Raw genomic sequence first — 54,907 nt, forward strand, 5'->3', positions numbered from 1 at the left:
CCCGGCCGCCCGCGGACGCCGGCGCCGGCACGGCCGGCAGGCGCGAGGCCACCCGCCGGGACGCCTCCAGCAGGGCGGGGCCGCTCCTGCGGCACACGCGAAGGGCGACGACGGGGGCCTCCCGCCCGTCGCGGGTGCGGAAGCGCTCGGGGAAGCGGAGGATGCCCTGCACGTCGGCGCCGCGGAAGCCGTAGATCGACTGGTCGGGGTCGCCGACGGCGACGAGGTCGCGCCCCTCGCCCGCCAGCTGCTGGAGCAGGTACTCCTGCGCGGGGTCGGTGTCCTGGTACTCGTCGACCAGCACCACGTCGTACGCGTCCCGCTCGCGCCGCCGCACCTCGCCGTCGGTCAGCAGCCCGGCCGCCTCCCGGATCAGCTCGGAGTAGTCGAGCGAGGGGACCGGGTCGAGGTCGAAGCGGTCCTGGTAGCGGAAGGAGAACAGCCCGGCGGCCTCCCAGTCGGGACGGCCGTGCTCGCGGCCCAGGTGCACGAGGGCCTCGCCGTCCAGGCCGCGCTCGGCCGCCCGGGACAGGAAGTCGCGCAGCTCCTCGGCGAAGCCCCGCGTCTTGAGCAGCTCGCGCATCCCCGGGGGCCAGTGCCGGGCGCCGTCCTCAAGCTCGCCGTGGAGCAGGCGGCGGATCTCCAGCAGCTGCTCGGGGCCGCTCAGCAGCCGCGGCGGCTCCTCGCCCGCCAGCACCGCCTCCCGGCGCAGCAGGGCGTACGCGTAGCTGTGGAAGGTGAGGGCCAGTGGGGTCCGGGTCGTCCTGCGCAGGCGGCCGGTGATCCGCTCGCGCAGCTCCCCGGCGGCCTTGCGGCTGAACGTGAGGACCAGCACCCGCTCCGGGTCCACCCCTCGCCGTTCGATCCGGTCGACCACGGTCTCGACGATCGTGGTGGTCTTCCCGGTGCCGGGCCCGGCCAGCACGAGCAGCGGGCCGCTCTCGTGATCGACGACGGCCCGCTGGTGCTCGTCCAGCACGGGCGCCGTCCGGCGTCCCACACCTCCGCGGCGCACCAGCCGGTAGTTCTGACCACTCACAACTCAGCATTCCATCAGAACACTGGGGTAGATCGTGCCTGATTGACCAGTACAGCGTGATGTGGTCTCCCCCACCTCCGCGACACGCCGTCCATGCCGTCACGGTCTGGTCACGGAAACGCGACGGCACCGGCGCGTGTGATCACGCCGGTGCCGTACGGGACTCAGGAGGAGAACACGTGCTCGACGAGGCGGGCGGTGGCCTTGCCGTTGTCGTGGGGGGCGTAGGTGCGGGCGAAGGCGGCGTAGCGGTCGGCGAGCTTCGCCGTCACCGGGCCGATGTTGCGCAGGGCCTCCACCACCTCGGCCGACGTCTCCAGACGCGGCCCCGGCCGCTGGGACTCCAGGTCCAGGTAGAGCCCGCGGCTCGACCTGTACTTCGCCAGGTCGGGGGTGAACAGCACGACCGGGCGGCCGGTGGCGACGAAGTCGAACATCACGGACGAGTAGTCGGTCACCAGCACGTCGGCGATCACCAGCAGGTCGGCCGTGTCCGGGTACGTCGTGACGTCGAAGGCGAACCCGTCGTGCGAGAGGACGTGCGGGAACGCCTGCATCATGTGGCCGCGGACCAGCACCACGTGGTCGTCGCCGAGGGCGCGCTTCGCCTCGGCCAGGTCGAGCCGCACCGAGGCGTTCCTGCGGTCGTAGTCCCGGAAGGTCGGGGCGTACAGGATCACCCGCTTGCCGTCCGGAATGCCGATGCGGCGGCGGATCGCGGCGGCCAGGGCGTCGCGGTCGCCGGAGACCAGCACGTCGTTGCGCGGGTAGCCGCACTCCAGGATCTCGCCCTCGTAGCCGAAGGCCTTCCGCAGGACGGAGGAGGCCCAGGGGCTCTGGGAGACGAGCAGGTCCCACCCGCGGACCTCCACGGCCTGGCGGTGCCAGACCGGGGGCCGGGGCTCCCGCTTCATGTGGGCCTGGTCGCGGCCGATGTGCTTGACGGGCGTGCCGTGCCAGGTCTGCACGCACACCTGGTCCTCGCGGGTGCGGAACCACTGCGGCAGGAACTGGTTGGCCACGATGTAGCGGGCCCGGGCCAGCGCCTCGTAGTGCTCCCGGCTGCCCTCGCGGACGACCGTGGGCACGACCCCGTCGCCGAGCCCCAGCTCGCGCGAGCCCGGCGGCACGAACGCGCCGTCCCTGACGACCCAGATGTGCTCGCCCTCGTCGCCGCGGCGCAGCCGCTCCTCGTAGACGGCACGCGGGTTGTCGGAGTAGGACCGGCCGTCGAAGGAGACGTACACGGTGGCGTCGCGCAGCGGGCGGGCGCGCTCGGCCGGGTAGAAGGTCCGGCTGAGCGCCCACAGGCCGGCGGCGCTGCGCTCGTCGCCCGGCCGGTCCTCGGCGGCCACCAGCACGGGCACGTCGAACCGGGTGGCGACGAACCGGTACACCCGGCCGCCGATCGTGCGCGGCTCCTCGTCGAGAACGTCGAGCCCGGGGTGGTCGAACCGGGCCGGCACCATCGCCGGGCCGTACTTGCCGGGAGGCGCCACCGAGATGTTCCAGGTGCCCTCGGCGAGCGGGACGGCCCAGCCGAAGCGCGGCATCGCCCCGGGCGACAGCGTGACGGTGAAGCGGTCGCCGTCGCGCTCGAGCGGGACGCGGATCGTGAGGCCGCCGCGGTGCCGCAGCACGAGGTCCCGGGGGCCCGGGTCGGGGTCGGGGTAGCGCCCGGCCAGCGTCAGCGACTCGTCGTGCCACTCCGCGGCTGTGATGACGGGGAGCACCCGGTGGCCCGAGATGACGACCCGGTCGCGCCGGTCGCCCTGGACGGTGATCTCCCGGTCGCCCAGCAGCAGGCGGGTCTCCTCGGCGCCCTCCAGCATGACCGCGGCGGCCGGGTCGCCCTTGGGCTCGACCCACAGCCGCCGGGCCTCGGCGTTCATGACCGTCTGCACGGCGAGCGCCAGCGAGAAGCGGGTGCCGTCGTCGACGGGCGTGAAGTCGGCCGACATGCGGTGGCCGCCGACGCGGGCCTTGCCGCGGTTGACCGGCCGGCCCGGGAGGAAGCCGGTGATCTCGATCGTGTCGCCGTCGAGGCGGACGCCGGTCAGCTCGGCCCGGGTGGGCTGGAGCACCACCTGCAGGGCCTTGTCGGACGTCCAGACGGGGCGCACCCACCACCGGGGGCGCACCCGCAGCCCGGCGGGGCGCTCGGTGCGGCCGATGGCCGGGCCGCGCAGGACGCCGCGGGCCCGGGCCGCGCGGCTCCAGATGACGATCTCGGCCCGCCAGGTCGTGGTGTCCTGGACGGTGTGGCGGCGGCGCAGCACGCGCTTGGCGCCGCGGGCCACGGCCCGCAGGCCGGCCCGCCAGCGCAGCGACAGCGGGTTGAGCTCGGCGGTGAACCCGGCCCAGTCGTAGTTGCAGCCGGGCTCGCGGGCGGCGTGGGTCGCCTCGGGCCGGTACACGCGCCGCGTCCTCAGCGTGACCCGCGGCAGCCAGCGGGGGCCGCGCAGGACGACGGTGGCCCGGTTGAAGCGGCCGCTGCGGACCGACAGCCCGGCGATGTACGCGTGACCGGTGATCCGCAGCCGGTTGCCGTTCCAGGAGATGTCGTCGATCTGGGTGACCGGGACGAGGTCGGCGGCGCGCAGCCGCAGCAGCGACTGGTCGCCGACCTCCACCGGCAGGTCGGCGTACCACCGCAGGCCCTTGCGCACCCGGCGGGACGGCTCGGCGGCCGCGGCGGCGAGCTTGGTGAGGGCGTCGCTGTCGGCCAGCTCCCCCGGGTCGCGGGTCTCGATCAGGTGACAGGCGACCCGGCGGCCCACCGGCAGGTCGCGCTTGACCTTCGGGTCGACCTCGGCGAGGTAGGGCCGGAGCACGTCGATCGCCTGACGCCGGCGAGCGGGACCGCGCTTGGCGGCCGCGTCGAGGCGGAGTCCGAGGGGCCCCACGAGCACCTCGCGGTCGATCTCCCTCCGCTGGGCGGGGGTCAGTCCCTCGGCGCGGACGAGCGCGACGAGGGCGTCGATGGGCTCGCCGCGATCATATTGCTCCTGGACAGCCCGCAGTCGTTCGGCGACGGCGTCGCTCGTGGGTGCGGGTGTCATAAGGGAGGCACCACCCTTCGGAGACCGGTGTTCTAGAAATGGTAATGCCGGTCACAGAGTCCGCCCGTCCCATCGGGCCGACCTCATGTCCGCCCGGAGGCCCCGCATGGGGGTGCCCTCCTCCCGCCACCTGGCGAAACATTCCTCTTCGAGGCCCGGAGCGGGAGTTCCATCAGTTCTGATCACCCGCCACCACGGCACGGCCCCGCCCCACAGGGCCATGACCCGGCCGACCTGGCGGGGGCCGCCCTCGCCCAGGTACTCGGCCACGTCGCCGTAGGACATGACCCTTCCCGGCGGGATGCGCTCCACGACGTCCAGGACCCGTTCCGCGTACGGCGAGGGCTCGCCGCGGCCGTCTCTCAGGCGCTCCACTCGGTGGGCCCGGCCTCGATGATCTCTTCGAGCTTGCCGAACTCGTAGCTGGACGAGCCGTTGATCTGCTCCACGACGCCGTTGCGGATGCCGTAGCTCTCGCCGTCCTCGCCGATCAGGCGGGCGCCGATGATGTCGGTCAGGCGGGCGAGCTGCGCCACCTGCCAGTCCGACCCCGGCGTGCCGACCAGCCGTCCCGACCAGGTCGCGACGTGGTGCACGGAGTCGCCGTGCCGCGCGACAACCTCGCCGGCCTCGTGCGACCCGCGCAGCTCCAATCCGGCCTGCGCCGAAACCACGCTCGCGAGTTCGGCGTAGGCGAGCGGTGCATCACGCTCTACGCGCAGCTCGTACCCCATGAGGCGGGACCATAGCGAAACTTGACCCGGCTCTGTCACCGAAAAGGCCAACATCCCGAAGACCGCATCCGAAACGCGGCCAAACGGCGGCCAACATGTGATCACCGGCGGCTGAGCGCGACGGCGGCGGCGGCGAACCCGCCGAGGCCGAGGGCGGCGGCGATGCCGTAGATCCAGAGCCTAACCGGATCCGGGCCCGGGCGCGCGGGTGCTCCGGATACCTTGCCCTTTCCGAAATGCACGCCGTCCTCGACGGGGACCGCGCGGCCGTATCCGGCCAGCTCTCCGGCCTTCCCCAGGGCGGCCGCCGCGTCCACGACGCCGAATCCGACTTTGTCGTCGTAACCGGCGGGAGGGTGCGGCCGCGACGTCGAGGAGAGCGCCCTCGCCACCAATTCAGGCGCCAAATCCGGATATTTCGCTTTTATTAGTGCGGCGGCGCCGGCGACGAGCGCGGTCGCCACCGGGGTCCCGGACATCGTGCCGTGCTTCCCCCCGGCCAGCGTCACCGGGACCTCGTACCCCGGCGCGGAGACGAGCACGGACATGTTGTCGCTGCTGGTCGCCGCCTTCTTCCCCTGCCGGTCGACGGCGGCGACGCCCACCACCCCGGGGTAGCCCGCGGGGAACTTCCAGTAGGAGGTGCCGGTCTGCCGGGTGTAGCCCGACTCCCCGTCGTCCCCGACCGCCGCGACCAGTACGACCCCCCGGGACAGCGCGTACGACACGGCGTCGCGGTCCACCCGCTGGACCCCGTAGCTGGACAGGGGGACGCAGATGACCGATGCGCCGCGGTTGGCGGCGTAGCGGATGCCGCGGGCGACCGGGCTGTCCTCCGGCGCCCCGGTCTCGGACTCGGGGTCGAGGTAGCCCCCCTCCATGGCGGGCGCGACCACCGGCACCGACAGCAGACGGGCGTCCGGCGCGACGCCGGAGGCGCCGCCGTCGCGCCCGCTTCCGGCGATCAGCGCCGCCAGCCCGGTGCCCCCGCCGTCGGAGCGCACCTCGTCGCCGAACATCGCGCCCGTCATGTCGGGCGCCTTCTCGACCTTGCCCCTCAGCTCGGGCACGCCGTCGTCGGGGTGGGCCGACCCGAGGATCGCCACCGTCACGTTCGCGCCCCTGCTGACCTTCCATGCCGTGGCCGCGTTGACCGCGTCGAGCGCCCAGTGGTCGTTCGCCGGGTCCGCGTACGCCGGCGCGGCCGTCACGAGCGCGCTGGTGAGGGCCGCGCACAGGGCGACCGGCCTCAGCACACGTTCCCCTGGGTGCACCGCGGGACGTCGGGGGGCTCGCCGAGGGCGCGGGCGATGCGGCCGGCGATCGACTCGGCCACGGGCCACATCTCGTTGTTCACCTGCTCCTCCAGGGGGATGGAGTCACGGCTCCTGCCGTCGGTGTACCCCACTGCGGAGAAGACGATGTACGGCCCGGCCCCGACCCAGCCGGTCCGCTGGCGCTGGGCCGCGCCGAACGTGTCGGTGACGGTGCCGGGGAAGGCCACGGGCCGCACGCCCACCCGGTCGTCGACGGGGAGCTCGGCCGCCGCGTCGGTGCGGGCCTGCTCGTCCCGCAGCACGGCCACGCCCACCGTGACGGCGAACGTGGAGGTCTGGTCGACGTAGGTGGCGCGCAGCATGGTCAGGCACCCGTGCCGCCGCAGCACCGAGGCCACCGGGGCGTCCACGACGGCCGCGCAGGCCGCCTCGGGGGCCACGCCGACCCTCCTGGCGTACTGCTGGGCCCGGTCGAATCCCACGTACTGGAGCTCCTCGGGGAAGACCATCCCGACGGGCCAGGAGTGCCAGCGGCGGGCCACGTCCTGCGCGACGTACGCCGCGCGCTCGGCGTCGGTGAGCGGCCGCGAGCGGGTCTCCTGGACCAGCCCGACGGACCCGAGCAGGACGTTCACGGCGGCGACCGCGAGGACCACGCCCATGATCGTCAGGTAGATCGAGCGGAACCGGATGCCCCGCTCCAGCTCGGCCCGCTCCTTGGCCGCCCTGGCGGCGGCCGCGCGCCCGCGCGAGGCGGGCCAGGGGCGCGCGCGTGCGCGGCCGGCGGACGCGCCGAGAGGCAGTCCCCGCCGGCCACCAGGCGGAGTCCTGGACTGCTCGGGCGGCATACTCCGATGCTACGTCGGCAAGCCCGTCGGCCGGGGAGCCGGAGGCATCAGCGTGCCGTCCGTTTCCCTCCGGGTCCTCCGGATGAGGAGGATCAGCACGGCCAGCCCGGCCGCCGCCACGGCGAGGGCGGCCAGCGCGACCCCGCCGTACAGCGTCACGGCCCCCTGGTCGCGCCGCACCAGGACGATGGGCTCCTGCCGTCCCGCCTCCGAGCGGAGCGGCCGGGACGGGTCCTGCACGCCCCGCCCGGAGGGGGCGCTGGTCCGGTGGCCGGCGAGGGTGTCCGCAAAGGTGAGCGCCCGGTACGCGTTGACCACCCCGAACCCCGTCCCGATGTTGTACGCGTCCCTGCGGGCGGGCGACTTCGTGAGGGCCTGGGCGATCAGCGCCGGGGACATGCGCGGGTGCAGCGACTTGATCAGGGCGGCCACGCCGGAGACGAGGGCGGTGGCCTGGGAGGTGCCGCGCCCGACCCAGTACTCGTCGTGCGGCCCGGCCCCGAGCACGTCGACGCCGGGGGCCGCCACCAGGACCGAGGAGTTCCGGTTGGAGAACGAGGCCCGCCGGAGCGTTGGGGTGACCGCGGCCACCGAGATCACACCGGGGATCGAGGCGGGGTACGAGTAGGGGGCGGTGCGCTTGCCCGCGCCGTCGTTGCCCGCGGCCGCCACCAGGACCACGCCCTTGGAGATGGCGTAGCGGATGGCATCCCGCTCGGCCTCGGTCGGCAGGTCCTTCGAGATCGACAGGTTGATGACCTCGGCGCCGTGGTCCACGGCGTACCGGATGCCCTTGGCGACGACCCCCTCGAAGCGGGAGTCGGAGTTGAACGTGCGGAAGCCCGGCTCCTCGTCCTCCAGGATCACCCGCACCGACAGCACCCTGGCCTGCGGGGCGACGCCGATGATCCCGTCGCCGCGGCCCGCGCCGTGCCCGTGCCCGGCGATGAGCGAGGCCATGTACGTCCCGTGCAGGCGGACCGGCTCGACCCCGCCGGGGTTGGCGCCGGCCGTGAAGTCCTTGCCGGTGACGACCGAGCCCGCCAGGTCGCGGTGGTCGGGGTCCACGCCGGAGTCCAGGACCGCCACGGTCACGCCTCTGCCCTGGGTGAGTTTCCACGCGTCGTCGACGTCCAGGGTGCGCAGCACGTCGCGCTGGCTCAGCCGGACGTCGTCGGCGCGGCTGGTCCCGGGCGCGAGGAGCGTTCCCGCGGCCAGCAGCGCGGCGAGCGCCGCGGCGGCCCTCCGCCCCGCCCCCGCGTGGTGCCGGCGGCGGGTCAGCACCGCCACTCCCTGCCCGCGCAGTCCGGCCGGGCGGGGGCCGTGAGCGCCGCGGCGACCACCTCGGCCAGGTCGGCCGTGAACGAGAACATCGTGGGCCGCTGCACGCCGATCGCCCGCGCCGGCCGCCCGTCCACCTGCCCGGCCGTCGTGACGACGAGGTACGGCCCCGCCTGGCGCAGGCTGGACGACTGGCGTCCGGCCTGCAGGAAGCGGTCGGTGACGGTGCCGGGGAAGGCGAGCGCGCGCAGCCCCGGCGCCGGCCTGCCGTTCCCGGGGAAGGACGCCTTGGCGGCCGCGGCCCGGGACTCGTCGGGGAACGCGGCGACCCCTACGGTGATCTCGATCCCCTGCAGCGCGTCGAGGTAGGTCGCCCGGAGCACGGCCCGGCACTTGGCGGCCGCCAGGGGCTTGCGGAGCGCGGTGTCCACCGCGCCCTTGCAGTCGTAGTGGGAGGAGATCCCGACCCGGCGGGCCTGCTCCCGCCCGCCCTGCTCGCTCGTGTACGGCAGCGTGGCGGGGAAGACGCGGCCGGCGGGCCAGCGCTCCCAGCGCCCGGCGATCTCCTCGACCGCCGCCCTGCGCAGCTCGGCGGCGCTCGGCCCCCGGGTGAGCTCGGCGACGGCGGCGCTCGCGGCGACCCCGGCGACGACCGCGAGGACCAGGGTCAGCGCGGCGGCCACGGCCACGACCGGCCAGGTCCGCGTCTCACCCACCAGCGCCTCCGCTCATTTCGTGTCGCGGCTCCCTCAGCGACCTTAACGCCCCCTAGTGGCTGCCATCCTCCCAAATCATCCCGGAAAGTACTTGACGCTATGGAAAGCGGAAAGTACTTTCCACAGTGGAAACTGAAGAGACGGGAGCCCCCCATGAACCCCGATGAGGCATCCAGGAGCCTGGCGACGATACGGGCGACGCAGGCGAAGGCGGTCGGATCCCAGCCCTGGTTCCCGACCTGGTACGCGGCCGGCGTCGGACTACTCGTGACCGGCGTCCAGTTCGTCACCGAGCCGGGCACGCCGGTCCCCGTGACGGTGGCGGGCGGCGTGGCGCTCACGGCCGCCCTGGGGGCGCTCGTCGCCCTGCTGGTCAAGGCGCGGCGGATGACGGCGCACCGGAGCGCCGTCTCACCCGCGGGGATCGCCGCGTTCCTCGTGTGGCTGCTCGCGAGCGTCGGCATCTGCCTGGCGATCGCGCTGCGCCTCGACGCCGCCGAGGTGGCCTACGCCCGCACGTACGCCGGGCTGGCCATGACGGGCTGTATGGCCGCCACCGGGCCGTTCGTCGCCCGGTGGATCTCCGGGCAGATGGCCAGGAAGATCGAGAAGAGAGTCTGATGGACCTCGATCCACTGATCCACGCGCCCACCCGGCTGCAGATCGTCTCGCTGCTGGCGGCCGCGGAGGAGGCCGAGTTCGGCTTCGTGCGCGACACCCTCGGCATCAGCGACTCGGTCCTGTCGAAGCACGGCAGCGCGCTGGAGAGCGCCGGCTACGTGCGCATCCGCAAGGGGCACGTGGGCAAGCGCCCGAAGACCTGGTTCCGGCTGACCGAGGTGGGCCGGGCCGCGTTCACCCTGTACGTGCGCGACCTGCAGACGATCGTGTCCGCCAGCGGGCTCAGCCTCGTGCCCGAGGAGTCGTGAGGGCCCGGAGACGGCGAACGGCCGCCACCCGTGGAGGGCGGCGGCCGTTCGCGTGGCGGGTCAGTAGGTGGGCAGGCTGGGGTCGACCGTCTTGATCCAGCTCAGCACGCCGCCGCCGACGTGGACGGCGTCGGAGAAGCCGGCGTTCTTGAGCACGGCCAGGACCTCCGCCGAGCGGGCGCCCGACTTGCAGTGCAGGACGATCTTCTTGTCCTGCGGCAGCCCCTCGAGCGCGGAGCCGTTCAGGAACTCGCCCTTGGGGATGAGCACGGCGCCGGGGATGTTGACGATCTCGTACTCGTTCGGCTCGCGGACGTCGATCACGTAGATGTTGTCGCCGCGGTCCTGCATGGCCTTGAGCTCGCCCGCGGTGATCGTGCTGCCCGCGGCCGCCTGCTGCGCCTCGTCGGAGATCGTGCCGCAGAACGCCTCGTAGTCGATCAGCTCGGTGATCGTCGGGTTCTTGCCGCACAGCGGGCACTCGGGGTCCTTGCGGACCTTGACGTCCCGGTACTTCATCTCGAGGGCGTCGTAGATCATGAGCCGGCCGACGAGCGGCTCGCCGATGCCGGTGAGGACCTTGATGGCCTCGGTGACCTGGATGGAGCCGATCGACGCGCACAGCACGCCGAGGACGCCGCCCTCGGCGCAGCTCGGGACCATGCCGGGCGGCGGGGGCTCGGGGTAGAGGCAGCGGTAGCAGGGGCCGTGCTCGGCCCAGAACACGCTGGCCTGCCCGTCGAACCGGTAGATCGACCCCCAGACGTACGGCTTGCCGAGCAGCACCGCCGCGTCGTTGACCATGTAGCGGGTCGCGAAGTTGTCGGTGCCGTCCACGATCAGGTCGTAGCCGGAGAAGATGTCCATCACGTTGTCGGTCGTGAGGGCCACGTTGTGGATGACGACGTCGACCAGCGGGTTGATCTCCCGCACGGTGGCCGCCGCCGACTCCGCCTTGAGGCGCCCGACGTCCGACTGACCGTGGATGACCTGGCGCTGCAGGTTGGACTCGTCGACGACGTCGAAGTCCACGATGCCCAGCGTCCCGACGCCGGCGGCGGCGAGGTACATCAGCGCGGGGGAGCCCAGGCCGCCCGCGCCCACACACAGGACCTTGGCGTTCTTCAGGCGCTTCTGTCCCGCCATTCCCACATCGGGGATGATCAGGTGACGCGAGTAGCGGCGCACCTCGTCGACGGTCAGCTCAGCTGCCGGCTCTACCAGCGGTGGCAACGACACAGTCCCACTCCCGTTTTCGTGCCAATGGTCGCGCTCGGCTCCATGGGCCCATCACAGCTCTTCTCACAACTTAACCGGGGTGGCCCCGCATTCCCCAATCACGCAGATCGGCGCAGCGGAATCCGTGTCTGGCCCAGAAGGCGGCGGACTTCGGCGGCGACGACCTCCGGATACTCCATCTGCGCCACGTGCCCGGCGTGGGGCAGCGTGACGAGACGCACGTCCGGGAACACCCGGCCGGCGCGGTGCGCCATCCGGGCGTGCACGAGCCGGTCGCGCAGCCCGTAGATCACCAGAGTGGGGGCCGTCACCCGGGCCGCCTGACGCCACAGGTTCTCCGAGCCCAGACGGAAGTACTCCCGCACGATCGCCCGCGCGCATTCGATCATTGCGGTCCCCGAGTACGGCAGGCCGTCCCGCCGCCGCAGCTCCTCCACGGCCTCGCGGAGCCGCTCCGGGTGGACGCGGCCGACGTCGGCGTAGCACATGCTCAGCGTCGCCCTCATACGCCGCTCGGGCGGGAGCGCGCCGAGCCACCGGAGGGCCAGCTCCCCCAGGCGCGGCGCGGCGGACATGGCGACCCGGGCCGGGCCGTACCGCGGCATGAGGTCGGGCAGGGCGGGCGAGACCAGGGTCAGCGTCTTGACGAGGTCGGGCCGGGTGGCCGCGACCCGGACGGAGACGGCGCCGCCCATCGAGTTGCCGAGCAGGTGGACGGGGCCGCCGATGTGCTCGACGAGCCGCGCCACCGCGTTCGCGTGCCCGGCGACCGAGTAGTCGCCGTCCTCCGGCTCCGGGGAGTAGCCCGCTCCCGGCAGGTCGACAGCGACGCCCCGGACGTCGCCGGCCAGCTCGCCCATGAGGTCGGTCCAGTTCGTGGCCGACCCGGCCAGGCCGTGGACGTAGACCGCCGTCTCGCCCGGCCCCTCAGGCGTCGTCCGCACATGGAGCGACGCGTCTCCCACATCCACGAGCCTGCCGGGCCACTGCGGAATCGGCTCGACATCCACGCGTCCTCCCCTGTTCGCCTTCTGTTCCGACGATAACCCCCCGCCGTACGCCTTCCCATGGGGACGGCGGCCGGACGCATCCGCTACCCGGGATGGGCCGGGCCGATGCCGTACGGCCCATTGATGCGTATGGCGAGGCCCGCGAACCCGACATCCAACGGTCCCGACGGAACGGCTAAATCGCCCATATTCGGACATTTCAAATGCGACAAGAATGACATTTCCGAGCAAAGTGAGCAGTAGCCGTCCAACCTCGTCAATAAAGCGATAAGCGGATGGCAAAAGCCGCCGATCGCCGTTTGTCCCTTGGGCGGCGAGGAAATCAAGACAATGCAGGGATGATCCGTAAGGGTCGTCAGAAAGGGCATTTTCCTGGTTGTTTGGAAAGTGCCGGAGTGTCGGGGCAGAAATCCTTAGGGGGAAATGAAATGCCCAAGTTGAACAACCTCGTCGGGGTCCTGGCGATCAGCGCCGCGATGACCGGTGGCGCCGTCGCCCTCGGCAACGTGGTGACCGCGACCTCCGCGAACGCCGCCACCGTCATGGGTGGCTACGTCGGCGGCCCCTCCTACGTGAGCCGTGCCTACCCGCGCCTGAGCAACCGGCAGGGCCAGGGCACGAAGAACAAGAACAAGAACAAGCAGTGGCAGCACGAGCGCCAGCACCAGAACCAGCACCAGTTCCTGCTGCGTGACTTCACCCTGGTCCTGACGCCGTTCCAGAAGACGGAGACCGACTCGCGGGCCCTGCCGTACAACTGGCAGGCCTCCGACACCCGGGCGCAGCCGTGGAACCGCCAGGACTCGCAGACGGACACCCGCTCGAACCCGAAGCAGAAGCAGGACAGCGAGGCGGAGAACGACAACGACCCGTCGAAGAAGCAGATCGACATCGACGGCAAGCCGTATCCGGTCGCGACCGTGACCGTGACCGCGGCGCCCGTCGCCCCCTGATCCGGGGGGGAGACCGGGCCGAGCAGCCGCCTGAACGGCCGTAACGGCCCCGACGCCGTGGAGTGACGCGATGAGAAAGGGAGTCCGCGCCCGCCCGTGACCCTGGTCCTTCCGGGTAACGGTGAACATCGGGCGGGCGCGGACGCCCCGTGCGCGGAGGCCCTGCTGAGGGGGGCCGCTCGTCCCGCGTACGACATCGCGGCGACTGGTGTCCACGGCGGGGCCGATCGGCACCCGCGGCGCTCACTCGTCTGATCCGAGCCGTGGCCCGCCTCCGGGTCGTCCGGTGGCGGGCCCTCGGCATCACGCCATGTGTTCGCGCCGCGTCGCATCGCGGCGGCAGTACACGCCCTCACGCTCACGCGCGGTCCGCCGTGCGTCCTTCTCCTCACGGACTGTGCTCCGGAGGGGGCCCGCATCCGCCGTCCGGCGTCCCGGGACAACGGGCACGACGGCGGACCCGCCGGGCGGGGGCGAGCATTTTCAAGGAGAGAAGCATCATGTCCACGATGAAGAACCTGGTCGGCCTCCTCGCTGCGAGCGCCGCCCTGACCGGCGGTGCCGTCGCTCTCGGCACGGCCGTCACCAGCACCTCCGCGAGCGCCGCCACGGTGATGGGCGGCAACGTCGGGGGCGGCCGCCCGGTCGCACGCCACTACGTCCGCAGCTACTACCCCGTGGCGTCCAACCGGCAGGGCCAGGGCTCCAAGGCCAAGAACAAGAACAAGCAGCACCAGCACGGACGGCAGTACCAGAACCAGCGTCAGTTCCTCATGCGGGACTTCACGCTGGTGCTCACGCCGTTCCAGAAGGCCGAGAACTCCGCGGCCTCCATTCCGTGGAACCACCAGCAGACGGACGCCAGCGTGCACCCGCGGAACAACCAGCAGGAGTGGACGAACACGAAGTCCGACCCGAGTCAGTACGACCAGGCGGACGCCGAGAACAACAACGACCCGTCGATGCACAAGGGCGGCTACATGGGGGCGTACCCGCGGACCGGGGCCGTCGCTCCGGCGACCGTCGTGACTCCGACGCCGACCGTGACCGTGACCGTCACGCCTGACGCCGCAGTCCCGCTGACCGCCGTGCCGTAGTCCGTCACGCCGGTTCCGTCGCCTGCGGCGACACGTTTCGCCAGCCGCTCGCCGGCTGTCCCAGGGGCCTGACCGGCCCTGATGTGAGTGAGTACGCATGACGGGTGACCGTCTCCGGTCCTGTGGACCGGGGCGGCGTCCGTGAGAACCGTCACGGCCGAGACCGGCCGGGACCTGATCGAGCACCACCCATAAGCGCCCCCGCGGTACGGCTCCTCACCGAACCGGGAGCCCGTGTCGGGACGCTGCACATATATAGAGGCCAGGGCTCCGGCGGGCGACGCCCCCGGAGTCCTGGCCCATTGCCTTTTCGCCCTGTACGGCTCGCCCGCCGTGGGGGGACGCCGGGCCGGTCCCGGACGGGCCCGCGGCGGTCCTCGGGCGCTTTCTGCGGCGTCCCGGCCTCGGCGACTTTCCACGAGTCCGGCGGTGCCGTACCGACTCCCAGGGCCGTCATGGGCTTTCTCACCGGCGCGGCCGGCACAGCGCGGCGTCGGCACGGGTGTCCAGCGCGTATGGCGGCGTCCCGTTCATGGGGGCCTGCGACGGCCTCTCGGGCGTTCGCCGGCTCGCCGGTGGGGGGTCATCCGCCTTTCGCGGGCTCCGGGGGCTCACGGGCTTTCCATCGGCTCCGGGTGGCGCAACGGCCGCTGGGCCACGTCCAGCGGCGTACGGCCGCGCCGGGGACGTCCGGGAGGCTCTTCAGCGGCGTCGGCGACCGGCCGGCGTGGTAGGCCGGCGCGGTCGGCCAGGTGGTCGGCAGACGTGGTCGGCAGACGTGGTCGGCCGGCGCGGTCTGCAAGCGTGGTCTGCAAGCGTGGTCTGCAAGCGTGGTCGGTCGGCGCGACCGGCCGGGGTGCGAGCGCCTCACAGGGGCCCCGGAACGGCTGCCCGCCCTTGCTCGACCGAGCGACCCCCACCGTGGTGTCGTCATGGGAGCTGCCTTCACGCCGTCCCGCGGGGTCTTCACACCGTTTTGGCGATGCCGTCGCGCCTTCACGCCTTTCGCGGTGCCTTCACGCTGTCGCCCATTGCGCCGTCGCGCCGTCTCGCGGGGCCTTCGCACCGTCGCTCTTTCGCGCCTTCTGGCGTGGCTTTCACACCGTCTCTCGCGGCTTTGCCTGGTCATCTGGGGGCCGAGGCTTCCGGGCACGACCCCGGAAGACCTCCAGGGCTTCTTCGTGCCCCTGACGGCCTTTCAGCGCCTCGGGCGCCTTTCTGCGTCGGCGTCCTTCCGACGACTGCCGGCGCGCCGTTTCCCCGTCGTCTCGGCTGGATGCCCGGCGGAGCATTCCCGCCGGGTCTCGGGCAGAGGCGGGCGCGATCCCGTCGCGGCTTCCGCCTCCGGCCGAAGCCCTGTTCCGCCACCGGGCGCTTCACGCGACCGGCTTTTCACGTCCCGCACGCGCGTTTCCGCCGCCGTTTCGCGGCCGAGTTGTCCGCCGGCCCGTTCTCGGCCCCGTACTGGCGACAGCAGGCGGACAGGGCCGTCTTTGCGACCGCCCTACGCGGCCGGAGGCCGGCGGACGGGGACCCAGATACACCCGCCGTATACGGCATGCGAGCTTCGTCCCAACTCGGAAAAACGGACATACCGCTACAAAGCAGTCATTAACTGTCTAAGGCTTCCCATAAAGCGATAATAAGCGATCAAAAGCCTGTGATCCTCGTTTGTAGCCAGACGGCCCCGGAAATCAAGACAGCGCAGGAACATGGTCCATTAGAGGGCCATGACTACATTTCTCGGTAGTTCGGAGAAATGTTAGGGAATTCGGGGCAGAAACTTGGGGGGAAACTCAATGCCCATGTTCACGAAGGTCCTCGCCAGCGTCGCACTCGGCACCGTGCTTGCGGGCGGCGCTCTCGCCGTCGGTGCCACCGCGGCCAGCGCAGGCACCAAGGACGACAAGAACACCGAGCGGGACGTCCGCGCCGACAACCAGTCCGACCGCGACAACAACGACTGGTGGAACAACGACCGCAACTGGCTGCGCGACAACAACAACTGGTGGGGCCAGAACAACTGGAAGTTCGACAAGACCGACCACTCGGCCTTCGGCATCGCCGCCAAGGACGTGGCCGTCGGCTTCCAGGACAAGACCGACAAGGACGACTTCTGGAACAACCAGAACTGGTGGAACCGGAACGACAACCAGAACAACCGTGACGACCGGTGGTGGAACCGGGACGACCGGAACAACGACCGCCAGTTCGACAAGGAGAAGGAAGTCGAGCACAAGTAAGTAGCAGTTCGGAAAAAGCAGTCCAGGAAAGCGGTTCAGCATAGCAGTTAAGCAAAGCAGTCAACTGGCCTGACGGCCCGTCGTAGTACCTCTCTCTCGACATTCTTCTGGAATGTCAAGAATTCAGTGGCAGTACCACCTTTCACAGAAAGGCAGTACCCATGTTCAAGAAGGTCTTCGCCGGTCTCGCCCTCAGCACCGCCATCGTTGGTGGCGCCATGACTCTCGGCGCCTCCGCGGCCAGTGCCAGCACGATCCCCACGGGCAACTGCAGCAGCCCGTGTTGGAACAATAACAACAACAACAACTGTTGGAACAACAACAACGACTGCTGGAACAACAACAACTGCTGGTGGAACAACAACTGCTGGAACAGCTGCCGTGACGACAACTCGTCCTTCGCCATCGCGACCAAGGATGTCTGCATCGGCTTCCAGGACAAGACCAGTCGGAACGACTGCTGGAACAACAACTGCTGGTTCAACAACAACGACTGCTTCAACAACAACGACTGCAACTGGTTCAACAACAACAACAACGACTGCGGCAACGGCTGCAACTGAACCAGTGGCCTGACGGCCTTCGTGAATGAGCCGTAGCCATGCGCAGACCGGCTGGGAGGCGAGAGGGACCGCGCTTCGCGGGGACCCGGCGCCGTTGACGAGGCGGTGACGGGGAACCGGGAGCACCGGCCCCTCCACACCCCCTCCCAGTCGGGACGGACATTCGTACAGGGCACATAGGCAGGGGCCCCGGTGGAAGCTCTTCCACCGGGGCCCTGGCTTGTCCGCTCCGCCGCGACCTACGACCCAGACAGCCCGCCACCCGCCGGCGCCCCGATAGCCCGTGCCACAGCCCGCCGTCCGCCTCCGCCACCCCGATAGACAGCGCCGCACCCCGCCGTCCGCCTCCGCCACCCCGCCCCGCCGTTCCGCCTCCTGCTACTCCCGCCGCCCTGACGGGCCGCCATGCGCACCTCCCCAGATCGCGCACCCGCCCAGGCGCCCAGGCGCCCGCCGAAGCCTCCCCACCGTCCGTTTCCAGCGGGTCGCTCCGATCGACCGTTCATCCCGCGTCTCGGTGGCCACCCCCGGCATCCGTCGACTCTCCACGGCGGCGTAGGCCCTTGGAGCAGGGCGGCGACGCATGCGGATGAAGACTCTCCAGGCCGTTTCCAGGGCGTCGGACGGTCCGATGCCGGTAGGTTGGGCGTTCGGCCACCAGGCCTCCGAGGCTCGTGTCGCGACACCAAACCGGACATAACGGTACAAACGTCGCATTTCTCCTCTCGGATCCCACCACAAACGGACAACAACCCCTAAAGGGGCGATTCGTCCCGTTTGTCGCCCAGCGAATCCGGCAATCAAGACATCGCGGGAGAGATAGCTCATTAAGGGCTATCAGTGACATTTCTGCTCAATTGGGAAATGTCATGTCGGGCAATCGATCCTTTCAAGGAGGACACGCAATGCCCACTTTCCGGAACGTCATCGCGGGCCTGGCCATCAGCACGGCCCTGACCGGCGGGGCTGTCGCCCTGAGCGCCGCCACCGGTGCGAGCGCCGCGAGCGCCACCACTGCCACGGTCGCCTCGTGCTGGGGCAACGGTCACGGCGGTGCCTGGCGTCGCTGCCACCGGTTCGACCGCTTCCGCAGTGAGCGGCGGTTCCGCAAGACCGTGCAGGCCGCCCTTGTCGGCGTCCGCAGCGGCAACCGCTCGACGGGCGACACGATCGTCGACATCGACAACGACGCCGACTGACGGAGCAGGCCGCGATGACCTCCGCGCCACCGGCCGGGGAGTGTGGAGACCGTGGGGCCCGGTGCGCCTCGACCGCCGTCGGTGACGGCGGCCGGGGGTAGGGGGACACCGGGACACCCGGCCGGCCTCGTGACGCTCTCCGGAACAGGAACCGCACTCCGGGGCGCGGAGACCACGGAGGAGAACGGAGCTCCGGCGGACACCGTCCGCCGGAGCTTCTCGACGTGTGGAACCCGCGAGGGCACGCGCACACCGCGCGCTGCGGACGATCAGGCGGAGCGGCGGGTCTTGCGCTTGCGAGCGGGCGCCTTCTCGTCCTCGTCCGCGCCGTTCGCGGCCGCCTTCCTGGCCGCCGGCTTCTCCTCCGACGCCTCGGCCGCGCGCTTGGCCGGGGCCTTCTTCTTCGCGCCGGCCGCGCCGGACGCCCGGCCCGCGCCCGCCCCCTCGCGCTCCCGCTTGGCGGCCTCGACGCTCGCGCGCAGCGCCGCCATGAGGTCCACCGCGGGCCCCTGCTCGGCCGGGGCCTCGGCGGCGACGACCTCCCGGCCGGCCACCTTGGCCTCGATGACCTCCTGCAGCGCCTCGCGGTAGGCGTCCTTGTACTCGGCGGGGTCGAAGTCGGCGACCATCGTGTCGATCAGCGACTCGGCCATCTTCAGCTCCTGCGGCCGGACGTCGACGTCCTCCTCCAGGAACGGGAACTCCGCCTCACGCACCTCGTCCGGCCAGAGCATCGTCTCCAGCACGAACACGCCGTCGCGCACGCGCAGCGTAGCCAGCGACTCGCGCTGGCGCAGCGCCACCTTCACGATCGCGACCTGGCCCGAGCGCTCCAGGGCGTCCCGCAGCAGCACGTACGGCTTGGCCCCCTGGCCGTCGGGCTCCAGATAGTACGACTTGGCGAAGTAGATGGGGTCGATCTGCTCCACGGGGGTGAACTGCAGCACGTCGATCCGCCGGGACGTGCTGAGAGGCAGGTCGGCGAAGTCCTCGTCGGTCAGCACCACGATCTCGCCGGTCGCCAGCTCATACCCCTTCGCGATGTCGGAGTACGGCACCTCTTCGCCGTCGACCGTGCAGACCCTCTTGTACTTGATCCGGCCGCCGTCCTCCCGGTGCATCTGGTGGAACGAGACGTCCTTCTGCTCGGTCGCCGAGTAGAGCTTCACCGGGATCGTGACCAGACCGAACGAGATCGCGCCTTTCCAGATGCTGCGCATAACTACATTCTCGTCTCTTTGTTCGAATGCGGCTATAGTGGGATTCAAGGGACTTACCTCATGGGCAGGTACCCACTTATGGCGGTGCCGTACCCGGTTGAACCCATGCTCGCGATCCCCGGCGAGCTCCCCCAGGCGCGCGACGCGTACGCCCTGGAGGTGAAATGGGACGGCATCCGCGCGATCGCGTACGTCGACCGGGGTGTCCGGGTGACGGGACGCCACGGCGCGGACTTCACCGCGCGCTACCCGGAGATCGGCGCCCTCGCGGGCCCGCTGGCCGGCCGCAGGGCGGTCATCGACGGGGAGGTGGTGGCCTTCGATCCCCAGGGGCGGCCCAGCTTCGCCCGCCTGCAGCGCCGGATGCACAACACCGACCCGGCGGGCTCGCGGCTGCTCGACCACTTCCCGGTCACGTACATGCCGTTCGACCTGCTCCACCTCGACGGGCGGACGCTGTTCGACGTGCCGTACGGCGAGCGGAGGGCGCTGCTCGACTCGCTCGGTCTCGCGGTGCCGCCGAACTTCCCGTGTGAGCCCGAGGTGCTGGAGGCGACCCGGATGCAGGGGCTGGAGGGGGTGGTGGCCAAGCGCCTCGACTCGCCGTACCGGCCGGGACGGCGCTCCGAGTGGTGGGTCAAGGTCAAGAACCTGCGGACGGCCGAGGTGGTGGTCGGCGGCTGGAAGCCCGGGAAGGGACGCCGGGCGGGCGGCGTCGGCTCACTCCTGGTCGGCATGTACACCGGGCCGCCCCTCTCCGGACCGCCCCTCGGCGGGTTCCTCTTCGTGGGGCACGTGGGCACCGGGTTCACCGACGCCATGCTGGACGACACCCTCCGCCTGCTTGAACCGCTCGAGATCGGGCAGAGCGCCTTCTCTGACGAGCTTCCGCGGGCGGTCGGCAAGGACGCCCGGTGGGTGCGCCCGGAGATCGTGGGGGAGGTCGCCTTCACGATGTGGACCCGCGACGGGCGCCTGCGCAACCCTGTGTGGCGGGGCGTGCGGGCGGACAAGATGCCCGCGGAGGTACGGCGAGAGGAGGGGCGATGACGAGCAAGGTGCGGGTGAAGGTCGGCAGCAGGCAACTGGCGTTGACCAACCTCGACAAGGTGCTCTACCCCGACGCCGCCTACACGAAGGCCGAGGTCATCGACTACTACACGCGGATCTCTCCGGTCCTGCTCCCCCACCTTCGAGGGCGGCCGCTCACGGTGAAGCGCTACCCGGACGGCGTGGACGGTCAGTTCTTCTTCGAGAAGAACATCCCGGCCCACACCCCCGAGTGGGTCCGCGCGGTCCGGCTCCCCGCGCCGGGCAGCACCAAGAACCGCGAGGAGATCGACTTCGCCGTGGTCGACGACCTGCCGACGCTGGTCTACTACGCCAACCTGGCCGCGCTGGAGATCCACGTGCCCATGTGGCGGGTCGGCGAGGACGGGAAGCCGGTCCCGCCCGACACGCTGGTCTTCGACCTCGACCCCGGCGCGCCGGCCACGATCGTCGAATGCTGCCGCGTCGCCCTCCTGCTGCGCGAGGCGCTCAAGGACGACGGGCTGGAGAGCTTCCCCAAGACCAGCGGCAACAAGGGCATGCAGCTGTACGTGCCGTGGGACCGGGACGCCGCCACCTCCGACTACGCCAAGGCCCTGGCCCGGCGGATGGAGTCGGAGCACCCGTTCGTCACGAGCGTGATGGCGAAGAAGGCCAGGCCCGGCAAGGTCTTCATCGACTGGAGCCAGAACAACCCGGCCAAGACCACAATCGCGCCGTACTCGCTGCGCGCCAACCGCGTGCCGACCGTCTCGACGCCGCTGCTGTGGGAGGAGGTGGAGGACTGCGACAGCCCCGACAGGCTCGTGTTCACCGCCGACGACGTGCTGGAGCGCGTCGCGGAACACGGCGACCTCTTCTCGCCGGTCGGCGCGTAGGTCCCGCGCCGACCGGGCCGTAGGGTGGACCTGTCGCAGCAGACCTTCGAACGGGAGGATGGCCAGATGTCCGAGATGGACCCCCTCGACGACGTCGTCGAGGAGATCTCGATCGAGGCCCCCGAGGCCGACGCGGTCGAGCAGCGCCAGCTGGTGAGGATCGCGGAGGACGCCCGCTGGCCGGAACGGATCCCGTTCGACGCCGACCCGGCCGACGTCGCGGAACAGGAGCGCACGGTTGACCTCGGCGAAGACGAGGACTATCGCTGACCTGCTTTACCGACACGTAGGATGAGGCCCCGGGGCGGGAGCCCCCGACGCGCATCCTTGCAAGGAGACTGCCGTGACCGCTACCCCGGACGCCAAACCCCGGGGCACCCGGCTACCCCGGATGGCCCGCCGCCGCCAGCTTCTGAGCGCGGCGCAAGAAGTCTTCGTGGAGAACGGCTACCACGCGGCCGCGATGGACGAGATCGCCGAGCGGGCCGGTGTGAGCAAGCCCGTGCTCTACCAGCACTTTCCGGGCAAGCTGGAGCTCTACCTCGCGCTGCTCGACCTGCACGTCGACGACATGGTGAGCCGCTGCCGGCAGGCCCTCGCGTCCACCACCGACAACAAGCAGCGGGTGCAGGCGGCCATCGGCGCGTTCTTCGACTTCGTCTCCAGCCAGGGTGAGGCGTTCCGGCTGGTCTTCGAGTCCGACCTGCGCAACGTCGCCCCCGTGCGGCAGCGGATGGAGCGGTCGCTCCGCGAGAGCGCCGAGGCGATCAGCCAGGTGATCCAGGAGGACACCGGCTGCTCCAGCGACGAGGCCCACCTGCTGGGCGTGGGGCTGGTCGGCATGGCCGAGGTGAGCGCCCGCTACTGGCTCACCAGCCACGGCTCCATCCCCAAGGAGGCGGCGACCCAGCTCATGGCCCGTCTCGCCTGGCGCGGCATCAGCGGCTTCCCCCGTACGGGCTGACGAGGATTTCTGTTCGCTTGACGCGATCACGTGGCGCTCCCCGCCCGCCGGGCGGCGACGATGGGTAGGGACCAGCCCTCCTGAAAGGGGAGCCCGATGGAAATCAAGATCGGTGTGCAGTCCGTGCACCGTGAGCTCGTGGTGGACACCGACCTGTCGGCCGAGGAGATCGAGGAGGAGCTCCGCAAGGCGCTCGCGTCCGACAAGGGCGTCTTCTCGCTCACCGACACCAGCGGCCGCCGCGTCGTCGTCCCCGTCGCCTCGCTCGGATTCGTGGAGATCGGCGAGGACGAGACCCGTCCCGTCGGTTTCGGCGGCACCCTCTGATCACGGGAGGGACACCCGCATCCTGTTGATCCCGGGCGGGGACACCCGCTCCCGGGATGAACACCCGCGCGACCCCTCCCGGCTGAGCGCACGCGGGACCGCCCTCCCCACCTGGACGCGGCGGGAACGGCCCGGGGCGGCCTCGGCCGAGGCCGGGCGGCCCGCGGTCCCGGGCACGCCGCTCCCGCCACGGCGGCCAAACCGCTCCCGACGCGCTACGCCGCGCCGGCTACGCCGCTCGTGACACGCCGGCCAAGCCCGCGCTACGCCGTGCCGGCCGTGCCGCTCGCGACACGCCGACCACGCCGCGCTACGCCGCGCCGGCTGTACCGCTCGTGACACGGGGCTCCGACGTCCGGCGGCGCCGCTCGAACTCTCCGGCGCCGCTCCGCGTCAGGGCAGCGAGAAACGGCGTCCCTCCGGTGTCCGGCGGCCGGCAGCCCCATGCCGGCCGCACAACCGGAGATCCAAGGGCAGACCGAGAGCGGTTCAGATGTCGCGGCAGCCGTACCCGCATCCGCGGGGGCGCCGCGCCCGGCTGACCCGGTGGGGCTCATCCCGCCTTCTGCTTGTGGTCGGGCAGTCCGCGCTCCCCCTTCGCAGCACTGCGCGCGAAGTCCAGCGATTCGGCCCACATCTCGTCAAGGAACTGCCGTAGCGGCGCGAGGCCCTCATATCTCGCACGGTACAACCGTTTGGCACCCTCACGCCGCTCGATCAGCAGACCGGCTTGCCCGCGGCGACCGGCGCGGGCTCCCGGCGGCGCGCCGGCTCAGGGGCCGGGGGTGAGGCCGAGGGCCGCCATCCGCTTGCCGTGCTCCTCGGTGAGCTTGGCGAACAGCCGCCCGATCTCCGCGAGGTCCTCGCCCTCCTCCCCGACGAGCAGCCCGGCGAGCTCGGGACGGGCCGCGGCCAGCCGCTGCCCCTGGCTCAGCGCCTCCCCGACCATGCGGCGGGCCCACAGCGCCAGCCGCCCGCACAGCCGGGGGTCGGCGTCGAGCGCCGTCCGCACGCGCTCGACGGCGAACTCCGACCGGCTCTCGTCGGCCAGCACCTCGTCCACCAGGCCGCGGATCGACGGATCGGTGTGCCGGGCCGCCTCCCGGTAGAAGTCCCCGGCGATGCCCGTCCCGACGTACGCCTTGACCAGCGCCTCGTGCCAATCGCGCGGCTTGGTCTGCGCGTGCCAGGCGTCGATCGCGTCCACGAACGGCGCCATGGCCTCCTCCGGGTCCACGCCCATCGACGAGAGCCGGTCCCTGAGCACGCGGAAGTGGCCGTACTCGGTGGCGGCGACGTCCCCCAGCGCCGCCCTGTCGTTCAGGGTCGGGGCCAGCAGAGCGGCGTCCTCCGCCAGCCGGAGGAACGCGGTGAGCTCGGCGTAGGCCAGCACGCCGAGCAGGTCCACAATCCCTGGAGGTGAATCAGTCATGGGTGCAGCGTACGTGTCCGCGCCCCGGGCGTCCGTGCGGCTCCTCACGGGCTCGCGGACGTGCGGCGGAGAGGCGACACGGCACGGACTTTTAGCGGTAAGTCGCAGAAATCGGTTCTCGGTTGTGGTATCGAGTAGACTGCTTCGTGGAAGTGCGACCGCACGACGATGATCCGGGGCCCGTCGGCCTCGGGCCCCCAGTGAAGCTGGATCCCGCGGTCGCTGATCACGACGAGGGCGCGACTGTCCGCGAGGACCCGGACCGGGGAAGATCTGCCGGACGGATGTCCCGGAAGGCCCGTCTTCGCGTACTGATTGAGGCAGGCCACGCTGACAACGACGTTCCGAGACCTGGGTGTGATCCCAGAGATCGCCGATGCCCTCGAGACCGAGGGCATCACTTCACCATTCCCTATTCAGGAGATGGCGCTCCCGCTGGCGCTGTCCGGCCAGGACGTCATCGGCCAGGCGCGCACGGGCACGGGCAAGACGTACGCCTTCGGCGTCGCCATGCTGCAGCTCGTCGGCAAGCCGAGGAAGAACCGCAAGAAGCCGCGCGGGCTCGTCCTCGTCCCGACCCGTGAGCTCGCCATCCAGGTGACCGAGGACCTGGTTCTCGCCGGAGGGAAGCTGGGCTCCCGCATTCTGACCGTCTACGGCGGCCGGGCGTACGAGCCCCAGATCGAGGCCCTCAAGAACGGCGTCGACGTGATCGTCGGCACGCCGGGACGACTGCTCGACCTCGTCAAGCAGAAGCACCTCGATCTCAGCCAGGTGAGCATGCTCGTCCTCGACGAGGCCGACCGCATGCTCGACCTCGGGTTCCTTCCCGACATCGAGCGGATCATCAAGCTCGTCCCCGCCGAGCGGCAGACGATGCTGTTCTCCGCCACCATGCCCGGCGAGATCGTCGCCCTCTCGCGCCGCTACCTCACCCGGCCCATCCATGTGCGGGCCGAGCACGGCGACGCCGAGGCCGAGACGACGACGCTGACGACGCAGCACGTCTACCGCACCCACCGCATGGACAAGATCGAGATCCTGGCCCGGCTGCTCCAGAGCAGCGGCAGCGGGCTCTCGATGGTGTTCTGCGAGACCAAGCGAGCCTGCGACATGGTCGCCGAGCAGCTGCGCGACCGCGGCTTCGCGGTGGCCGCCGTCCACGGCGACCTCGGTCAGGGCCAGCGGGAGCAGGCGCTGCGCGCCTTCCGCAACGGCAAGATCAACGTGCTCGTGGCCACCGACGTGGCCGCGCGCGGCATCGACGTCGACGACGTCACCCACGTGGTCAACTACGACTGCCCCCAGGACGAGAAGGCCTACGTGCACCGCATCGGCCGCACCGGCCGGGCCGGGCGCACCGGCGTCGCCGTGACCTTCGTCGAGTGGACCGAGCTGACCCGCTGGAAGGTCATCAACAACGCCCTCGGCCTGGACTTCCCCGACCCGGCGGAGACCTACTCGAGCTCGCCCCACCTCTACTCGGACCTGGGCATCCCCGAGGGCACCAAGGGCGTGCTGCCGCGCGCCCAGCGCTCCCGGGCCGGCCTGGACGCCGAGGCGCTGGAGGACCTGGGCGAGACCGGGCGGGTCCGTTCCCGCGGCCGGTCCGGAGGCGGCGACCGCGAGGAGCGCCGCGACAAGGAGGAGCGCCGCGAGCGCCCGGCCCGCACCCGCGAGCGCAGGCGCACCCGCGGCGGCCGCTCCGCGGAGACGGCCGAGACGACCGGGACGACCGGCGCGGAGACGCCGATCGACGAGGCCGTGCCGGTCGAGTCGCCGGCCGCGTCGCCGGCCGCGTCGCGGGTGGAGTCGCCGGTCGAGACCGCGACCGTCGAGGCGGCGTCGTCCCGCCGGGGCCGCCGGGGGGCCAACACGGCCGCTCTGAGCGGAGTGCTGGCCGAGACCCCCGCCTCCCGGCCCGACGCGGGTGCCGCCCCGGCCGACCAGGAGCCCGAGACGGCCGCGCCCGCCCGCCGCCGCTCCCGGGCCGCCGACCAGGGCGACCTCCTCGCTCCCGAGACCGAGGCCGAGACCCCGGCCCGGCGCAGGCGCAGGGGCGCCGCCGCCGAGACCGAGGCCCCGGCCGAGATCGGCGACCTGCTCGCCCCCGAGGCCGAGACCCCGACCCGGCGCAGGACCCGGACCCTGACCGAGACCGGCACCGAGGACGTCACCACCCCGCCGGCGCGCCGCCGGACCCGGGCCAGCGGTGACGACCTTCCGGAGGCGGAGACGCCCACCAGGCGCAGGCGCAGGGGCGCCGCCGCCGAGACCGAGGCCCCGGCCGAGATCGGCGACCTGCTCGCCCCGGAGACCGAGACCCCGACCCGGCGCAGGACCCTGACCGAGACCGGCACCGAGGACGTCACCACCCCGCCGGCGCGCCGCCGGACCCGGGCCACCGGCGACGACCTTCCGGAGGCGGAGACGCCCGTCCGCGGCAGGAGGCGGGCCTCGGTCGCCGAGACCCCGGCGCCCCACGCGGACCCGTTCGCCGAGGACGCTCCTCCGCAGGCGGACGTGCCCGCGGCGCGGGCCTCCGGGTCCGAGCCGGAGCGGATCATCCCGGCCAGCCCGTTCAGCATCGTGTTCAGGTCGCCCGACCTGGCGACGGACGACGACGACATCGCGCCGTCCGCCGCCACCGAGCGCGCCCAGCAGCGGCGCCGCCCCGGGCGGCCGAGGCCTCGCAGGACGGGGTGAGGGCCGGAACGGGCACGGCTCGTCCCATGGGTGTGATCAGGCAGACCGGAGAGCGCCGGGCCGTCAGGGCCGGCGCTCTCCGAGCGCTGCCGCCCGGTCGCCCCGGCGCCTCAACAGGCTTACACCCGGCCGCCCCGGCGCCTCCCCAGTCTTCGGCCCGGCCGCCCCGGCGCCTCCCCAGTCTTCCGCCCGGCCGCGACGCCGGGAAACGCCACCCCCGCAGTGGGTATGACCTGGACAGGAGGCATGCGCAATGACCATGCGAAACCCGCATAGGCCGTTCGGCGGTGTCGAGATCGTTCGCGCTGGGTATCGTGATGCCACGTGAGCGAGCGAGCCTGCGTGCACAGCAGACGGTCCGGGGCGGCGGACCCGTACGGTCGTCCACCCGTCCCGGGTGTTCCGGATGAGGTGGAGGAGGCCTCGTGAGTACGCCGCGATTCCTGACCCTCCCCCCGGGTGTGACCGCCCAGCAGATCGAGACTCCGGTGGGGTCGTTCGCCGCCCTGGAGGCGCTGCCCGGCAGCGGGGTCACCGAGCGCTGGCCGGCCGTGCTCGTCCCCGGTTTCACGGGCAGCAAGGAGGACTTCCTCGCGGTCCTGCAGACCCTGGCCCAGGCCGGGCGCAAGGTCGTCGCGGTCGACCTGCGCGGGCAGTTCGAGACCCCCGGCCCGGACGACCCCAAGGCGTACAGCTGTGAGGCCCTGGGCGCGGACGTGGCGGCGATCGCCTCGGCCGTGGGGCAGGGCGAGCCCGTGCACCTGCTCGGGCACTCGTTCGGCGGCCTGGTCGCCCGGGAGACCGTGCTGGCCGGGCAGGCCAAGCTGGCCTCGTTCACGCTCATGAGCTCTGGGCCCGCGGGGATCATCGGCCCCCGCGAGCGCGCCGGCCGCGTCATGCTGGCCGAGCTGCCCGAGTACGGCATCGACTACATGTGGGCCAACCGGCTGGAGCCCGAGGCGCTGCGCGCCGGGGTGCCGGACGACATCGTGGCGTTCCTGCGCAAGCGGCTGCTGGCCAACCACCCGACCGGGCTGGTGTCGATGGCCGAGGAGGTCCTGAACGCGCGCGACCGCGTGCCGGAGCTGGTCGGCTGCGGGCTGGATCTCATGGTCCTGTACGGCGAGCACGACGACGGCTGGCCGCCCCTGCTGCAGGCCGAGATGGCCCACCGGCTGGAGGCCGAGTGCGTCGTGGTCCCCGGCTCGGTCCACTCGCCGGCCGTCGAGGCCCCCGAGACGACGGCGGCGGCGCTCACCCGCTTCTGGAACGCGGCCGAGAGCCGGATGCTCCAGCACGGCTGAACCTGCCGGGACGTCCCCCGCCATCGCGTGTAATGATGCAATTACTATGCCTGGCATCGAAGGCGTCACCGTTCAGCCGCCGGAGTCCGCCACGTGGCTGGTGCACATCGACCGCACGATGTGGGTGGGCGGTGTCCGCGGGCTGATGCTGCAGGCCCTGCATCCGCTGGCGATGCGGGGCGTCTGGCAGAACTCCACCTTCCAGCAGGACCCGTTCGGGAGGCTCCGCCGTACGGCGGACTTCGTCGGGCGGGTCACCTATGGCAGTCCCGAGGAGGCCGAGGAGATCGGCCGGCGGGTCCGGGCGATCCACCGGTCGCTGCGCATCCACGACCCCGACACCGGCAGGACTCACCGGGTGGACGACCCCGAGCTCCTGCTGTGGGTCCACTGCGCCGAGGTCATGTCGTACCTGGAGGTGGTCAGGCGCGCCGGCGCGGGGATCGGCGACGCGCTGGCCGACCAGTACCTGCGGGAGCAGCGGCGCAGCGCGACATACGTGGGCCTGCACGAGGAGGACGTGCCCGGCTCGCTGCGCGAGATGGACGCGTACTTCGACGAGATGCGCCCCCGGCTGCGGGTCATCCCCGAGTCCGCCGCGGCCGTCCGGTTCCTGCTGTGGCCGCGCCTGCCGGGGCCGCTGCGCCTCCTGACGCCCGCGAAGCCGGCGTACCTGCCGTTCGGCGCGCTGTGCTACTACACGCTGCCCCGCTGGGCGCGCGACCTGTACGGCGTGCTGCCCGAGGTGCCGCAGGCCACGGTCACGGCGGCGCTGCGGGCGTTCCGGCTGGCGATGAACTCGGTCCCCGACTTCGTCCACCAGAGGGTGCTGGACGGGCGCACCCGGGACATGCTGCGCGGGTCACGGGAGCGGCTCGCCGCGGCCGGCTACGACGTGGGCAAGGGCCTGCGAGGCCTGGTCGACCCGCGCCGTCAGCCCGGCGGCCTGGCGGTGTGAGGCCGCCCGGGTGAGGCCGTCCCGGCGTCCTCGACCGGCGTCGAGGCGCCCGGATCAGGCCGTCCCGGCGTCCTCGACGGGGTCGGTGACGGCGAGGCCGTCCCAGGGGAGGCGATCGGGGGAGGCGGCGCGGCCCTCCGGGCAGTGGCGCCGGTAGTCGCACCACGAGCAGATGGGCCCGGGCTCGGGCAGGAAGATCGCCTCGATCTCCGGCGGTAAGCGCCTCGCGCCCGGCGCCGCGTCCCCGCCCTCCTCGGCACCCGCGCCGGGCGGACCGGCCGCGGGGGCGCCCCGCGTGTCCGCGGACGTGCCGCCGTCGCGTCTCTGGGCGGGGACGCGGGGGGACGGGTGGGCGGAGGCCCAGGCGCGGTACGCCTCGTCGGCCGCGGCGGCCTCCAGGGCGATCTCCTCGGCCCGGCGCAGGTGGCGGCCGAGGGACTCGTCGGTGTGCTCCCACTCGACGATCGACCCGGTGGGCAGGTGGTGCAGCTCGACCCGGCGGCAGCGCCGGTGCATCATCCGCGACGAGGCGACGGCGTAGAGGGCCAGCGCGATCGACGAGCGGGCGTCGTCACCGGTCAGCGGCCGGCGCCCGGTCTTGTAGTCCACCACGACGAGCTCGTCGCCTCGCCGGTCGAGACGGTCGACGCGGCCGGAGACGGAGATGACCGACGTGCGGGTCGCGACGACCCGCTCGACGCCCACCGGCTCGTCGGCGGGGTCGAGCGTCCCGGAGTACGCGGACACCATGTCACGCGCCCGGTCGCGCCAGACGGCCGACTGCTCGTCGTCCCGGAAGCCCTCGCGGATCCAGCCGTTCGTCAGCAGGATGGCCGCCATCAGCGGGGTGCGGCGCTCGTACGGCTCACGCCACCAGGCGGCCAGGGCGTTGTGGACCGAGGCCCCCACGCTGTTGTGCGCCCAAGGGGGCCCCTTCGGCGGGGCGGGCCGGTCGAGATAGGTGAAGCGGTACCGGCGGCGGCAGTCGAGCCAGGTGTTCAGCCGTGACGGCGTGCAGGTGTAGAGCCGCCGCGGCATGCCCTCCAGCCCGAGCTGCTCCATCGTCCTACTCGTCGTCGAGGCTCAGCCTGATGCCCGAGGCGCCGGTGCCGTCGACCAGCGGCGGCGGCTCCGACTCCTCCGTCCCGGTGAGGGACCCGGCCAGCCACCGGTCGAACTGCGGCTCCAGGTCGCCGATCGTGCCCTCCTCGCCATGTGCGGGCAGGACCCGGGTCTCGTGCGGGAGCGTGAACAGCCGCTCGCCGATCGAGGTGAGCTGGTCGGCGAGCGCGGGGTACTCCCCGCCGAGCTTGCCCGGGCCGTCCATCAGCAGCGTCTTGCCGGTGAAGACCGCGCCCAGCTCCTCGCAGTAGAGGGAGACGCCGCCCGGGGTGACGCCGGGGGTCGCGAGGACCTCCAGCTCGACGTCGGCGACGGAGAACAGCCCCTCGTCCTCCATCTCGATGTCGGGCCAGGTCTCCTCCCAGGTCTGGCGCCACAGGCGCTTGTCCTTGGAGTGCACCGCGATCACGGCCTCGTCCCTGGCGGCCACCTCGATGGCGGCGCCGACGTGGTCGGGCAGGCCGTGGGTGCAGATCACCGCGAGCACCTCGCGGTCGCCCACCTTCTCGAGGATCTTCTCGGCGTCCCGCGCGGGGTCGATGACGATGACCTCGTCGTCGTCGCCGAGGATCCAGGTGTTGTTCTCGACCTTGTGCTCGACGCCCTCGATGTCCACCGGGCCCGAGGTAACGACTCGTTCGATACGCGCTGTCACGGCTCAGAACCTTACTATCCCTCGCGGATCAGGCCCGCCGAACGACGGACGGCCCTTTCCCGGCTCTTCCCGCCGCCGGTTCCGGCCTCTCCTGACCTGCTCTCCTACGTCCATGGTTGTCGGCCGCTTCCACGATATCGACAGTGGACGCCGCCGTACGGCGTCTGCTTTGCTCCTTGCCCCAGCCGGACGAGAACGAGGACAGGGCATGCGACACCTCCGTACCCGTGGTCTCCCGATCGCGGTGAGGGCCACGCTGGCGCTCGGCCTGCTCACGGGGGCCGCCGCCTGCCGTGAGGACACCGCCGCGGCTCCCGCCCCTGCGGCGACGCCGACGCCGAGCCGGACCGCCGTCCCCACAGCCCGGCAGACCGCGGGACAGGCGCTGGTCCGGCGGGAGCTGCGCGCGCTGGAGGCGTCTTTCCGGGGCCGGATCGGCGCCTACGCCGTCGACACGGCCACCGGCGCCACGGTCTCCTACCGGCCGGACGAACGGTTCCCCCTGCTGTCCACGTTCAAGGCCCTGGCCGCGGCGGCCGTGCTGCACACGGCCCGCACCTCCGATCCCGGCCTGATGAGCCGCGTCGTCCACTGGACGGCCGCGGAGGTGAAGCCCAACTCGCCGATCACGGCCGGGCACGTGGAGGACGGGCTGACGGTGGCGCGGCTGTGCGAGGCGGCCGTCACCCGCAGCGACAACACCGCAGGGAACATTCTGCTGAAGCGGGTCGGTGGACCGGCGGGCCTGACCCGGTATCTCCGCTCGATCGGAGACGGCACGACCCGGCTCGACCGCTGGGAGACCGGCCTCAACGTCTGGAGCCCCGGAGAGAGGCGGGACACGACCACGCCGGCCGCCGTCGTCCGGGACCTGCGCGCGCTCACCGTCGGCGACGCGCTCACTCCGCAGGACAAGGACCGGCTGAACGGCTGGCTCCGCGCCACCCGCACCGGCGACGCCCGCATCCGCGCCGGCCTGCCCGCGACCTGGCTCGTCGGCGACAAGACCGGCACCGGCTCGTCGTACGGCACGGCGAACGACATCGCCGTCGTCCGGCCCGGCCGGACCGGCGCCCCGATCGTGATGGCCGTCTACACGACGCGCAAGGCGGCCGGCGCCCCCGCTGACGAGAAGGTCGTCGCCGAGACCGCCGCCGTCCTGGCCCGCGGCCTCGGCAGGCTCGCGTAGAACGGCGCCGGCGCGGTCCCTGTGAGCGGGGGTGTCAGAGGTCGCCGTCGAGGCGGGGGGAGAACGCGCCGAACGGCAGGTCGAGCTCCTGGTCGTGCTCGCGCAGGTCGCGCAGCGAGAGGTTGGCCAGCGCGATGAAGCAGCCGGCCTCGGCCGGCCAGGCGATCGTCCACAGCCAGTTGCCGAGCGCCTCGCCGACGTAGACCGCCCGGTCCTCCGGGACCCTGCCCGCACACCACAGCGCCGTCGGATGCCCCCGGGCGTCGATCTTCGCGTGCGGCGGCCCGGCGTCGAACCCGGCCCCGGGATCGGGCCCGGGAAGCCCCGCGAACGCCGCCCCGAGACCCACCCCCGGCTCCTCGGCGATGACCAGCATGTCGGCCGGGCCGTGGGTGATCGACGGCCCGGTCAGGGCGACGACGCTCGCCCTGACCCCGGTGCGCTCGTCGCCCGCCTCGGCGAAGCCGGTCACCAGCCAGCCCATCGGGAGCGGCCACGGAAGCCAGACGGGCACCCGGGCGGCCTCCCGCAGGGCGTCGAGGGCGAGACGGGAGGGGCGACGGGGAGGCTGAAGGGGCAGCACGTCCCCGTGCGCGTCGCAGCGCCAGGAGCTCGTCCAGACGCTCGGCTCGTGCAGCGGCCCGAAACACCGCGGACAAGTGGGCGCGGTTCTCACAACTACTCACGGTGCGTCGCACCGCTGCCGACGTCAAGAGCCTGCCCGTTATCCAGTCGTAATCTTGGTGATGTGCGGTTCATCAGATGTGTCGGGGCCATCGTGGCCGACGCCGACGGGCGTCTCCTGCTGGTGCGGCGCGGCCACCCTCCGGGCGAGGGCCTCTGGTCGCTGCCGGGCGGCCGGGTGGAGCCCGGCGAGACCGACGAGCAGGCCCTCCGCCGGGAGATGGCCGAGGAGACCGGTCTCGACGTAGTGGTCGGCGGGCTCGCGGGCATGGTCACGCGCCCCGGGCCTGACGGCGTCACCTACGAGATCCACGACTACCTCGCGACGCCCGCCGGCGGACGCCTGTCCCCCGGCGACGACGCCGCCGACGCCCGCTGGTGGCCGCCGCCCGATCTCGTACGGCTCCCGCTGACCGACGGCCTGGTCGACGCCCTCACGGCCTGGGGCGTGATCGACGTGACCACGCCTCGACCTGACACGTCTAGCGGTCGCCCGAGGTGACCGTGCTGCGCCAGAGGGTGAGGTGGTCGTCCGCGTACGTCGTGGACCTGCCGATGGCGACGACCCGGCTGCCCGACACGGCCACCGCCCCGAGCCACTGGGATCCCGGCCCGCCCAGGCCGTCCTGGGTCAGCTCCTGCAACGTCCAGTCGAGGCCGTCGCCGGAGATCCACGCGGCGCTGTCGCCCTCGCCGCCCTCGCCGTGCGCGCCCACCGCCACCAGCCCGTCGCGGGTCGCGGTCAGGTCGAGGACGACCGCCGGCTCCTCGGCGGGCAGGGTGCCGTACTCCCAGGTCGCGCCGTTGTCGGTCGAGACGGCGGAGAACGGGCGGACGCCCTCGCCGGTGACGGCCGTGCCCACCACGACGACCGCCGACGCCGTCGTCACGACGTGGCGCAGGCCGGCCGACGTGACGCCCGGCGGGACCACGCCGCTGCGGGAAGTCCAGTTGAGGCCGTCGGACGAGATCCACACGACCCCGGTCTCCCGGTCGGCCGAGCCGGACGCGCCGACCGCCATGAACCCGTACGGCGTCGCGGCCACGTCGTGGATCCGCACGCCCGCTCCCCCGGCCGGCATGCTCGACGCGGCCGACCGCGTGAACCGCCTGAGGTCGGGGCTGAACCACAGCGCGGGCACCACGCCGGTCGCCCCCCTGTCCTCGCCCGCGAGGACGTACCCCTTGTGTCCGGCGGCCACGACCTGGGGCGCGAGCAGGAAATGGCCCGGGGGGACGTCGAGGACCGGACCCGGCCGCCAGGTGCGGCCGTCCGCCGACGTGACCAGCAGCGGCCGGGTCACCGCGGGATCGGTCATCGTGCTGCCGGCCGCCAGCCACCCTCGGGGGCCGTGGGCGACGCCGCTGAGCGCCTGCCGTCCCGGGCCGCCGAGCAGGTCGGGGTAGGACGCGTCCTTCCAGTTGGCCCCGTTGTTGCCGCTGGTCCAGATCGCGGCGTCGCCGTTGGCCGAGCCGACCGCCACGAACGCGCCGTCGGCGGCCGCCACGTCCGCGGTGTCCCTGGCCAGGCGGTTCAGCCCGGGGATCGAGTCGAGCGGGACGGCCCTGGCCGCCTCACCCTTGCCCGCCGTCATGAGGACGGGCAGGTTCTCCACGTCGCCGGGGCCGCGCTTGTCGCCGCCGGCCACGAGCAGGCCGGCGTCGGTGATGGTCAGCCCGCGGAGCGTGCCGGGGATCTCGCCGAGGTCGGCACTCCTGGTCCACTTCCGGCCGTCCTCGCTCGTGTAGACGGCGTAGCGCTCCCAGGCCGACTCGGCCACCGCCGCGACCCCGGCGGCCGACGCCGCGAGGCCGCGCACGCCGGTGCCCTCGGCGCTCAGCTTCCCGATCACCCCGCACTGGGACCACCGGGCGCCGTCCGGCGAGCAGTAGACCCGCACGTCCCCGGCGTCCGACTTCTGCCGCGTCGGCACCAGCAGGAACCCCTTCGCGGTGACCGCCAGCGCTCCCGGCTCCGGCCGTACGTCGGCCAGGGCGGCGGCGGTGCGGAGCCAGCTGCGGCCGCCGTCGTCCGAGCGCAGGATCACCGACACCGAGTCGCCGGACCCAGGGTCGGCCAGCACCACGACCTTGTCGCCGCGCGCCGCCACCGCCCGCATGCCCCTGACCTTGTCGGGGGTGCCGATCTGGTCGGTGTCGACCCTCGTCCAGCTCCTCCCGTCCGGCGAGACCCAGGCGACCGGGCCTGCCGTGCCGTCCTTGAGCGTCGTGGCGCCCACGGCGAGGAAGCCGCTCGCGGTCCTGGCCACGTCGGCGATGCGGTCCTGGCTCCAGAACGCGGTGAGCCCCGCCGGGTCCACCGCCGTCCACGAACGGCCGTCGGAGGAGACCCACATCCCGCGGGCGCCGGGACCCGCCGGGCCGGGGGCGTCGGTCCCGACGGCCAGCCAGCGGCCGCCGCCGCCCGCGACCCGGCCGACCGCCCCCGCGCTCGGCTCGTACCCGGCCGGGCCCGCGACGTGACCGAGCTGCCAGTCCCTGCCGCCGTCGGTGGACACGAGGAACAGCGGCCGCGGGCTCGGGCTCGTCGTGTCGCTGCCGACCGCCACCACCGTCGTCCCGGACGAGGCGAACGCGTTGAGCACCTGGCTCGACCCGTTGCCGGGCATGCCGGGCGCCGCGAACGCCACGTCGCCCGACTGGCCGTCGCCGGCCGCCAGCCGCAGCCCGGCCGTGGACGGCTCCCGCGTCCACCTGACCACGGCCACGCCGAGGACGGCGGCGACCATCAGGACCACCGCCACCACGAGAGGGGTCACCAGCCTGCCGGAGGGGTACCGGCGGGGCGGCAGGGCCCGCCGATGGCGCCGGCCGCCGCCCGCGCGGGGCGGGCCGACGGCCACGAGCACGTCCGGACGGGCGGGCCGCCCGCCCGGAGGACGGCCGATCCGCTCCACCGGCTCCCGTACGGGCTCCTCCGGGGACTCCCCGTACGGCGGCTTGTCGTCCGGGGGGACCGGTTCCTGAGGGCGGTCCCGGTACGGGGGCTGGTAGGCGTGGGGGCCGGGGCGGCGGACCTCGTCGGTCTGCCCAGGTTCGGGCTCGGCGGGGATCTCGGGCCGGAGGCGGATGCCGGACCCGCCCGGCTCGCCGAGATCGTGCCGCGATGCCGGCTCGGGAGGGGTGTGGCTCCAGACCTGTCCCGGCTGCGACGGCGAGTCGCCCTCCCCCGGCCGCCCGGGCGACGCGCCGGCCGGCGCGGAGGAGGGTCGTGATGGACCGGGTGCGGACGGGGTGTCGCCTGAGGGCCCGGACGTCCCGCGCGATGAGCCGGGTGCAGAAGGGGTCTCGCGTAAGGGCCCGGGCGCGGATGGGGCCTCGCGCGACGGACCTGGCGCGGACGACGGCTCGCGTAAGGGGCCGGACGGCGGGGTGTCGAGCTCGGGGGCTCCGGGGCCGTCGGGGTTCTCGTGGGGGATCCGGGCTCGGGTCACCCGGGGCGGACCGGACGCGACCAGCTTGTCCGGCCGGTTCACCATCCGCCTCGGCGGCCCCTCGGCGCGTTCAGGGTCGCGCTCCGGGTCACGCTGCCCGGGGCTCTCGCCGCCGGACGTCCGGCCGGCCCCGGCGGACGGCACGCCCGCCCCCGGCCGTCCCGGATCGCCGCCGCCCGCGGACGCCGGATCCGGCGACCTGGCACCCTCGCCGTGCCAGGTCGCCGGGGCGGCGTCGCCGCCGGCCTCGGGCGGGGAATCCTCCGCGGAGGACCGCCCCGGCGAACGGCCGTGCCGGGGCTCGGCCGGGGCGTACGGCGCCGAGTAGGGCCGCCTCCCGCTCCTCGTCGCGCGCTCGCCCTCCCGCGGGGGCTCGGGCCGGGACTCCGGCCGCGGAGCCCAGCCGCTCTGGCCGGGCTCGCGCCCCTCCCGATCCTCCGGCTCTTCCGCGTCCTCCGGCACGGGGGCGGAGAACGGGGGCAGGGCCCAAGGGGAGGGGCCGGGGGGCGAGTGGTGAAGTGTCGGAGGGGACGCCGGGTGCTGCTGGGACTCCTCTGCGCGTGAGGTGCTCTGGTCGTCGGCGGCATGCCGCCGGTCGCGCTCGTGGGGGCCCGAGGCCACGCTCAGTACCTCCTACCCAAGGGGGGCTAATCCGGACCGTTCCACCACTGGTACGGCAAAGCGGACGCGATCATTGTGATACCCCATCACCAATCCAGAGCAACACGGGAACGCGCCCGGAACCAGACCTCTCTAGTCAGATTTATCGGGAGAGTGTCTGAATTGCCCTCTTACGGGCGATAACGACGATTCCAATGCCGTACACGGCGAACTGCACCAGCGTCCCGGTGAGCGACTGCCACGGCAGCGACCCCTGCTGCAGCGCTCCGCCCATGTCCCCGGACGCGGCGACGACTCCGAACGCCACCACGTTGTTCGTCGCGTGCAGCGCGATCGGGGCCTCCAGGCCGCCCGTGAGGATCGCGAGCCAGCCCATCAGGATGCCGAACCCGAAGACGTAGGCGATGCCCCACTCGGTGTACCCGTGCAGGGCGGCGAAGGCCACCGATCCCAGCAGGATGCCCGGCCAGGGATTGCGCAGGTACGCGCCGAAGGACTGGAGGATCCACCCCCGGAACGCGTACTCCTCGGCGGCCGCCTGGAACGGCACGAGCACGAGGATGAGGATCATCGGCGGGAGGAACGCCTCCCACCCGGCCCACCGATAGCCGGGATCCTCGCCGGTGGCCTCCAGCGTCGCCCCCTCCACGAGCTGGCCGAGCACGACCGCGACCAGCGCGACGACCAGGCACGCCCCCAGCCATCTCCACCGGAAGCGCAGGGCGACCGACGACAGCGACCCCGGCAGCCGCCGCTGGACCGCCCAGGCCGCGCCGAAGACGAGCGGAATCGCGAGGGCGATCACCCCGAGGTGGACGCCGAGGTCGAGGACGGGATCGGCGAAGATCCGGTCGCCGCCCATCGCCATCTGCGTGCCGAGCAGCAGCGACACCAGCGCGGCCAGCAGCCCGACGCCGATCGACACGACCAGGAACGCGGCGACGATCAGAAGAGTGCCCACGACGGGCCGCCACCACCGGTGCGCGGCCGTCCGGGCCAGCCGGTCGTAGCGGGTCCCCGCCGGAGGCGGCACGGCCCACGTGGTGCGCGGCTGCCACGGGTAGGGCGGGAACGACTGCCCCTGCGCCCAGCCCGGCTGTCCCGCCCACGGCCCCTCGCCCTGCGCCCAGCCCGGCTGCCCCGCCCACGGCCCCTCGCCCTGCGCCCAGCCCGGCTGCCCCGCCCACGGCCCCTGCCCCAGCGTCCCGTCCGGCTGTCCCGCCGGCCGGTGCGGCTCGGGAGGCCGTCCCGGGTCGTGGCCGGGCTGCGGCCCGTACGGTCCCGCGGCGTACGGCCCGGCGGCCGGAGGCGTGCCGGGCCGGTCCTCGTGAGGCGCACCGGTTCCGGCCCCGCCGTCGGCGGGCTCGTCCCGCGACGGGCCGGCCGGGTGTGAGGCCGCCGGGTCCGGCTGAGGTTCGCTCATGTCTCCATTGTTCGCGCCCGCCCGGGGACGCCTTTCGACGGGCCTGCTCCTTTGCGTAGAAGTTCACAGACAGGCGGCCCGCTCCCGGGTTCACTCGGCAGGAGGAAACACCAGGTAGATCGACCAGGAGCATGACATGAGCCGCTCAGGACCCTTCTTCACCCTCGCCGCGGGCGCCGTGCTCGCGGCCGGCCTGGCAGCGGCCAGCGTGACGGCCGCGCCCGCCCTCCGCCAGGTGGACGCGCAGGCCGCCGCCCCTCCCGTGGAGGTCACCACCACCCCCGGGCAGACGGCCGCGCCACAGCAGACCGACTCCGCGCAGGCCGAGCCCGCGGCCGTGGACACCACGCCGAAGAAGGCCGACTACGCCGGCGTCGCCCAGGGGAACGGCGGCCTCGTCGCCATCGCCGTACGCGACGGCCGGGCCGTGGCGTACTTCTGCGACGGCCGCATCGAATCCTGGCTCAAGGGGACCGCCGCGGACGACACGGTCGTCCTCAAGGGCCGGCACTCCCTGATCACGGCCGCCCTCGGCAAGGGCAGGGCCCAGGGAAAGATTCAGTTCGGTGACGCCACCTGGCGGTTCGTCGCCCCGCTCGTCAGGAAGCCGTCCGGGCTCTACCGGGCGACGGCCGTGGTCCGCGGCGCGAAGATCGTCGGCGGCTGGATCGTGCTGCCGGACGGCCAGGAGGTCGGCCGCGTGGGCATCGGCGGCAGCGGCGAGCCCGCGCCCGCCTTCACGCCCGGCTCCCCCGTCGACTACTACGGCGTCCCGCTGCGCCCGCAGGAGCCCGACGCCTTCCTCGACGACCTCGCGCCCTGACCTCTCGTCCCGGAACCCGCCGCGTTCCGGAACCCGCCGCGTTCCGGAACCCGGCCCGTTGTGCCGGAAACCCGGGCCGCTTCGGCGGCGCCCCACCCCACGACCCCCGTCCCGATCGCCTCAGCAGGAGCCTCCCATGACGCACACACAGGCCGCCCCGGCGCGCGGAGCCGCGCCGCTTCTCGTCCCCCTCCTCGCCGGCGGGCTCGTCGCCGTCGCCCTCGGCGTGTACGGCAGGGCCCACGCCCCCACCGGCTTCGCGGTCGGCCTGGCGGGCTTCTCCGGACCGCTCGCCATGAAGGCCTGGCTGACGACCGGGGCCGCGCTGCTGGCCGTCGTCCAGGTGCTGTCGGCCATGGCGCTGTGGGGCAGGATCCCGGTCACCGGCTCGTGGGTGGCGCCGCTGCACCGCTGGTCCGGCCGCCTCGCCTTCGTGCTGACGGTCCCGGTGGCGTTCCACTGCCTCTACTCGCTGGGCGCCCAGTACGACGCGCCCCGTGTGCTCGTCCACTCGGTGCTCGGCTGCTTCTTCTACGGGGTGTTCACGGCCAAGATGCTCGCGCTGCCTAAGCGGGGGCTGCCGGGGTGGACGCTGCCGGTCCTCGGCGGCCTGGCCTTCACCGCGCTCGCCGGGCTCTGGCTGACCTCGTCGTTCTGGTTCTTCACCACGCTCGGCGTGCGGTTCTGACGGCCGGGCCGCCCGTCACGGGGTGAAGGCGCCGGTGCGCCTCAGCCCGGCGGCGCGGCCCTTGGCCGCCACCACCAGCGCCATCTTCCGGGACGCCTCATCGATCATCTCGTCGCCGAGCATGACCGCGCCCCGCTTCTCGACCGTCGTGTGGTACTCGTACGCGTCCAGGATCAGCTCAGCGTGGTCGTAGTCCTCCTGGGACGGCGAGAACACCTCGTTGGCCGTCTCCACCTGGGTCGGGTGGAGCACCCACTTGCCGTCGAAGCCCAGGGCGGCGGCGCGGCGGGCGACCGCCCGGAAGCCGTCCAGGTCGCGGATCTGCAGGTACGGCCCGTCGATCGCCTGGAGGTCGTGCGCCCGCGCGGCCATCAGGATGCGCATGAGGATGTAGTGGTAGGCGTCGCCCTCGTCGTACCCGGGCGGCTGCCGCCCGACCACGAGCGTCCGCATGCCGATCGACGCCATGAAGTCGGCCGGCCCGAAGACCAGCGTCTCCAGCCGCGGCGAGGAGGCCGCGATGTCGTCGGCGTTGACGAGTCCCCGGGCGTTCTCGATCTGCGCCTCGATGCCGATCCGGCCCTCGGGCAGGCCGGTCGCCCGCTCGATCTGGCCGAGCAGGGTGTCGAGCCAGACCACGTGCGCGGCGTCCTGGACCTTCGGCAGCATGAGGCAGTCGAGCCGGTCGCCCGCGCCTTCCACCACGTCGATCACGTCGCGGTAGGTCCACTGCGTGGTCACGTCGTTGACCCGGACGACGACGGTCTTCCCCGTCCAGTCGCCCTCGCGGAGGGCGCCCACGACGTTGCGGCGGGCCTCCTCCTTGGCGCCGGGGGCCACGGAGTCCTCCAGGTCGAGGAACACCTCGTCGGCGGCGATCCCCTGCGCCTTCTCGAGGAAGCGGGGGTTGCTGCCGGGCACCGCCAGGCACGATCGTCGAGCGCGCATGGCCACACCGTAGCGAGGCCCGCCGGGATCGCGGCGCACCGGGCCGCCGGGCGTGTGTCCTTCGGGGCAGCGCCGGACTCGTCGTTGGTGGTAGTGCCGGAACCGGCCTTGGTAGAAGTGCCACAACCCGGCCGCCGGGAGCGGCCGAATCTCCTCCCCCTCCTCGCGTACGGGCCCCTTGCCGCTGTGGCTCTCCTACAAATCCGGCGAATCGTTCTTGGCGCGGGGCCCGTAGGGCTTTGCCCGCGGCTGCCGAAGAATGGGCACGAAGGCAAAGATCCTCCGTGCCCCGACCGGTCGGAGGTCACGAACGTCTCATCAAGGAGTGACCGATGGTCAACGCCGCCACGGGGGCCCGCCCCGCCGTTCTTTCCGATCTCGTCCCCGCGTTCCCGGCCGCCTCCGGCGCGCTGGGCGTCCGGATCCGCGACGCCGCCCTCGTCCTCGGCGGCGCGGCCCTGACCGGCCTGGCGGCCCAGATCAGCGTCCCCGTGCCGGGGTCCCCCGTCCCGGTCACCGGGCAGACCCTCGCCGTCGTGCTCGTCGGCGCCGCGCTCGGCCTGAACCGCGCGGCCCTCAGCATGGCCCTCTACATGATCGCCGGTGTGGCCGGCGTGCCGTGGTTCGCCCACGGCTCGCACGGGTTCGGCGGCGCGACGTTCGGGTACGTCGTCGGCTTCGTGGCCGCCGCGGCGCTGGTGGGGTGGCTCGCCCAGCACGGCGGCGACCGCACGGCGGCCCGCACGGTCGGCACGATGATCCTCGGCAACCTGGTCATCTACGCCTTCGGCCTGCCGGTCCTGGTCGCCGTGACGGGCATGGACCTCGGCACCGCCCTGGTCGAGGGCGCGGGGAAGTTCGTCGTGGGCGACCTGCTGAAGATCGCCGTCGCCGCCGGCCTCCTGCCCACGGCCTGGCGCCTCGCCAACAAGTGATCCGTACCCCGGCGTGAGAGGCTGGGGGGCGTGAGCATCGCGGTCATCGAAGAGGGCGCGAAGAAGTCGGGCGTGCTGTGGCTCGCGCTGCCCTCCGGGGAGCGGCTGGCGTGGCACGTGTGGCACGACGGCGCGATCTACGTGGTGACGGGCGGCGGCGAGCAGCCGCTGCCCGGCCTCGCCGAGTCGGCCGAGGTCGAGGTCACGCTGCGGAGCAAGGACAACGGCTCGCGGCTCGTCCGCTTCCCCGCCTCCGTCGAGGTCGTCGACCAGGCGGCCGCCCCCGACGCGGTGGCGGCCCTGGCGAAGGACCGCCTCAACGCGCCCGACGCCGCCGGCCTGCCCGCCCGCTGGGCCGAGAACGCCACGGTCGTCCGGCTCACACCGCGCCCAAGACCGGACCCCGACCCGGACGGCGGCCCCTGACCGGCCGCGCCGCGGCCGTCCGGCTCACGCCGCGCCCAAGCCCGGACCCGGGGAGCGGGCCCTGAACGGCCGCGGCGCGGGTCAGGGGCGCCGCCCCATGAGGTGCAGCAGCCGATCCTGCCGCGACGCGCCGGGGCCGGGCGTCCCGTCTGGGGCGGCGAAGAACCGGTGTGTCGTGTGGAGGTCGACGGGAGTCTCGGACAGACCGGCGTAGATCTCGGCCAGGTTGTCGTCGACCCACGCGACCAGACCGGGATCCAGAACGTCGTCCGCCCCGAGGGCCCGGGCGAGGTCCCAGGTGTGGATGACGCTGTCCGCGGTCCGCACGGCGAGCGCCTGGCCACCGGTCACCTGCCCCAACGGATAGTCGAGCACGCGCTCCAGGGCGCCCGCCCCCGCGAACGCCCGGGCGCACTCCCTCACCGAACGCGCGTAGGCGCCCACCGGGTCGTCGCCCAGGACGTCGGCGTCGCGCAGCCGCAGGAACTCCTCCTTCGTGCCGCCTCGCAGCAGACGCACGTAGTTGAGATTGCCCCCGGCCATGTGGTTCACGAGATGGCGCACGGTCCAGCCGGCGCAGGGCGTGGGCCCGGACCACTGCCCGGGCCGCACCTCCTGCAGCCTCCGCTCGAACTCATCGCAGGCCAGGACGTAGCGGTCGACGATCCCGTCGAATGCGCGGTTCACGGATACGAGTCTGCCGACGCCGGGCGCGCGGGACCGGCGGGAATGAGACCCCGCATCCAGGCCCCCGTCCCGTCCTCACACGCGGGCGGCCTCGACGGCGGTCGCCGGGTCGTGGGCGGCCGGCAGCCGCACGGTCGCCGACTGGGCGAGCAGGGCCCCGCCGAGCACGACCGCGCCGCCGACGATCTGGGCCGGGCCGAGACGCTCGCCCGCGAGCACCCAGGCGATCACCGCCCCGGCGATGACCTCGATGGACGCCACGGTCGCGCCCACCGCGGCCGACAGGCGCCGGACCGCGGTGACGCCGGTGACGTACGCCACGACCGTCGCGATCAGGACCAGCCAGGCGGCGGCGCCCGCCACGGGCAGGGAGTGGCCGCCGACGCTCGCGCTCCCGGCGAAGGCGGACCAGGGGATGTCCCAGGGGCGCGACACCGGCACGAGGACCACGGCCGCGCCGAGCATCCCCCAGCCGACCAGGCCGAGCGTGTCCACGTCGTCGCCGAAGGAATCGCTCATCAGGAAATATCCGGCGCAGCACGCGGAGGCGACCAGGGCCAGCAGCAGTCCGACCGCGTCCAGGCGCAGGCCGTCCCAGACCTCGACGACGACGGCGAGGCCGGCCACGGCGACGATCGCCCCCAGGTAGGCCGAACGCGGCAGCCGTACATGCCGGACGAACCGCACCCACAGCGCGACCATCACCGGCGAGGTGTACTCGATGAGCAGCGCCACCCCGACCGGCAGCCGGGTGATGGCCAGGAAGAACAGGCACTGGACGGCGGCCACGGCGACCACGGCGTAGGCGGCGAAGAACAGCAGGCGGTTACGGGGGATGCGCAGGGCCCTCGGCCGTACGGCGGCGAGCACCAGGAGCAGGACGACTCCGGCGCCCGCCATCCTGACCCAGACCGCCTCCAGCGGCGTGAGCCCCGCCGCCCCCAGGAACTTGGCCATCGGCCCGGAGAAGCCGAAGCACAACGCAGAGACCGCCGCGATCCCCAGGCTGACCGCCCTCATGTCACCCGCCCGTGTAAGTACTCATTACGTGCTTTGATCCTGTCACAACGGGCGCCTCCGCCGCATCCCTCCGGCGTCCCTCCGTCCGGGCGGCTTGCGTACCCTGGCATGGTGGATCGGATCTTCGTGGCGCGCCTGGCGGGGCTCGCGGTGTTCGACCCGGCCGGCGACCAGATCGGCCGGATCCGGGACGTCGTGGTCTCGCTGCGCGGGGCGCTGCCGCCCCGGGTCCACGGGTTCGTGGTGGAGGTCCAGCCGCGCCGCCGGGTCTTCCTGCCGATCACCAGGATCACCAGCATCGAGGCCCGCGCGGCGATCTTCACGGGCAAGCTCAACGTGCGCCGCTTCGAGCGCAGGGACGCCGAGACCCTCGCCATCGGGGAGCTCCTCGACCTCGGCGTGGAGTACAAGGGCGACCCGGTCACCGTCCAGGACCTCGCGATGGAGCAGCCGCGGCCGTTCGAGTGGCTGGTCACGAAGGTCGCCGTACGGCGCGGGACCCGCCGCAGAGGCGAGACGCTGATCGTGGACTGGGACGAGGTCGGCGGCTTCGAGGTGATCCAGAAGGACCAGGGGGCGGCCAACCTCCTCGCGGCGTTCGAGGCGCTGCGCCCGGCCGACCTTGCCAACATGCTGCATGAATTGCCCAGCAAGCGGATGGCCGAGGTGGCCGCCGCGCTCGACGACGACCGCCTGGCCGACGTCCTGGAGGAGCTGCCCGACCGCGACCAGGTCCTCGTGCTGAGCCGGCTCAACCGGGAGCGGGCGGCCGACGTCCTGGAGGAGATGAGCCCGGACGACGCGGCCGACCTGCTGCAGGACCTTCCCGCGGAGCAGGCCGAGGGGCTGCTGCGGCTCATGGTGCCCGAGGAGGCCGAGCCGGTCCGGCGGCTGCTGAGCTACGGCGAGTTCACGGCCGGCGGCATGATGACCACCGAGCCCGTCGTCCTCCTGCCGACGTCGACGGTCGCGGAGGCGCTCGCGCACATCCGCCAGCAGGAGCAGCTTCCGGCGATCGCCGCGATGGTGTACGTGACCCGCCCGCCCAACGAGACGCCGACCGGCCGCTACCTCGGGGTGGCGCATTTCCAGCGGCTGCTCAGGGAGCCGCCGTCGACGCTGCTCGGCAGCGTGATAGACAACACGGTGGACCCGATCAGACCGGAGCTGACCGTCACCGAGGTGGCCTCCTACCTGGCGACGTACAACCTGGTCGCGATCCCCGTCGTCGACGAGATCGGGCGCCTGCTGGGCGCCGTGACCGTGGACGACGTCCTCGACCACATGCTGCCTGAGGACTGGCGGGAGCGACAGTGACAGAGCGACTCGACCAGCCGCGCGAGCTGACCGTCCGCCTGCGGCCGTACTACGACCCTGAGGCGTTCGGGCGGCTGTCGGAGCGCATCGCCCGGTTCCTCGGCACCGCCCGGTTCATCGTCTACATGACGGTCGTCGTCGGGCTGTGGCTGCTGTGGAACACGTTCGCGCCCTACCAGTTCGACCCCTACCCGTTCATCTTCCTGACGCTGATGCTCTCGCTCCAGGCGTCGTACGCGGCTCCGCTGATCCTGCTCGCGCAGAACCGGCAGGCCGACCGGGACCGCGTGCAGTACGAGCAGGACCGCATGACGGCCGAGCGCAACCAGGCGGAGATCGAGTACCTGACGCGGGAGATCGCGAGCCTGCGGCTGGCCCTGGGCGAGGTGGCGACGAGGGATTACATCAGGTCGGAGCTCCAGCGCCTGCACGACGACCTGACGGGGCGCCCGGCCTGACCGGATACCCAGGGCCCGTGTACTGACAACACCGCCTGAGTCCATAGCATGGATTCATGGCACCATCCCCAGAACTGGTCATGGCTGCGCTCGCGACGGTCAACGATCCCGAGATCCGCCGGCCGATCACCGAGCTCGACATGGTCAAGAGCGTCGACATCTCCCCCGACGGGGTGGTGCGCGTTGGCGTGTATCTCACCGTCGCCGGCTGCCCCATGCGCGACACCATCACACGGGACGTCACGACCGCGGTGTCCCGGATCGACGGCGTGGCCCGCGTCCAGGTGGACATGGACGTCATGAGCACCGAGCAGCGCAAGAACCTGCAGACCAAGCTGCGCGGCGACCGCGGGCCGGAGAAGGAGATCCCCTTCGCCAAGCCCGGCTCGCTGACGCGCGTGTTCGCGGTCGCCAGCGGCAAGGGCGGCGTCGGCAAGTCGTCGGTCACGGTGAACCTGGCCGCCGCGATGGCGTCCTCGGGGCTCAAGGTCGGCGTCGTCGACGCGGACATCTACGGCCACTCGGTGCCGCGCATGCTCGGCGTGAGCGAGCGCCCGACCAAGGTCGAGGACATGATCATGCCGCCGGTGGCGCATGACATCAAGGTCATCTCGGTCGGCATGTTCAAGCCGGAGGGCAACACCCCGGTCGTCTGGCGCGGCCCCATGCTCGACCGGGCGCTCTACCAGTTCCTCACCGACGTCTACTGGGGCGACCTCGACGTCCTGCTCATGGACCTGCCCCCGGGCACCGGCGACATCGCGATCTCGGTGGCCCAGCGGATGCCCACGGCCGAGATCCTCGTGGTGACCACCCCGCAGCAGGCGGCCGCCGAGGTGGCCGAGCGGGCCGGCTCGATCGCCGCGCAGACCCACCAGCAGATCGCGGGCGTCATCGAGAACATGGCGTGGCTGCCCTGCCCGCACTGCGACGAGCGGATCCCGGTGTTCGGCGAGGGCGGCGGCCAGACCGTGGCCGACGCGCTGACCCGCACCCTCGGCGCCCGCGTCCCGCTGCTCGGTCAGGTGCCGATCGACCTGCGGCTGCGCGAGGGCGGCGACGAGGGCAAGCCGCTCGTCCTCACCGACCCCGACTCCCTGGCCGCGGCCGAGCTGCGCCGGATCGCGGGCTCGCTGAGCAAGAAGTCCACCAGCCTCAAGGGCCTCAAGCTGGACATCTCCCCGGTCAAGCACTGATCCCGGCCGGGGGCCGGATCAGGTCGCCTCGTTGTCGTACGGCGGGATCTCCCCGATGCCGAGCTCCGGCGTCGGGGAGACCACCTCGGGGACGGCGGGCGTGCCGTTCCAGTCGTTCTCGAGGTCGTCGAGCAGATGCTTGCGCACGAACGTCTTCGGGTTGAGATCGGCCGGGTCGAAGTTGGAGAACTCCGGGCCCAGGTTGGCCTGGAGGTCGGCCTTCGCGTTGTTCGCCATCTGCCGCAGCTGCCGGAGCGTGCGGCCCGCCTGGGACGCGGCCTGGGGCAGCTTGTCCGGGCCGAACACGAGCAGGGCGATCACCACGAGCGCCAGTAGCTCCGGCCAGCCCATTCCGAACACGGTGATCTCCTTCTGCAAGACGAGCTGGTTTCAGCCTAATGCCCCGTATCGGCGATGGGGACGGCCGACGGCCGCCGCCCGTTCAGGACGGACCGGCCGAGGGGACGGGGGCCGCGCCGACCGTCACGGTCGCCGTTCTGACCTCCCCGTCGTGCTGGAACTTGATCTCCACCCGGTCGCCGGGAGCCCGGCTGCGGATGCTCACGATCAACTCCCGGCTGTCGCCCACGGGCCGGCCGTCCACCTCCAGGATGACGTCGCCCGGCCGCAGGCCCGCCTGGTCCGCCGGGCCTCCCGGCGTGACCGGGGTCGCCCCGCCCGTGGCCTGCGTGGCGATGCGCACGCCCTGGCCCTGGTAGCTCTGGTCGATGCTGATCCCGATCCGCGAGGTCCTGGCCGTCCCGGAGGTGATCAGCTCCTGGGCGATCCGGCGGACCTGGTTGACCGGGATCGCGAACCCGAGGCCGATGCTGCCGGTCTGCTGGCCGAAGCCCGCGCTGCCGCCCAGCGTCGCGATGGCCGAGTTGACCCCGATCACCTCGCCGGCGGCGTTCACGAGCGGGCCGCCCGAGTTGCCGGGGTTGATCGCCGCGTCCGTCTGGATGGCGTTGATGAGCGCGTAGTCGGAGCCGGTGGAGCCACCGGCTTCGACCGGGCGGTTCAGCGAGCTGACGATGCCCGTGGTGACGGTGCCCATCAGGCCGAGCGGCGACCCGATCGCGATGACCGGGTCTCCCACCACGACGCCGTCCGAGTTCCCTAGGGGGAGCTCCGGCGCCCTGATCGGCCCGTCGGGCTTCACCACCGCGATGTCCGAGTTGGGGTCGCGGCCGACGATCCGCGCGCCGAGCGAGCTGCGGTCGGCGAAGCGGATGCGGATCTCCCCGCCCTGCGCGGCGACGGCGACCACGTGGTTGTTCGTGACGACGTAGCCGCCCTTGATGACGAAGCCGGAGCCGGTTCCGGCCTCGCCGCTGCCCCTGACCTCCAGCGACACCACGCTCGGCAGCACCTTCGCGGCCACCCCGGCGACCGAGTCGGGGGCGCGGCCCGTGGGGGCGGCGGACGGCGTGGCCAGCGAGTAGCCCGGGTCGGTGCCGGACGGCGACCGCGTCAGCAGGAACGTCCCCCAGCTCGCGACGCCACCCGCCACCAGGGCGATGACGACCGCGAGCGCCGCGAACAGGGCCAGGTTGAGGCCCCGCTGCGGCGGCTCGGCGGGAGCGGGCGGCGGCGCCCACTCGGGTCCCATGCCGTACGCGCCGGGCAGGGGCGGCGGAGGCGGCGGGGGCTCGGGCGTCCCGCCGAGAGGACCCCAGCGGGGTTCCTCGCCGCCGGGAGAGGGCTCGGGCCGGTCCGACGCGTCGTGCGAACGCGTGTGGTCGGTCATCGGGCAGTCACTCCTCGCGCACGGCGGCATCCGCTTGCGGCCGCCCTGCGACGCCGAACGCGCCCCCGACGGCTTCAGGGACCGATCGTATGACGTCGTGGCCCGTCAGTGGGCAAGGGTCGGCGTCACACTCCGTGACGGAGTCGGCGACAACCTCACCAGCGGCGCCTGGTTGTGCACCGGAGGCACGAACATCTCCCCCCGTGTGGGGGTCTGGGGGGCAGAGCCGCCGCCCACCAGGAACATGGTGCTGATCGCGACGGCGGCGGACGCCACCCCGACCGCGACGTATCCCGCGCGCCGGGCTCGGCCGGGCCGTCCGGGGCCGGAGGATCCGGCGTCGCGGCGCCGGGGCCGGTTGTCCACGGGCCCGCCCACGTGCATGCCGGGAAGACCCCCGGAGCCGTACGCCGGATGGTCGGGAAAGGGCCGCATCCGTGGCGGCAGCGGCCCTCCCGGCTCGGACATGCGCAGGAGCGACATGGTGAGGTCGGCCGGCATGGCCGGCGGGTCCATCGAGCGCAGCCGGCTCTTGAGCGCGCGCAGCGCGTCGACCTCGGCGCGGCAGTCGGCGCAGAAGGTAAGGTGGGCGAGGGCGCGTTCTCTGTCGTTGTGGCCCAGTTCGCCGTCGATGAGCGCGGAGACGCGCTCGCCGAGATGGCTCATAGTCCCTCCCTGCTGATCGAAGGGGGGGTTTGATCGTTGTTCCGGTTCGCCGCGGGCGCCCGGTGGTCGAGCGCCTCCCGCAGCTGGGCGCGGCCGCGGTGGATGCGGCTGCGCACGGTCCCGAGCTTCACGCCGAGAGTGGCGGCGATCTCCTCGTAGGACAGCCCCTCGATGTCGCACAGCACCACCGCGGCCCGGAACTCGGGGGCCAGCGAGTCGAGCGCGGCCTGGATGTCGGGCTCCAGGTGCGCGTCGTCGTAGGCCTGGGCGGGCGACGGCTCCCGGCCGTGCAGCCGCTCGGCGGCGTCGTCCGCCAGACCTTCGAAGCGGATGCGCTGCCGGCGGCGCGCCATGTCGAGGAAGAGGTTCGTCGTGATGCGGTGCAACCAGCCCTCGAAGGTGCCCGGCGTGTAGCTGGACAGGGACCGGAAGACGCGGACGAAGACCTCCTGCGTGAGGTCCTCTGCGTCGTGCACGTTGCCGGTCAGGCGATACGCCAGCCGGTAGACCCGCGCGGAATGCGTTCGGACGACCTCCTCCCAAGTGGGAGGCGTCCAGCCGGACACCGAAGTCTCCGCCTGGTGGTCGTGTTCGTCCACCGGCATTCCTCTCTGCAGGATCGTCGCTACAGCCATAGTGCCTGGTTTCGCCCCTTCCTGCGCACCGCGGGCAGAGCGGCCTTGAACAAAGACCGTTCAAAGCGTGCAACGTCCCCGTTGTGGCGTGAGTTCCCGTTCCGGGCCGACTCCCCTAGGCTGCGTCCAAGATGAAGCAGGGGAGGGAGAGGCCGATGGCGACACCGGCCAGCCTGGAGTACGCGGAGGAGTTCGTCCCGGAGGACGACATCCTGCGGTCCGCGCGCCGGCGGGGCATCGAGGTCGGGGCACGCCCCATCCTGCCCGGATGCGGGGCGGCGCTCTGCTTCCTCACGACCGTGGTCAACGCCCGCTCGGTGGTCGAGGTCGGCACCGGCTGCGGCGTCTCCGGCCTGTGGCTGCTGCGGGGGATGCGCGCGGACGGCACGCTGACCAGCGTGGACGTCGAGCCCGAGCACCAGCGGATGGCGCGGCAGACGTTCGCGGAGGCCGGGTTCTCCGGCAGCAGGATCCGGCTGATCGGGGGCCGCGCCCTCGACGTGCTCCCCCGCCTCGCCGACGGCGGGTACGACCTCGTCTTCTGCCACGCCGCCAAGCAGGAGTACATCGACTACCTGACCGAGTCGGTGCGGCTGCTGCGTGTGGGCGGGGTGGTGGCCTTCGCCGACGCCCTGCACCACGACCAGGTGGCCGACCCGACGCAGCGCGACCCGGACACCGTGGCCGTGCGGGAGCTGGGCAAGCTGGTCAGGAACGACGAGCGGCTGCGCCCGCTGCTGCTCCCCCTCGGCGACGGCCTGCTCGCCGCCGTCAAGCTCGCCTGAGCACAGCGGGGACGGGGCGAGGCGGCAGCCGCCACGGTGACTCAGCCGGCGAGGTAGCTCAGCAGCAGCCGGACGCCGAAGCCCGTGCCGCCCTTGGTGATCTCGGCGTCGTCGGACCCGGCGCGGGCCGGGCCGGCGATGTCGAGGTGGGCCCACGGACGCCCGCCGGTGAACTCTCTGAGGAACAGGGCCGCCGCCACCGAGCCCGCAGAGCCGGACATCTTCCTGTCGACGTTGGCCAGGTCGGCCACGTCGGAGTCGAGCATGTCGCGGTAGTCGTCGACCAGCGGCATCCGCCAGAGCCGGTCGCCGCTGACCTCCCCGGCCGCGAGCAGCGCGTCCGCCAGCGGCTCGTCGGTCGCGTACAGCGCGCCGAGGTTCACGCCGAGGGCCACCTTCGCCGCCCCGGTGAGGGTGGCCACGTCGATCAGGACGTCCGGCTCGAGCTCCGCGTCGGCGTAGGCGAGCGCGTCGGCCAGCACGAGCCGTCCCTCGGCGTCGGTGTTCAGCACCTCGACCGTGCGGCCGCCGTACTGCCGGATGACGTCGCTGGGCCGCTGGGCCGAGCCGGAGATGGCGTTCTCCGCGCAGGCCACCAGGCCGGTGACGCGGACGGGCGCCTCGAACGCCGCCAGCGCGCTCATCGCGGCGATGATCGCGGCCCCGCCGGCCATGTCGGTCTTCATCGCCTTCATGCCCTCGGTGGGCTTGAGCGACAGGCCGCCGGTGTCGAACGTGATCCCCTTGCCGACCAGCACGACGTGGCGCCGCGCGTCCCGCGGGGCGTACGAGAGCTGGACGAGGCGGGGCGGGCTGACCGAGCCCTGGCCGACGGCCCGGATGCCGCCGAACTCGGCGAGCTGCTCCCCCTCCCAGACGCGCGCGTCCAGGCCCGAGTCGGCGGCGACGATCTTGGCCTGGTCGGCGAGCCAGGCGGGGGTCTTGACCGACGACGGGGTGTTGACGAGGTCGCGGGCCAGGGCGGTGGCCCGCGCGACGGCCTCGCCGCGGCGCAGGGCCCGCTCGTCGCCGCCCGCGAAGACGATCTCTCTCACCGGAGAGGAGCCGCCCTTGCCGATGGTGAACGTGTACGTGGCGAGCAGCGCGCCCTCGGCGAGCGCGGCGACCTCTCCCTGCCCGGGGACCGTGACCGTCACCGAGGCCCGGCCCCTGGCCTTGCGCGCCACGGACGCGCCCGCCCGGCGCAGCGCGCGAGCCGTGCCGTCGCCCGTGCCGTACAGCAGGATCCGGCCGACGCCGTCACCGCGCGGGACGGGGACCTCGACGATCTCGCCAGGCTCGCCCTTGGCCTCGTAATGGGCCAGCAGGGCCGCCGCGGGGACGGGCAGCTCGACGGCGGGCGCGAGGTCCGGGCCGAAGGGCACGGCCAGCAGCTCGGGCTCGCCGGCGGGCCGCTCGGCGAGCGACGTCGTGGTCTCGATGGGCACGTCTACCTCCAACAGAGCGGCCCCGGCGAGGGAGACGCCCGTCGCCAGGGCCGGACATGGAAACGAACAGGTCGCGGGCTTCAGCCCACGACCTTCTTCAGCGCGTCGCCGAGGGCGCTGGCCTCGTCCGCCGAGAGCTCCACGACGAGTCGGCCGCCACCCTCGAGGGGGACCCGCATGACGATGCCCCGTCCTTCCTTGGTGACCTCCAGCGGACCGTCACCGGTCCGCGGCTTCATCGCCGCCATGCGTGTATCCCTTCCCGCGTTGTCGGCCGCCCCGGAGGGTAACCGGCGTATTCACGTTTCTGTGATGTCTTATTATCCCGCCTCCGAGCTCAAAAAGGTAACGTCCTGGCTCCGTTCAGTGGATCAATGGGGGCTGATCGCGCATTGTGGGCAGAGCCGCCATGACCCCACACTGGTGGTGATGAACGCCCGAGCCGCGCTTTTCGATCTTTACGGGGACCACCTGCGCACCCGCGGCGGCCGCGCGTCGGTGGCCGCCCTCGTCCGGCTGCTCGCCCCGCTCGACATCGCGGCGCCCGCGGTCCGGACCGCGATCTCCCGCATGGTCAGGCAGGGCTGGCTCGACCCGGTACGGCTCCCGCAGGGGCCGGGGTACGCGGTCACGCCGAAATGCGAGCGCCGCCTGGACGAGGCGGCCGCCCGGGTCTACGGCATGGGCGGCGGCCCCTGGTCGGGCCGGTGGCACGTGCTCGTCGTGGAGCCCGTGAGGGACCGGGCGCGACGGGAGCGCCTGCGCGCCGACCTGGCGTACCTCGGGTACGCGCCGCTGTCGGAGACGACGTGGATCGGCCCCCGGCCCTCGCCGGAGCTCGACGCCCTGCGCCTGGCCGCCCACCGGTTCGAGGCGTCGTTCGAAGGCGACCCGCGCGCGCTGCTCGCCCGGGCGTGGGACCTGGACGGCATCGCCAGGGCGTACGAGGATTGGCTGGCCAGCGCGGTCGACCTGGTCGGGTCGCTGCCGGCGCGGGCCTCGGACGACCGGGTGTTCGCCGTGCGCAGCAAGCTGGTGCACGGCTGGCGCAACTTCCTGTTCCGCGACCCGGGGCTGCCGGCGGAGCTGCTGCCGCCGGGATGGCCGGGCGACAAGGCCCGCGCCTTCTTCGAGGAGGAGGCCGCCCGGCTGCTCCCGGCCGCCGCCGCGTTCGTCGACCACAACCTGGATGGAGCCGCCTGAGATGAGCGTGATCTACGACGTCGACGAGGCCGTCGCCACGATCACCCTGAACCGCCCCGACGCGATGAACTCCCTGACCGTCTCCATGAAGGAGGACCTGCTCGGGGCGCTGCGCCGGGCCGCCGGCGACCGTGCCGTGCGGGCCGTGCTGCTGACGGGGGCGGGCCGCGCCTTCTGCGCGGGGCAGGACCTGCGTGAGCACGCCGACAACCTGGAGGCGGGCCGCGGCCTCGCCGGGACCGTCCGCGCGCACTACAACCCGATCGTCTTGTCCGTGACGACGATGGACAAGCCGGTCGTGGCGGCCGTCAACGGCGTCGCCGCCGGCGCGGGCGCCTCGCTGGCGTTCGCCTGCGACTTCCGGATCCTCGCCGAGAACGCGAAGTTCTCCATGGCGTTCTCCGGCATCGGCCTGGCGCCCGACTCGGGCGCGTCCTGGACGCTCCAGCGGCTGGTCGGACCGGCGCGGGCGCGCGAGCTGCTGCTGCTCGGCGACGTCGTGGACGCCGCCCGGGCCGCCGAGCTCGGGCTGGCCACCCGGGTCGTCCCGGCCGACCGGCTCGCGGAGGCCGCCCGGGAGCTCGCCGTACGGCTGGCGCAGGGCCCGACCGTGGCGTACGCCGCGACCAAGCGGGCGCTGGACCACGCCGCGTCGCGCTCGCTCGCCGACGCCCTGGAGCGGGAGGCGGAACTGCAGGACGAGTGCGCGAGGACCGCCGACCACGCCGCCGCGACGAAGGCGTTCCTGAACAAGGAGCGCCCACGCTTCGAGGGCCGCTGACGGGTCCGCCCGTTCGCCGAGCGGGCCTCGTTCCGGTCCGCGCTGTCGAGGAGCGAGACCTGTTCCGGGGCCGCCGACCGTGGTTCGCGCCGGGCGGGCCTCAGCGGGAGGCGGTACGCAGGCCGGCGACGGTCTCGCGGACCCAGCAGTCGGCCACGTGGTCGTTCACCAGGCCGATGGCCTGCATGAGCGCGTACGCCGTGGTGGGGCCGACGAACCGGAAGCCGTGCCGCCGCAGCTCCTTCGCGAGTGCCTTCGAGCCCGGGGTCTGGGCCGGGATGTCGCCCAGCCTCGTGGGACCGGCACCCGGCTCCTCGGCGTGCCTCCACACCAGCTCCGACAGCCCGCCCGGCACCTCGAGCGCCGCGCGGGCGTTCGCCACCGCCGCCTCGATCTTGGCGCGGTTGCGGACGATGCCGGCGTCGGCCATCAGGCGCTCGACGTCCGCCTCGCCGTACGCGGCGACGGCGGGGATGGAGAACCCGGCGAAGGCGGCCCGGAAGTTGTCGCGCTTGCGCAGGATCGTCAGCCAGGACAGGCCCGACTGGAACGCCTCCAGCGTGATCCGCTCGTAGACCAGGTCGTCGCCGCGCACCGGGCGGCCCCACTCGTCGTCGTGATAGGCCACGTAGTCGGGCGTCGCGCCGGCCCAGCCGCAGCGCACGAGGCCGTCCGCCGTGATCTCCGGTGTCTGTGTCACCACGTCTCCTCCGCGTCGGCCCGCTCGGCCTCCCAGCCGTTGGCGGCCTGGGAGGGGATCTCGGGCTGGTGTTCGGTACGCGGGGGGTCGGCCGGGCGGGCGTACGCCTCCTGGCGGGCCTGCAGGCGGCCCGCCAGCAGTTCGGCGACGCGCTGCTCCAGCACGGCGATGCGGGTGTCGCGCTCGCTCAGCGCGGTCGACACCCGGTGCAGGGTCTCGTCGACCATCTGGGTGTTGTAGCCCACCACACTGATCGGCAGCTG

55 protein-coding genes (1 of these 55 only partly in view) are annotated in these 54,907 nt (G+C 72.8%); 27 read left to right on the forward strand and 28 right to left on the reverse strand.

All coding sequences use genetic code 11. From position 1 onward, the window contains the following. The 8 genes from MPTA5024_RS34690 to MPTA5024_RS34725 form a co-directional block, all read right to left on the reverse strand. Window positions 1-1,039, reverse strand: a 1,039-nt coding sequence (locus MPTA5024_RS34690; RefSeq protein ID WP_232326774.1) for an ATP-dependent helicase, incomplete at its 3' end; no start/stop codon positions are given. A 164-nt stretch (window positions 1,040-1,203) separates the two neighbouring features. Continuing rightward, on the reverse strand, window positions 1,204-4,101 hold the full coding sequence (locus MPTA5024_RS34695; protein WP_036332226.1) for a CDP-glycerol glycerophosphotransferase family protein: 2,898 nt from the start codon (window positions 4,099-4,101) through the stop codon (window positions 1,204-1,206). 51 nt (window positions 4,102-4,152) lie between these two features. After that, window positions 4,153-4,476, reverse strand: coding sequence for an MGMT family protein (locus MPTA5024_RS34700; RefSeq protein WP_084370250.1), 324 nt, complete (start codon window positions 4,474-4,476; stop codon window positions 4,153-4,155). After that, window positions 4,464-4,835 (reverse strand): hypothetical protein, encoded by a 372-nt coding sequence (locus tag MPTA5024_RS34705; RefSeq protein WP_036332227.1) that lies wholly within the window; start codon window positions 4,833-4,835, stop codon window positions 4,464-4,466. Before MPTA5024_RS34705 ends, MPTA5024_RS34700 begins: the two co-directional genes overlap by 13 nt. A 101-nt stretch (window positions 4,836-4,936) precedes the next feature. Next, the gene (locus MPTA5024_RS34710) at window positions 4,937-6,091 is read right to left on the reverse strand and encodes a S8 family serine peptidase (protein WP_051459052.1); all 1,155 of its coding nucleotides are present in this window, start codon (window positions 6,089-6,091) and stop codon (window positions 4,937-4,939) included. Next, entirely contained in the window at window positions 6,085-6,960 is an 876-nt protein-coding gene (locus MPTA5024_RS34715; protein WP_036332228.1) for a hypothetical protein, read from the reverse strand. The genes MPTA5024_RS34710 and MPTA5024_RS34715 overlap by 7 nt, the downstream gene beginning before the upstream one ends. 9 nt (window positions 6,961-6,969) lie before the next feature. Then, window positions 6,970-8,244 carry a S8 family peptidase gene (locus tag MPTA5024_RS34720; RefSeq protein WP_232326775.1) on the reverse strand — a complete coding sequence of 425 codons (1,275 nt, stop codon included), beginning with the start codon at window positions 8,242-8,244 and terminating at the stop codon, window positions 6,970-6,972. Further along, window positions 8,238-8,957, reverse strand: coding sequence for a hypothetical protein (locus MPTA5024_RS34725; RefSeq protein ID WP_051459053.1), 720 nt, complete (start codon window positions 8,955-8,957; stop codon window positions 8,238-8,240). Before MPTA5024_RS34725 ends, MPTA5024_RS34720 begins: the two co-directional genes overlap by 7 nt. A 153-nt stretch (window positions 8,958-9,110) precedes the next feature. Here MPTA5024_RS34725 and MPTA5024_RS34730 point away from each other — a divergent pair, with 153 nt between their 5' ends. Together MPTA5024_RS34730 and MPTA5024_RS34735 are read left to right on the forward strand one after the other, a co-directional pair. Further along, window positions 9,111-9,578, forward strand: a complete 468-nt coding sequence (locus tag MPTA5024_RS34730; protein WP_036332229.1) for a hypothetical protein — start codon at window positions 9,111-9,113, stop codon at window positions 9,576-9,578. Next, complete coding sequence (locus MPTA5024_RS34735) at window positions 9,578-9,886, forward strand: winged helix-turn-helix domain-containing protein (protein WP_036332230.1); 309 nt, start codon at window positions 9,578-9,580, stop codon at window positions 9,884-9,886. The genes MPTA5024_RS34730 and MPTA5024_RS34735 overlap by 1 nt, the downstream gene beginning before the upstream one ends. A gap of 60 nt (window positions 9,887-9,946) precedes the next feature. Here MPTA5024_RS34735 and moeZ read toward each other — a convergent pair whose 3' ends face one another. After that, window positions 9,947-11,125, reverse strand: a complete 1,179-nt coding sequence (gene moeZ / locus MPTA5024_RS34740; RefSeq protein ID WP_036332231.1) for an adenylyltransferase/sulfurtransferase MoeZ — start codon at window positions 11,123-11,125, stop codon at window positions 9,947-9,949. A 98-nt stretch (window positions 11,126-11,223) separates the two neighbouring features. Further along, a complete protein-coding gene (locus MPTA5024_RS34745; protein WP_157099891.1) occupies window positions 11,224-12,135 on the reverse strand; it encodes an alpha/beta fold hydrolase in 912 nt (303 codons plus the stop codon). Between the two features lie 428 nt (window positions 12,136-12,563). Between MPTA5024_RS34745 and MPTA5024_RS34750 the strand changes: the two genes are divergently transcribed. From MPTA5024_RS34750 to MPTA5024_RS34770, 5 genes are all read left to right on the forward strand, one after another. Then, window positions 12,564-13,088, forward strand: coding sequence for a hypothetical protein (locus MPTA5024_RS34750; protein WP_036332232.1), 525 nt, complete (start codon window positions 12,564-12,566; stop codon window positions 13,086-13,088). Between the two features lie 500 nt (window positions 13,089-13,588). Then, window positions 13,589-14,185: a hypothetical protein gene (locus MPTA5024_RS34755; RefSeq protein ID WP_036332233.1), complete on the forward strand. Its 597-nt coding sequence runs from the start codon at window positions 13,589-13,591 to the stop codon at window positions 14,183-14,185. 1,805 nt (window positions 14,186-15,990) lie between these two features. Beyond that, complete coding sequence (locus MPTA5024_RS34760; protein ID WP_036332234.1) at window positions 15,991-16,428, forward strand: hypothetical protein; 438 nt, start codon at window positions 15,991-15,993, stop codon at window positions 16,426-16,428. Between the two features lie 218 nt (window positions 16,429-16,646). Further along, entirely contained in the window at window positions 16,647-16,991 is a 345-nt protein-coding gene (locus tag MPTA5024_RS41575; protein WP_157099892.1) for a hypothetical protein, read from the forward strand. 905 nt (window positions 16,992-17,896) lie between these two features. Next, on the forward strand, window positions 17,897-18,190 hold the full coding sequence (locus MPTA5024_RS34770) for a hypothetical protein (RefSeq protein ID WP_036332236.1): 294 nt from the start codon (window positions 17,897-17,899) through the stop codon (window positions 18,188-18,190). 269 nt (window positions 18,191-18,459) lie between these two features. Here the strand turns inward: MPTA5024_RS34770 and ku are convergent, their stop codons facing one another. After that, entirely contained in the window at window positions 18,460-19,410 is a 951-nt protein-coding gene (gene ku, locus MPTA5024_RS34775) for a non-homologous end joining protein Ku (RefSeq protein ID WP_036332237.1), read from the reverse strand. A gap of 60 nt (window positions 19,411-19,470) precedes the next feature. Here ku and ligD (MPTA5024_RS34780) point away from each other — a divergent pair, with 60 nt between their 5' ends. The 5 genes from ligD (MPTA5024_RS34780) (at window position 19,471) to MPTA5024_RS34800 (ending at window position 22,629) form a co-directional block, all read left to right on the forward strand. Next, a complete protein-coding gene (gene ligD, locus MPTA5024_RS34780; protein WP_063794840.1) occupies window positions 19,471-20,460 on the forward strand; it encodes a non-homologous end-joining DNA ligase in 990 nt (329 codons plus the stop codon). Continuing rightward, window positions 20,457-21,338 carry a non-homologous end-joining DNA ligase gene (gene ligD / locus MPTA5024_RS34785; RefSeq protein ID WP_036332239.1) on the forward strand — a complete coding sequence of 294 codons (882 nt, stop codon included), beginning with the start codon at window positions 20,457-20,459 and terminating at the stop codon, window positions 21,336-21,338. The genes ligD (MPTA5024_RS34780) and ligD (MPTA5024_RS34785) overlap by 4 nt, the downstream gene beginning before the upstream one ends. A gap of 66 nt (window positions 21,339-21,404) precedes the next feature. Continuing rightward, complete coding sequence (locus tag MPTA5024_RS34790) at window positions 21,405-21,608, forward strand: hypothetical protein (RefSeq protein ID WP_036332240.1); 204 nt, start codon at window positions 21,405-21,407, stop codon at window positions 21,606-21,608. Between the two features lie 73 nt (window positions 21,609-21,681). Then, window positions 21,682-22,302, forward strand: a complete 621-nt coding sequence (locus tag MPTA5024_RS34795; RefSeq protein WP_036332241.1) for a TetR/AcrR family transcriptional regulator — start codon at window positions 21,682-21,684, stop codon at window positions 22,300-22,302. Between the two features lie 96 nt (window positions 22,303-22,398). Then, entirely contained in the window at window positions 22,399-22,629 is a 231-nt protein-coding gene (locus MPTA5024_RS34800; RefSeq protein WP_036332242.1) for a DUF3107 domain-containing protein, read from the forward strand. A 772-nt stretch (window positions 22,630-23,401) separates the two neighbouring features. On the opposite strand, the gene MPTA5024_RS34805 is transcribed toward MPTA5024_RS34800, so the two are convergent. Further along, window positions 23,402-24,061, reverse strand: coding sequence for a ferritin-like fold-containing protein (locus tag MPTA5024_RS34805; protein WP_036332243.1), 660 nt, complete (start codon window positions 24,059-24,061; stop codon window positions 23,402-23,404). 423 nt (window positions 24,062-24,484) lie between these two features. Between MPTA5024_RS34805 and MPTA5024_RS44045 the strand changes: the two genes are divergently transcribed. The 3 genes from MPTA5024_RS44045 to MPTA5024_RS34820 all read left to right on the forward strand — a co-directional run bounded on the left by MPTA5024_RS44045 (window position 24,485) and on the right by MPTA5024_RS34820 (window position 29,029). Further along, window positions 24,485-26,767, forward strand: a complete 2,283-nt coding sequence (locus MPTA5024_RS44045) for a DEAD/DEAH box helicase (RefSeq protein WP_442922113.1) — start codon at window positions 24,485-24,487, stop codon at window positions 26,765-26,767. 425 nt (window positions 26,768-27,192) lie between these two features. Then, entirely contained in the window at window positions 27,193-28,071 is an 879-nt protein-coding gene (locus tag MPTA5024_RS34815; protein ID WP_036332244.1) for an alpha/beta fold hydrolase, read from the forward strand. Between the two features lie 46 nt (window positions 28,072-28,117). After that, window positions 28,118-29,029, forward strand: a complete 912-nt coding sequence (locus MPTA5024_RS34820; RefSeq protein WP_036332245.1) for an oxygenase MpaB family protein — start codon at window positions 28,118-28,120, stop codon at window positions 29,027-29,029. 54 nt (window positions 29,030-29,083) lie between these two features. Here the strand turns inward: MPTA5024_RS34820 and MPTA5024_RS34825 are convergent, their stop codons facing one another. After that, window positions 29,084-30,091 (reverse strand): RecB family exonuclease, encoded by a 1,008-nt coding sequence (locus MPTA5024_RS34825; RefSeq protein ID WP_036332246.1) that lies wholly within the window; start codon window positions 30,089-30,091, stop codon window positions 29,084-29,086. A gap of 4 nt (window positions 30,092-30,095) precedes the next feature. Then, a complete protein-coding gene (locus MPTA5024_RS34830; RefSeq protein WP_036332247.1) occupies window positions 30,096-30,806 on the reverse strand; it encodes an MBL fold metallo-hydrolase in 711 nt (236 codons plus the stop codon). A gap of 208 nt (window positions 30,807-31,014) precedes the next feature. Here MPTA5024_RS34830 and bla point away from each other — a divergent pair, with 208 nt between their 5' ends. Continuing rightward, complete coding sequence (bla, locus tag MPTA5024_RS34835) at window positions 31,015-31,995, forward strand: class A beta-lactamase (RefSeq protein ID WP_051459055.1); 981 nt, start codon at window positions 31,015-31,017, stop codon at window positions 31,993-31,995. A 34-nt stretch (window positions 31,996-32,029) separates the two neighbouring features. Here bla and MPTA5024_RS34840 read toward each other — a convergent pair whose 3' ends face one another. Beyond that, a complete protein-coding gene (locus tag MPTA5024_RS34840) occupies window positions 32,030-32,671 on the reverse strand; it encodes a DUF6758 family protein (protein WP_036332248.1) in 642 nt (213 codons plus the stop codon). Window positions 32,672-32,743: 72 nt separating this feature from the next. Between MPTA5024_RS34840 and MPTA5024_RS34845 the strand changes: the two genes are divergently transcribed. Next, window positions 32,744-33,181 carry an NUDIX hydrolase gene (locus MPTA5024_RS34845; protein WP_036332249.1) on the forward strand — a complete coding sequence of 146 codons (438 nt, stop codon included), beginning with the start codon at window positions 32,744-32,746 and terminating at the stop codon, window positions 33,179-33,181. Here the strand turns inward: MPTA5024_RS34845 and MPTA5024_RS34850 are convergent. Then, window positions 33,162-35,597 carry a hypothetical protein gene (locus tag MPTA5024_RS34850; RefSeq protein WP_036332250.1) on the reverse strand — a complete coding sequence of 812 codons (2,436 nt, stop codon included), beginning with the start codon at window positions 35,595-35,597 and terminating at the stop codon, window positions 33,162-33,164. The genes MPTA5024_RS34845 and MPTA5024_RS34850 overlap by 20 nt on opposite strands. A gap of 1,300 nt (window positions 35,598-36,897) precedes the next feature. Continuing rightward, window positions 36,898-38,178: a CPBP family intramembrane glutamic endopeptidase gene (locus MPTA5024_RS34860; RefSeq protein ID WP_051459056.1), complete on the reverse strand. Its 1,281-nt coding sequence runs from the start codon at window positions 38,176-38,178 to the stop codon at window positions 36,898-36,900. A 136-nt stretch (window positions 38,179-38,314) separates the two neighbouring features. Between MPTA5024_RS34860 and MPTA5024_RS34865 the strand changes: the two genes are divergently transcribed. Continuing rightward, on the forward strand, window positions 38,315-39,001 hold the full coding sequence (locus tag MPTA5024_RS34865) for a hypothetical protein (RefSeq protein ID WP_051459057.1): 687 nt from the start codon (window positions 38,315-38,317) through the stop codon (window positions 38,999-39,001). Window positions 39,002-39,137: 136 nt separating this feature from the next. Then, window positions 39,138-39,689, forward strand: a complete 552-nt coding sequence (locus MPTA5024_RS34870) for a DUF6529 family protein (RefSeq protein ID WP_036332252.1) — start codon at window positions 39,138-39,140, stop codon at window positions 39,687-39,689. 15 nt (window positions 39,690-39,704) lie between these two features. Here the strand turns inward: MPTA5024_RS34870 and MPTA5024_RS34875 are convergent, their stop codons facing one another. Next, complete coding sequence (locus MPTA5024_RS34875) at window positions 39,705-40,637, reverse strand: HpcH/HpaI aldolase/citrate lyase family protein (protein ID WP_036332834.1); 933 nt, start codon at window positions 40,635-40,637, stop codon at window positions 39,705-39,707. A 332-nt stretch (window positions 40,638-40,969) separates the two neighbouring features. Here MPTA5024_RS34875 and MPTA5024_RS34880 point away from each other — a divergent pair, with 332 nt between their 5' ends. Continuing rightward, on the forward strand, window positions 40,970-41,572 hold the full coding sequence (locus tag MPTA5024_RS34880) for a biotin transporter BioY (RefSeq protein ID WP_036332253.1): 603 nt from the start codon (window positions 40,970-40,972) through the stop codon (window positions 41,570-41,572). A 30-nt stretch (window positions 41,573-41,602) separates the two neighbouring features. Then, window positions 41,603-41,998: a hypothetical protein gene (locus MPTA5024_RS34885; protein ID WP_232326777.1), complete on the forward strand. Its 396-nt coding sequence runs from the start codon at window positions 41,603-41,605 to the stop codon at window positions 41,996-41,998. Between the two features lie 81 nt (window positions 41,999-42,079). Here MPTA5024_RS34885 and MPTA5024_RS34890 read toward each other — a convergent pair whose 3' ends face one another. Together MPTA5024_RS34890 and MPTA5024_RS34895 are read right to left on the reverse strand one after the other, a co-directional pair. After that, a complete protein-coding gene (locus MPTA5024_RS34890) occupies window positions 42,080-42,685 on the reverse strand; it encodes a TIGR03086 family metal-binding protein (protein ID WP_157099894.1) in 606 nt (201 codons plus the stop codon). 75 nt (window positions 42,686-42,760) lie between these two features. Further along, entirely contained in the window at window positions 42,761-43,705 is a 945-nt protein-coding gene (locus MPTA5024_RS34895; RefSeq protein ID WP_051459058.1) for an EamA family transporter, read from the reverse strand. Between the two features lie 111 nt (window positions 43,706-43,816). On the opposite strand from MPTA5024_RS34895, the gene MPTA5024_RS34900 reads away from it, so the two are divergent. Genes MPTA5024_RS34900 through MPTA5024_RS34910 form a run of 3 tightly spaced genes read left to right on the forward strand, consistent with a single transcriptional unit; the run spans window position 43,817 to window position 46,676 of the window. Beyond that, window positions 43,817-45,022, forward strand: coding sequence for a magnesium transporter MgtE N-terminal domain-containing protein (locus tag MPTA5024_RS34900; RefSeq protein ID WP_269750661.1), 1,206 nt, complete (start codon window positions 43,817-43,819; stop codon window positions 45,020-45,022). Further along, window positions 45,019-45,480 carry a DUF1003 domain-containing protein gene (locus MPTA5024_RS34905; RefSeq protein ID WP_036332255.1) on the forward strand — a complete coding sequence of 154 codons (462 nt, stop codon included), beginning with the start codon at window positions 45,019-45,021 and terminating at the stop codon, window positions 45,478-45,480. The genes MPTA5024_RS34900 and MPTA5024_RS34905 overlap by 4 nt, the downstream gene beginning before the upstream one ends. A gap of 56 nt (window positions 45,481-45,536) precedes the next feature. Further along, the gene (locus tag MPTA5024_RS34910; protein WP_036332256.1) at window positions 45,537-46,676 is read left to right on the forward strand and encodes an Mrp/NBP35 family ATP-binding protein; all 1,140 of its coding nucleotides are present in this window, start codon (window positions 45,537-45,539) and stop codon (window positions 46,674-46,676) included. Between the two features lie 18 nt (window positions 46,677-46,694). Here the strand turns inward: MPTA5024_RS34910 and MPTA5024_RS34915 are convergent, their stop codons facing one another. From MPTA5024_RS34915 to sigE, 4 genes are all read right to left on the reverse strand, one after another. Next, window positions 46,695-47,036, reverse strand: coding sequence for a sec-independent translocase (locus tag MPTA5024_RS34915; protein ID WP_036332839.1), 342 nt, complete (start codon window positions 47,034-47,036; stop codon window positions 46,695-46,697). Window positions 47,037-47,118: 82 nt separating this feature from the next. After that, on the reverse strand, window positions 47,119-48,426 hold the full coding sequence (locus MPTA5024_RS34920) for a S1C family serine protease (protein WP_051459059.1): 1,308 nt from the start codon (window positions 48,424-48,426) through the stop codon (window positions 47,119-47,121). Window positions 48,427-48,531: 105 nt separating this feature from the next. Continuing rightward, window positions 48,532-49,092, reverse strand: coding sequence for an anti-sigma factor family protein (locus tag MPTA5024_RS34925; RefSeq protein ID WP_036332257.1), 561 nt, complete (start codon window positions 49,090-49,092; stop codon window positions 48,532-48,534). Beyond that, the gene (gene sigE, locus MPTA5024_RS34930) at window positions 49,089-49,697 is read right to left on the reverse strand and encodes an RNA polymerase sigma factor SigE (protein ID WP_051459060.1); all 609 of its coding nucleotides are present in this window, start codon (window positions 49,695-49,697) and stop codon (window positions 49,089-49,091) included. The genes MPTA5024_RS34925 and sigE overlap by 4 nt, the downstream gene beginning before the upstream one ends. Window positions 49,698-49,882: 185 nt before the next feature. Here sigE and MPTA5024_RS34935 point away from each other — a divergent pair, with 185 nt between their 5' ends. After that, window positions 49,883-50,512, forward strand: coding sequence for an O-methyltransferase (locus tag MPTA5024_RS34935; protein WP_036332258.1), 630 nt, complete (start codon window positions 49,883-49,885; stop codon window positions 50,510-50,512). Window positions 50,513-50,553: 41 nt separating this feature from the next. Here MPTA5024_RS34935 and MPTA5024_RS34940 read toward each other — a convergent pair whose 3' ends face one another. Together MPTA5024_RS34940 and MPTA5024_RS40375 are read right to left on the reverse strand one after the other, a co-directional pair. Continuing rightward, window positions 50,554-51,960 carry a leucyl aminopeptidase gene (locus MPTA5024_RS34940; protein WP_036332259.1) on the reverse strand — a complete coding sequence of 469 codons (1,407 nt, stop codon included), beginning with the start codon at window positions 51,958-51,960 and terminating at the stop codon, window positions 50,554-50,556. A gap of 80 nt (window positions 51,961-52,040) precedes the next feature. Continuing rightward, window positions 52,041-52,208 (reverse strand): DUF3117 domain-containing protein, encoded by a 168-nt coding sequence (locus MPTA5024_RS40375; protein WP_076433904.1) that lies wholly within the window; start codon window positions 52,206-52,208, stop codon window positions 52,041-52,043. Window positions 52,209-52,389: 181 nt separating this feature from the next. Between MPTA5024_RS40375 and MPTA5024_RS34945 the strand changes: the two genes are divergently transcribed. Together MPTA5024_RS34945 and MPTA5024_RS34950 are read left to right on the forward strand one after the other, a co-directional pair. Beyond that, window positions 52,390-53,163: a PaaX family transcriptional regulator gene (locus tag MPTA5024_RS34945; protein WP_036332842.1), complete on the forward strand. Its 774-nt coding sequence runs from the start codon at window positions 52,390-52,392 to the stop codon at window positions 53,161-53,163. A 1-nt stretch (window position 53,164) separates the two neighbouring features. Next, on the forward strand, window positions 53,165-53,944 hold the full coding sequence (locus MPTA5024_RS34950; protein WP_051459062.1) for an enoyl-CoA hydratase-related protein: 780 nt from the start codon (window positions 53,165-53,167) through the stop codon (window positions 53,942-53,944). 100 nt (window positions 53,945-54,044) lie between these two features. On the opposite strand, the gene MPTA5024_RS44050 is transcribed toward MPTA5024_RS34950, so the two are convergent. Continuing rightward, window positions 54,045-54,644 carry a DNA-3-methyladenine glycosylase I gene (locus tag MPTA5024_RS44050; RefSeq protein ID WP_036332844.1) on the reverse strand — a complete coding sequence of 200 codons (600 nt, stop codon included), beginning with the start codon at window positions 54,642-54,644 and terminating at the stop codon, window positions 54,045-54,047. Beyond that, window positions 54,641-54,907, reverse strand: the 3' portion of a protein-coding gene (locus MPTA5024_RS44055) for a hypothetical protein (protein WP_051459063.1). Its footprint extends 159 nt past the window's final position; the window shows 267 of its 426 coding nt (coding positions 160-426); its start codon lies off the right edge, out of view; it ends in the stop codon at window positions 54,641-54,643. The genes MPTA5024_RS44050 and MPTA5024_RS44055 overlap by 4 nt, the downstream gene beginning before the upstream one ends.

The sequence above is a fragment of the Microbispora sp. ATCC PTA-5024 genome, assembly GCF_000511135.2.
Taxonomy (GTDB): domain Bacteria; phylum Actinomycetota; class Actinomycetes; order Streptosporangiales; family Streptosporangiaceae; genus Microbispora; species Microbispora corallina.

What these genes read in the sequence shown, in the direction of transcription:
- MPTA5024_RS34695 (WP_036332226.1), bottom strand. Translation starts at nt 4,101, where the DNA reads ATGACACCCGCACCCACGAGCGACGCCGTCGCCGAACGACTGCGGGCT.
- MPTA5024_RS34705 (WP_036332227.1), bottom strand. Translation starts at nt 4,835, where the DNA reads ATGGGGTACGAGCTGCGCGTAGAGCGTGATGCACCGCTCGCCTACGCC.
- MPTA5024_RS34715 (WP_036332228.1), bottom strand. Translation starts at nt 6,960, where the DNA reads ATGCCGCCCGAGCAGTCCAGGACTCCGCCTGGTGGCCGGCGGGGACTG.
- MPTA5024_RS34730 (WP_036332229.1), top strand. Translation starts at nt 9,111, where the DNA reads ATGAACCCCGATGAGGCATCCAGGAGCCTGGCGACGATACGGGCGACG.
- MPTA5024_RS34735 (WP_036332230.1), top strand. Translation starts at nt 9,578, where the DNA reads ATGGACCTCGATCCACTGATCCACGCGCCCACCCGGCTGCAGATCGTC.
- MPTA5024_RS34750 (WP_036332232.1), top strand. Translation starts at nt 12,564, where the DNA reads ATGCCCAAGTTGAACAACCTCGTCGGGGTCCTGGCGATCAGCGCCGCG.
- MPTA5024_RS34755 (WP_036332233.1), top strand. Translation starts at nt 13,589, where the DNA reads ATGTCCACGATGAAGAACCTGGTCGGCCTCCTCGCTGCGAGCGCCGCC.
- MPTA5024_RS34760 (WP_036332234.1), top strand. Translation starts at nt 15,991, where the DNA reads ATGTTCACGAAGGTCCTCGCCAGCGTCGCACTCGGCACCGTGCTTGCG.
- MPTA5024_RS41575 (WP_157099892.1), top strand. Translation starts at nt 16,647, where the DNA reads ATGACTCTCGGCGCCTCCGCGGCCAGTGCCAGCACGATCCCCACGGGC.
- MPTA5024_RS34770 (WP_036332236.1), top strand. Translation starts at nt 17,897, where the DNA reads ATGCCCACTTTCCGGAACGTCATCGCGGGCCTGGCCATCAGCACGGCC.
- ku (WP_036332237.1), bottom strand. Translation starts at nt 19,410, where the DNA reads ATGCGCAGCATCTGGAAAGGCGCGATCTCGTTCGGTCTGGTCACGATC.
- ligD (WP_063794840.1), top strand. Translation starts at nt 19,471, where the DNA reads ATGGGCAGGTACCCACTTATGGCGGTGCCGTACCCGGTTGAACCCATG.
- ligD (WP_036332239.1), top strand. Translation starts at nt 20,457, where the DNA reads ATGACGAGCAAGGTGCGGGTGAAGGTCGGCAGCAGGCAACTGGCGTTG.
- MPTA5024_RS34790 (WP_036332240.1), top strand. Translation starts at nt 21,405, where the DNA reads ATGTCCGAGATGGACCCCCTCGACGACGTCGTCGAGGAGATCTCGATC.
- MPTA5024_RS34800 (WP_036332242.1), top strand. Translation starts at nt 22,399, where the DNA reads ATGGAAATCAAGATCGGTGTGCAGTCCGTGCACCGTGAGCTCGTGGTG.
- MPTA5024_RS34805 (WP_036332243.1), bottom strand. Translation starts at nt 24,061, where the DNA reads ATGACTGATTCACCTCCAGGGATTGTGGACCTGCTCGGCGTGCTGGCC.
- MPTA5024_RS44045 (WP_442922113.1), top strand. Translation starts at nt 24,485, where the DNA reads ATGGCGCTCCCGCTGGCGCTGTCCGGCCAGGACGTCATCGGCCAGGCG.
- MPTA5024_RS34820 (WP_036332245.1), top strand. Translation starts at nt 28,118, where the DNA reads ATGCCTGGCATCGAAGGCGTCACCGTTCAGCCGCCGGAGTCCGCCACG.
- MPTA5024_RS34825 (WP_036332246.1), bottom strand. Translation starts at nt 30,091, where the DNA reads ATGGAGCAGCTCGGGCTGGAGGGCATGCCGCGGCGGCTCTACACCTGC.
- bla (WP_051459055.1), top strand. Translation starts at nt 31,015, where the DNA reads ATGCGACACCTCCGTACCCGTGGTCTCCCGATCGCGGTGAGGGCCACG.
- MPTA5024_RS34860 (WP_051459056.1), bottom strand. Translation starts at nt 38,178, where the DNA reads ATGAGCGAACCTCAGCCGGACCCGGCGGCCTCACACCCGGCCGGCCCG.
- MPTA5024_RS34865 (WP_051459057.1), top strand. Translation starts at nt 38,315, where the DNA reads ATGAGCCGCTCAGGACCCTTCTTCACCCTCGCCGCGGGCGCCGTGCTC.
- MPTA5024_RS34870 (WP_036332252.1), top strand. Translation starts at nt 39,138, where the DNA reads ATGACGCACACACAGGCCGCCCCGGCGCGCGGAGCCGCGCCGCTTCTC.
- MPTA5024_RS34875 (WP_036332834.1), bottom strand. Translation starts at nt 40,637, where the DNA reads ATGCGCGCTCGACGATCGTGCCTGGCGGTGCCCGGCAGCAACCCCCGC.
- MPTA5024_RS34880 (WP_036332253.1), top strand. Translation starts at nt 40,970, where the DNA reads ATGGTCAACGCCGCCACGGGGGCCCGCCCCGCCGTTCTTTCCGATCTC.
- MPTA5024_RS34895 (WP_051459058.1), bottom strand. Translation starts at nt 43,705, where the DNA reads ATGAGGGCGGTCAGCCTGGGGATCGCGGCGGTCTCTGCGTTGTGCTTC.
- MPTA5024_RS34910 (WP_036332256.1), top strand. Translation starts at nt 45,537, where the DNA reads ATGGCACCATCCCCAGAACTGGTCATGGCTGCGCTCGCGACGGTCAAC.
- MPTA5024_RS34920 (WP_051459059.1), bottom strand. Translation starts at nt 48,426, where the DNA reads ATGACCGACCACACGCGTTCGCACGACGCGTCGGACCGGCCCGAGCCC.
- MPTA5024_RS34925 (WP_036332257.1), bottom strand. Translation starts at nt 49,092, where the DNA reads ATGAGCCATCTCGGCGAGCGCGTCTCCGCGCTCATCGACGGCGAACTG.
- sigE (WP_051459060.1), bottom strand. Translation starts at nt 49,697, where the DNA reads ATGCCGGTGGACGAACACGACCACCAGGCGGAGACTTCGGTGTCCGGC.
- MPTA5024_RS34935 (WP_036332258.1), top strand. Translation starts at nt 49,883, where the DNA reads ATGGCGACACCGGCCAGCCTGGAGTACGCGGAGGAGTTCGTCCCGGAG.
- MPTA5024_RS40375 (WP_076433904.1), bottom strand. Translation starts at nt 52,208, where the DNA reads ATGGCGGCGATGAAGCCGCGGACCGGTGACGGTCCGCTGGAGGTCACC.
- MPTA5024_RS34945 (WP_036332842.1), top strand. Translation starts at nt 52,390, where the DNA reads ATGAACGCCCGAGCCGCGCTTTTCGATCTTTACGGGGACCACCTGCGC.
- MPTA5024_RS34950 (WP_051459062.1), top strand. Translation starts at nt 53,165, where the DNA reads ATGAGCGTGATCTACGACGTCGACGAGGCCGTCGCCACGATCACCCTG.